We start from the raw sequence: 57141 nt of genomic DNA, 5'->3' as shown, positions 1-57141 counted from the left end.
ATTGTTTTATATACTCTCTCACTTCTTTCCTGCTGATAAAGAGATGATTCTCAACCGTACGCTTCGAAAGGTTCAGACACAGGGCTATCTCATCGGAAGTCTTCCCCTGAAAACGGTTCATCGCATACACGATCCGACGCTGCATGGGCAGAGAAGCCACACGCCGGTATTCCGCTTTCTGCAGGTCGCGCGCAACAATCCCGCTTTCCGTTTCGTCCGAACAGAGCCCTCCGGACTCATACAGATATGCTGCCACTTCCTGCCGCCTGTAATGGCGGCGCAGGTAATCCGTCACTAGGTTGCGGGCAATTGTAAACAAAAAATGTTTCACCGTTTCTTCACAAAGCATCTTGCGATATTCCAAAAGCCGGGCAAACGCATCCTGGGTCAAGTCTTCGGATTCTTCTTTTTTCCCTGTCTTATAATAGACATAAAGGAAGACCGGATGCCTGTACTTTTCGTAGCATTCCGCGACTAACTGGTTCACTTTTTCTTCCGGGTCTTTCATATTAATTAGCTTTTGAGATTTGTTTTACGCTTGCAAAAATAGAGGGAGAATCAGACATCACATAATTTTTCCCGTTGAAACAAATCTCACATAACCCGATGATACTAATATCGGAATAACTAACTAATACACAATAAAATATCATCCAGTCCCAAATTATTATTTAAGACTGGATGATACATTTGTCTACAGAGAAACTGGGGGAAAAAACGCAGAAATGCTGCCTCACGGAAACAGAGATTCATTTCTGAACGCTCTTGATGTATTCATTGGGAGTGATGCCGGTGGCCTTCTTGAACGAGCGGAAAAACGAAGCCCTCGAGCTGAACCCGCACCGTTCAGCCAACGCCTCGAGCGTATATTTGGAACAGTCTTCGGACGTGACTATCGTTTTAAACTCCAGCACCCTGTATTCATTTACGTAGTCATAATAACTCTTCTTCAGGTACTGGTTGAAAAGATAAGAAAGCGCATGCGACGAAGAACCCACCATAAAAGCCAGATCAGCAATCTTCAGGTCGGTATGGATATAAGGCTTCTTCTCATTCATCACCTCGTCCAGCAGGTTGCTGAGGCGTTCGCATTCTTCATCGCTCAACTTGTTCGTCTTATACTTGCCGCCGCCTTCTCCCTCATCTGCCGCAAGAGCCGTTTCTTCAAGTGACGGGTGCGGAGCAATGAGGGATTCGGGCTCTTCCGCGCTGTTTGCACTCCCGCCTGCATCAAACGCAGGGACAGCGGAAACTTCCGGCTCCGCATAAGCCACAGGCTCCTGCCGCCGCGCATGTTTCCGGCGATAAAGCAGAATTCCGGCAGCAGCAAGAACCAAAGCCAGCACCCCCGCCCACCATCCTCCGGAAGAAGGCGGAAGCACCTCCAGTTCAAGAGCCGATTCCGGATAACCGATTCTGCGGATATAATAACGGCACCCGCCTTTCGGCACGTTATAAAGATTAAATTCTGACTTGCCGACCAAAAGCTTCCATTCCTCATCTTCCGCCTCACGGTATTCATAAGCCGCTTCATCCGGCGAAACATACAGCAAGTCTGCAAGCAACAGCGTAAGACTGCTGTTTCGGCTGCTCAAACTGATGCGGTAGGTGTTGCCCGTACGCTCCAGAAGCTCCGGACGGTCAACTCCGTCAACAAGCACTCCGGATATGGCCGCAGCATACGGCAGTTCGGGCAGCCGCCTCGCCTTTCCTCCCGGCAGGGAAACCAGTCCGTTTGAGTTTCCGAACCACAGTGTCCCGGCAGAATCCTTCAGCGCATAGCAGTTGATGAACACATTGCTGGGAATCCCGTCAACCATACCGAACGGCATGATGCCTCCTTCTCCGTCATACCGGTACACTCCGTTGTTCGTTGCAATCCAGAAAGCTTTCGAATTGTCTTCGATAACCGACATAAGCGATTTCCCGTCCAACAAAGTACCTTTTCCCACCCTTCCGAAATTCTTCAACGAAAGGTCAGATACAAAAAGGCTCCCTTTTTCCGGCAAGAAGAGCAGCCGATGGTCAGAAGATTCATACACCATACGCACCTTTTCCCTGTTGATGAACCCTTCGGGGAAAACGTTTGCCCTCAGACTCAAAGTGGAAGGATCCCAAATGCACATTCCGTTTTCCGTGCATATCCAGCCTTTTCCCGTAGAATCAAAAAAGATTTCATACACGTTTCCTTCCGGCAGCTTGGTATCAGCACTCTGGAAATGACGGATCTTCTCTCCGTCACGGAAACAATAAAGCCCGTTGGAAGTGCCTACCCACAAGCATCCTTCCCTGTCGGAACGGATGCAGAATATATGTCCGTTCTTGAAAGGATACGGCTCGGAAGAATAAAAATCCTCCACTTCAAGCATACGGGGATTGAACACATACATCCCTCCTCCATACGTGCCGATATAGTATTTCCCGGAAAAATAACAGCTTGAAATAATGATGCTTGCCCTAAGCTGGGGGGTGTCAAAAGTTTTGAAACGCCCGTCGGCCTCATCTATAAATATGAAGCCGTCGCGCGTGCCGATCAGCTTCTGCTTCCCGTGAAACGAAACCGTCCGGACAGGCATCCCTTCGGTTGTAAAACGCGAGCCGAAACGGTAGACCTGAAAAAGATGGCTGCGATAAAGGCTGTAATCCACGCCAAGCTGGTAGAAACCGATCCAAAGCAGCCCGTCGCGGTCGGCCAGCACCGAATAGACCGAATTGGAACGGATGGCCGGATCGGCGTTTGTATCGTGGCGGAAAGAGCGGACTATCTGATTGGCAGACACGGAAATGAAATGAACGCCGTTTCCGTCGGTTCCCACATACAGCAGGTCCTTGCCGTCGGTAGAAAGCGAAGAGATGACTCCGCAACCCACATCAATGTACGGACGGAACACGCCATCCGCAACGTCATACTCGACAATACCGTCTGTCATTGTGCCCAAAAAGACACGCGCCCCCACCAGAGCCACATTATAATAGGCAGAAGCTGCTCTGCCGGACTGCGGCGGGAAAGAGCCTACCTTCCCTGTCAGAGGATTGAACGACTTCAATCCTCCCAGCGTAGATATCCAAAGAATGCCATGAGAGTCACCGGCGATACCGGTCACACGGTTGGCCGGAGAAAAGATGTTCCCGTCCAACTGCACGGAAGAGAAACTGCCGCCGGCATGTATGAAAAGCCCTTTGTCTGTTCCCACATAAACCGTGTCGCCGGAAACAAAAAACGCATGCACTCCCGAATCTATCGCATCGGAAGCGTAACGGAAGAGCTTGCCCGCATCATCATCTACACGAAACAGCCCTATGCCTGTCCCCGCCCATATTTCTCCTTCAGGAGTTTCCACTATCGAATAAACCCGTTTCTCCTTCGCATCATTCCCGTTTGTTGCTTCAAGAAAATAATGCCTGAGCCGCGCGCCATCGAAACGTTCCAGCGTCGTGTTGGTGCCAAACCACACAAACCCGCGGGAATCCTTGTATATCGCGTTCACGACAAGATCCGGCATACCTTCCGAAACCGAAAGAGAACGGAATGTATATGAATCAGCAAAAACGTGCGGAAAAACGAACACCAGACAAAGGCAAACAAACCATCTTCTAAACTTATCTTCCATAGGGTTCTGCTTTACACACGGTGACAAAAATATGAAAATTTTAAATTTCTGAAAACTTAAAGCCGGAAATTTAATCAAAAAAATCAGAAAAGCCATATCCGGAGAAAATTCTTTCGGAGTCTGTTCCGAGCCGCAGTCTGTCAGCTTCACTCTGCCTTTTTCCATCCTGACGAGCCATAAATCCGTATCCGTGCCCCATTCTACGTTTCAGCCCTTGGATTATAAAACATGACGGCATAACCCGACATTTCTGCCGAGAAAAGAGGAAAAAAGTTTTAGCCGAAAAACAGGGCCTTGCCTGCGGAAAAAGCATAAAAAAAGGAGTACCGCTGTACTCCAACCTTTGTTAACCTTAAATCTAATACTATGAAAAACACATTGCAAATGTAGCGATTTATATGATATAAAAGAATTATTTGCCAGAAAAAGTTCGGATTATAACATTTATTATATTATGGAGGATTTTGCAGTTTGGCACATTTCCCATAATTTTGCCCAGCAAATCAATTCCCTTAACAGCTATGTGGATTACATTAGGCATACTCATCGCTTCAGCCATATTCTTCGTAAACGGAAAAGTCCGTTCTGATCTGGTAGCCTTATGCGCACTGGCAGCTCTGCTGATATTCCAGATTCTCACGCCCGAGGAGGCTCTGTCGGGGTTTTCAAACTCCGTAGTCATCATGATGATCGGACTGTTTGTGGTGGGGGGAGCCATTTTTCAGACAGGACTTGCCAAAACAATAAGCTCGCGCCTGCTCAGGTTTGCGGGGAACAGCGAAGCCAGACTCTTTCTGCTGGTCATCCTGGTCACTTCGGCTATCGGCGCATTCGTGAGCAACACGGGAACTGTGGCATTGATGCTTCCCATCGTGGTCAGCCTGGCCGTCAGCGCGAACATCTCGCCAAGCCGGCTGCTCATGCCTCTGGCATTCGCCAGCAGCATGGGGGGAATGATGACACTCATCGGTACGCCTCCCAATCTTGTCATCAACGACACGCTAATCTCTGCCGGCCATGAGGGGCTGTCGTTCTTCTCGTTCCTGCCGGTAGGCATCGTATGCGTAGCGGTCGGAATCATCGTGCTGATGCCGCTAAGCAAGCTATTCCTTTCAAAAGGAAAGAAAAAGGAAGCCTCGCGGATGGGCAAATCGCTTCAGGAACTGGTGCGTGAATACGGCTTGTCAAACAATCTGTTCCGCCTGCAAGTAAAGGAAGACTCCGGGCTGCTCGGGAAGACCATCATCGAACTGGACATAAGGCGCAAGTACGGGCTGAATATACTGGAGGTAAGACGGGGCGACCTGTCGAAACACAAGTTCCTGAAAACCATTACACAGAAACTGGCAGACACGGACACTCAGCTCGCGGCCGGCGACATACTTTATGTGACCGGAAACTTTGAAAACGCCGAACGGTTCGGCAGAGAATACAGGCTAGGACTGCTTGACGGGCATACATCTGAAGAAACCAACGGCAACGCGCTTGACTTTTACGACATCGGAATCGCAGAAATCGTGATGATGTCCACTTCGAGCCTCACAAACCACACAATCAAGGAAGCCGGATTCCGTGACAAATTCAACGTGAACGTACTGGGCATCCGGCGCAAACACGACTATATACTGAAAGATCTGGGCAACGAACATATCCATAGCGGAGATGTGCTCCTCGTGCAAGGAACCTGGAACAACATCGCACGGTTGAGCCGGGAAGAAGACCACTGGGTGGTGCTTGGACAGCCGCTCGACGAAGCCGCCAAAGTAACCCTCGACTACAAAGCACCCGTAGCGGCGGCAATCATGCTGCTGATGGTGGCAATGATGGTGTTCGACTTCATTCCGGTAGCTCCGGTTACATCAGTCATCATCGCTGCCCTTCTGATGGTGCTCACCGGATGTTTCCGCAACGTAGAAGCCGCCTACAAGACCATCAACTGGGAAAGCGTTGTGCTGATAGCCGCCATGCTGCCCATGTCGCAGGCACTGGAGAAAACCGGCGTATCAGCACTGGTATCAAGCTCACTCGCACAAGGACTGGGATCCTACGGACCGTTTGCGCTCATGGCAGGAATCTACTTCACCACCTCCCTGCTGACCATGTTCATCAGCAACACAGCTACAGCCGTACTGCTTGCGCCTATTGCGCTGGAAAGCGCCTCGCAGATAGGAGCCAGTCCCGTACCCTTTCTGTTTGCCGTAGCGGTCGGTGCAAGCATGTGCTTTGCCTCTCCGTTCTCCACACCGCCCAATGCGCTGGTAATGCCTGCCGGCCAATACACTTTTATCGATTATATAAAGGTAGGGCTTCCGCTGCAGCTTGCGATGGGAATTGTCATGATATTCGTGCTTCCGCTGCTTTTTCCGTTCTGACCAGAAAGCGGGAAGAAGAAGAACGGGACAAATTCTTTTGACAAAAAACATTTGAATCCAAAATTGTGTTGTAAATTTGCAACAATTAATAATATCGAACGCAAATCGACAAGAAACAGGTATGATTGGACTATTTAACGACTGTTTTCCGCCCATAATGGACGGAGTATCTGTCACTACGCAGAATTACGCATACTGGCTGAACCGGAAGGGCGAAGACGTCTGCGTCATAACTCCGTCGGCCAATGCGTCTTCCTACGATGACACTCCCTACCCTGTATACCGGTATGTATCCATGCCCATCCCCAAGCGCAAGCCTTACCGGATGGGATTCCCATACATCGATTTGCCCTTCTACAAACAAATCAGCAACATACCTTTCACGCTGATGCATGCGCACTGCCCGTTTTCTTCCGGAGAACTGGCCATGCGTATCGCCCACTCCCGCAATGTGCCGGTCGTAGCCACGTTCCATTCAAAGTACCGAGCCGATTTCGACAGAGTGATACCGAGCAAACTCATCGTCGACCTGATTATCAAACGCATAGTCAATTTCTATAACCGCGCCGATGAGGTGTGGATTCCGCAGGCGTCAGTCGAAGAAACGCTCCGCGAATACGGCTACAAAGGAAAAGTGGAAGTGGTGGACAATGGCAACGACTTTGCCGGAACGTTTTCAGAAACCGAACGGAACGCATTCCGGCAAGAACTCGGCATAGACGAAAACACGCCGCTCTTTCTGTATGTAGGACAACATATCCTGGAAAAGAACCTGGACTTTCTGCTTCATGCTGTCGCACTGCTGAAGTCCATGCCCTTCAGAATGTTCTTTATCGGAACGGGCTATGCGTCGGACGAATTGAAGGAACTGAGCAAAAAGCTGGACATCAGCGACAGGATAAACTTTCTGGGCTGCATAACAGACAGGAATATCCTGCGCAAATACTATATGGCAGCCGACCTGTTTCTTTTCCCTTCGCTCTACGACAACGCGCCGCTGGTGGTCAGAGAGGCCGCGGCACTCCATACTCCTTCCGTTCTGATAGACGGATCTACGGCCGCAGCTGTCATAAAGGACCGGACAAACGGATTTCTTACGGGAAACAGCAAAGAAGCATTCGCCGGCAAGATACAGCTCATACTGAAAGACAAGCCTCTGCTCGAAAAAGTCAGCCTGAATGCCTCCGAAACACTGGCCCGCCCGTGGAAAGACATCGCCGACGAAGTAAGCGACCGCTACGCAAGCCTCATCAAACGATATCATCACCAATGAAAAAAGAAACGCTATTCAATCCATACTATGTGGCATTGCCCATCATTCTGGGACTTGCCGTCATCGGCGGGATGTTCTGGAAAGAGTTCGACCCGTCCATGTTCGCTTCGCTCAAGCCAAACGGACGGATGTGGTCCGGCATCATCCTTGCCGCTCTGTTCATGGTTTGCCAGAACCTGGCTCTTACCCAACGGTTCAAGATTCTGGTAGGGAAAAAACTTTCATGGAAACAAGTGTTCCGCGTGAACATGCTTTGCGAGTTCACCTCAGCCGCTACTCCTTCTGCCGTGGGCGGAAGCAGCCTGATAGCCGTTTATCTGCACAAGGAAGGACTGACAGGAGGAGAAGGCACATCGATTATGATTGCCAACCTGTTTCTGGACGAACTGTTTTTGGGTATCGCATGTCTGGCGGTGCTTGTCCTGTTTCCTACGGATGTGCTCTTCATGAACAATGCAGCCTTCGATACGGGCGTGCAGATCATATTCATGAGCGTTCTCGCCATTGTCTGCCTGTGGACACTGATTCTTTATGTCGCGCTGTTTCACAAGGCATCGTGGGTCAGCAATGTGCTGACGGCCCTGTTTTCTCTTCCTTTTCTCCGCCGGTGGAAAAGCAACATCGAGAAGCTGGGCGACGACCTGGTTACCAGTTCACACGAATTGAGCAAACGCTCTTTCGGTTTCTGGCTGAAATGCTTTCTGGTAACGGCCTGGGCATGGTGCTCGCGCTACTGGGTGGTGAACGCACTGCTCTTTGCCTTCAGTTCGGGAGGCGACCATCTGCTGGCGTTTGCCCGGCAGCTCGTCATCTGGATGATTCTGGTGGTCACTCCAACCCCCGGAGGAAGCGGATTCGGCGAATATATGTTCAAGGTCTATTACGGCGATTTCTTTACCGCAGCCGGAACAGCACTGATAGCCGCGTTCATCTGGCGGCTGATTACCTATTATTCCTATCTGATCATCGGAGTATGTATTCTTCCGCAATGGGTAAACTCAACCTTCGGAAAGAAAAAGTGATCAAAGCTTATCTTCCATAAGGCGCGCCAGAGCCTGAACAGACCTGCGCAGATTCTCTTTTGCTGTTTCGGGCTTTACAGCCTCTTCCAACGGCATATCAGATGGACTTGCTTCAAACAGTCCGGCAAATCCGGCACGAAGCAATGCATCCTTTTCTTCAATCCGTCCGGACATCAGACAGACGGGGACATCAAAACGCTGTGCACGCCTCAAAATACCGGAAGGCACCTTTCCCATTAAGGTCTGCAAATCCGAACACCCCTCTCCGGTTATTACCAGACTGGCATCCGGCAGCACCTCATCGAAACGGGCGGCATCCAGCATCACATCAATCCCAGGAAGCAGGCGCGCTCCAAGAAAAGCGCACAACGCACCGCCAAGTCCGCCGGCAGCACCGGCTCCAGCAAGGCACGAAACATCCTTGCCTAACGTGCGGCGCATCAATGCGGCAAAGCGCCTCATCCCTTCGTCCAGCCGCCTTATCTGTTCGGGAGAAGCCCCTTTCTGCGGAGCGAAAACATGCGCAGCCCCTCTCTCCCCGCAGAAAGGATTATCCACGTCACATGCCACTTGAAAGTCGGCTTCCTTCAGACGGCTGTCCATTAGAGTGAGATCCATACACGAAATGCGGCACATCGATTCGCCGCTTCCATGCAGCAGAGTCCCGTTCTCACCAAAGAAACGTACTCCTAACGCTTCCAGCATCCCCATTCCGGCATCATTGGTTGCGCTTCCTCCAATACCTGTCAGAAACTTCCGGCAGCCTTTCTGCAACGCATCCGCTATCAGTTCACCCGTTCCGAACGTAGAGGCACGCATCGGATCCCTTTCCGGCACAGCCACTAAAGGCAAGCCGCTCGCTTCCGCCATCTCTATCACTGCGGTCACTCCATCTTCCAATATACCATAGCGGGCATCGTGAGTCCGCATCAACGGATCATGCACTTTCACATGGATGATCCGCATGTCCAAAATGCCGGCCAGCGCTTCAAGCAATCCTTCACCTCCGTCAGCAACCGGGAAGCACACAACCTTGCAATCAGGAAAACGCACATGAAGCTCCTGCTCCACGCACGTTTCCACTTCCTTCGAACTCAGACATCCTTTATAAGAGTCTATCGCAAGAACTATCTTTTTCATCCAAAATTCCGTTTACTGCACGAATATACTGAAAAACGGAAAATCAGAACTGCTGTTCTTTATTTTTCTTCTTTCTCCCTTTCCACTTTATTGACCTCTATCAAATAAGAAACAACCAGTCCCAGTCCGCCGCCAAGCAACACGCTGGCACCATAAATAATTGAAATCGTTTCCGATACCCTATAACCACGTCTTTCCGGACCGGTCAAGCAAACGATGACATATCCAACCAACAAACCTAAACCCAACCCCAGCAACAGGCAGCCCAAACGCAGCCCTCCGAACGAAAACGAAGACGGAAGATAAAAGATCCCATTCTTGAAGACTTCCGGAGTCAGCTTATCCCCCATCTTTTCAATCAGCATCATGCGTTCCTTGCGTCTCACAAACAGTTCGAACAACTTGTAAATCACTCCAAATACGATAGCCACATTGGCCACAATCATTAACTCTTCCATAATCATTGAAATTAAATTTGTTTCTTTGCACTTTTAGACGCAAATCAGACCGGCAGGTTACAAAAAAACGGGGAAAAGATTTTCTTTCTTCAAATGTAACCTTTTGCAGACGGAAGCGTCTAAAAGGCATCATGGATGAGAAAGAACTAAATATCATTTCTTCGGTGTTGGCGGGAAAGACAGAACGCTTCTCCTATTTCCTCGATACATACGGGCAACGGGTCTTCAACCTGATTGTCCGAATGACCGGTTCACCGGAAGATGCCGAAGAACTGACACAGGACACCTTTATGAAAGCCTTTGAACATCTTTCTGCATTCAACGGAAACAGCAGTTTCTCAACATGGATATACCGGATTGCATACAACACGACGCTATCTGCGCTTCGCAAAAAACGGAACGAGGTGCTGTCATTCGACGACAAATTATGGAAATCCGTTTCAGACACGCAAGTCGACGAAGCCTTGGACACAGACAGCGAAGAACAGATTGAAAAGCTGCAACAGGCGCTTTCTACATTGCCGGCTGACGAACAGGCACTGGTCACATTATTTTATGAAGAAGAGAAAACGATTTCAGAAATTTGTTATATCCTGCACCTCTCGGAAAGCAATGCAAAAGTAAAGCTCCACCGTATCCGCAAAAAACTCTATTTATTAATGACCAAGGAGGACTGACCATGACAGACAAGGGACTAAAAAAAGCCGTCGGCCAACAGGCAGGCTTCAAACTTCCGAGCAACTTCAGCTACCGAACGATGAAACGGATTGAAGAGAAGGCATATCTGAAAGAAAAACGTGAGGAAAAAAGAATATTCATCTCATGGCTCATCACCATATCCCTGATGCTGGCAAGCGGCATAGGCTATTTCGGATGGAGTTACCACGAACAATTCACGGCACTGTTTCACAGAGTCAAAGATTCTGTTCCTGATGCAAAGACATTGCTGCTCTGCCTGCCTACAGCCATAGCACTCCTGCTGCTCTTTTTCTTCAACAACTGGCTGCGGAAAAGAATCCGGCAGAAGACCGGAAACCGATGAACCGATGGTCCGCTGCAAAAAGACAAAGACACAAAGTCCGGGAATGTTCCCTGCGCCTTTGTGTCTTTGCATTCAATGAGTCAAACAGCCGACAATCCGGTCAATGACGATAGTTTGCCAGTTCTTCGGCCTTGAACTTGCGGATGAAATTGAAATGCTTCTCCACTTCGGCCTCTGCATAATTGACATATACATCCAATGACTTTCCGAACAGCTCGGGTGCCTTGCCTGCATCCTGAAGCAGCAAGTGGCTCATTATATTCACGGCTGCCATTTCATACAGACGGCGTGCCACAAAATCAAGCAACTCCTGATTCTGCGCTTCTTTCACTGCCGCCGTACAAGCCTCGAACTTGCGGGTCATTTCCTTGATACGATCCAGATAGACTTCGTATTCAGGAGCGCAAGGAACGGCTTCAAACTCGTGCAAAGTGGCAGCATACGAACCATTAGTCACATAGCGGATAGCTGCTACGGTCTGCAACTGGGTTGTCCCTTCGTAAATGCTGGTGATGCGTGCGTCACGATAGATGCGCTGGCAAGCATATTCCATCATGAAGCCGGAGCCTCCGTGAACCTGAATACAGTCGTATGCGTTCTGGTTCGCATATTCAGAGTTCATACCCTTTGCCAGCGGAGTGAAACTGTCGGCCAGCTTTGCATACCGTTTCTGTTCCTGACGCTCTTCCGGAGTCAGCTTGCGCTCACGGGCAATGTCATCCAAAGCTTTATAGATGTCCACATAGCGTGAAGTCTGATACAGCAACGCGCGTCCTGCATCCAGCTTTGCCTTGATAGCGGCCAGCATATCATATACTGCCGGGAACTCAATAATTGCCTTGCCAAACTGCTTGCGGTCTTTCGCATATGCCACAGCCTCATCGTATGCAGCCTGGCTCAATCCCACCGACTGCGCAGCGATTCCCAGGCGGGCACCGTTCATCAAAGCCATCACATACTTGATCAGACCCAGCTTGCGGTCGCCGCACAATTCCGCCTTGGCATTCTTATAAACCAACTCACAAGTAGGAGAACCGTGAATGCCGAGCTTGTTCTCAATGCGGCGCACATCCACACCTCCGTCATTCTTGTCATAAATAAACATAGACAGACCACGGCCGTCGTGCGTGCCCTCTTCCGAACGAGCCAGCACCAGGTGAATGTTCGCGTCACCGTTAGTGATGAAACGCTTCACACCGTTCAGACGCCAGCAACCGTTTGCCTCATCATAAGTAGCCTTCAGCATCACGCTCTGAAGGTCAGACCCTGCGTCCGGCTCCGTCAAGTCCATCGACATGGTTTCTCCGGCACAGATGCGCGGAATGAAACGGCTGTGCTGGTCTTCGTTGCCGAATTCGTATAATGTTTCAATACAGTCCTGCAATGACCATATGTTGCCGAAACCGGCGTCAGCCTGCGCCACGATTTCAGCGCACATGGTATACGGAGTGATCGGGAAATTCAAACCGCCAAAACGGCGCGGCATGGTCATACCGTTCAGTCCGGCCTTCACCATTGCATCCAGGTTCGCTTTCGTCCCTGATGCATACTCCACGCGTCCGTTTGCATGGTGCGGACCTTCCTGATCCACTCCTTCAGCATTGGCAGCAATTACTTCTCCGGTAATTTCTCCGGTAATTTCCAACACTTTGTCGTACGAATCAACTGCATCCGCATAATCCTGCGGCGCATAATCATACTCGTCTTTATCTCTATAGTCGCGCTCTTTCAACTGACAGATGCGCTCCATCATCGGATTGTTCAAGTGGAACTTGAGTTCCGGATGTTCTGTATAAAAGTTTGGCATTTGTATCAGAAGTTATAGAAGTTATAGAAGTTATCAGTCGCAAGCTCCTTAGAAGTTAGAGAGTCTAGTATCTACCCTTCAACCGGCAACAGCTTTACAATAAGCATTAAGCAAACGACTCACATCCTCTATACTTCTGGTTAGTTTAATATAATTATCTTGCGTAATATAATTCAAATCTTTGGATAGGAGTATATAATATCTGCATTCTTCCAAACTGCCCTGCGCAATATTCATTAGACGAAGTTTGTCAGCTTTTCCTGTTTTCCTATAGCCTTCCGCAATGTTAGCCGGAATCGAAACAGCAGCCCGTTGAAATTGCGAACAAAGTCCAAAACGTTCATAAGCTGGGTACTTGCCTGTAAACTGATAAACAGTCAACACAAATTGATGAGCTTTTTGCCAAGCTCTCAGATCCATAAAACTTTGCGTCGCCATAAACAAAACTATTGGCTTTAACTTCTCTAACTTCTTTAACTCCTCTAACTCCTCAGAAAAAATTACTTGCTGTTCTTCTTATAATATTTAATCATTTTCGGAATCACTTCCTCCACCGTTCCGTTGATCACGTAGTCGGCGATGGAATTGATAGGCGCATTCGGATCACTGTTAACGGAAATGATGATGCCTGCATCCTGCATACCGGCAATGTGCTGGATTTGTCCTGAGATACCGCAGGCGATATACAGTTTCGGATGAACAGTCACGCCGGTCTGCCCGATCTGACGGTCGTGATCGCAGAAACCGGCATCAACGGCCGCACGGCTTCCTCCCACTTCGGCATGAAGCTCTTTCGCCAGTTCAAACAACATGTCGAAACCTTCCTTGCTGCCCATTCCGTAACCTCCGGCAACAACGATCGGAGCACCCTTCAAGTTGTGTTTCGCCTTTTCCACATGGCGGTCGATAACCTTCACCACATAGTCTGTTTCGGGAACGAACTTAGCCACATCATGACGGATCACCTCACCCTGATAATTTTCATCAAGAATTTCTTTCTTCATCACGCCTTCACGAACGGTCGCCATTTGCGGACGGTGTTCCGGATTGACGATTGTAGCCACAATGTTTCCGCCGAAAGCCGGACGGATCTGATACAGCAGATTCTTGTAAGTAACGCCATTCTTCTTGTCTTCATGGTCACCGATTTCCAGCTGCGTGCAGTCAGCGGTCAGACCGCTGGTCAATGCCGAAGAAACGCGCGGTCCCAGGTCACGTCCGATAACGGTAGCTCCCATCAGGCAGATCTGCGGCTTCTCCTGCTTGAACAGGTTGACAAGAATGGAAGTATGAGGCAAAGACGTATAAGGAAACAAGCCCGGAGCGTCGAACACATGCACACGGTCGACACCGAAAGGCAACACCTGCTTTTCTACATCTGCCAGGCCACAGCCTGCACAGATAGCTTCAAGCTGGCAACCCAGTTCTGTGGCCAGCTTACGGCCTTTGGTCAAAAGTTCAAGACTGACATCGGCAACATGATTGCCTTCCATCTCACAATATACAAATACGTTGTTCATAATTATCCGATAGTATGGTTAGCCAACAGTTCAACAATCAAGTTCTCCACATCTGCATCGCTTCCGCTCAGGCTCTTGCTTTCTTTAGCCTGAAACACGATATTCTCAATCTTCTTCACCTTTGTAGGCGAGCCGGACAAGCCGCACTGAGCGACATCCCCATTTACGTCTGCCACACTCCATTCGGTGATGTTCAGATACGGACGCGATTCATACAGGCCTGCATATGCCAGTTCCTTGCCTTCTTTTGCCAGTGCAGCCTTTTCCTGTCCGCCCATAGCACGCTTGTACTTCATCACCAGCTTCGCATTGCGCGGACGGCACGGAGCCGCGCTTCCGTTCACGGTCAGCACAACAGGCAGCGGAGCCTCCACCGTTTCCACACCTCCGTCGATGTGACGTTTCACGCGGATACGTTCTCCGTTCACCTCTTCAATTTCTTCCACATAAGTCACTTGCGGCAGCCCCAGCTTTTCAGCCACCTGAGGGCCTACCTGCGCCGTATCGCCGTCGATAGCCTGACGTCCGCCGATAATGATGTCATACGCGCCGATTTTGCGGATTGCCGTAGCCAAAGCGTACGAAGTGGCCAGCGTATCCGCGCCGGCAAATGCGCGGTCGGTCAACAAATACCCATTGTCAGCTCCCCTATACAAACCTTCGCGAATGATTTCTGCGGCACGGCCGGGTCCCATGGTCAGCATGGTAACAGTTGATCCCGGATGAGTGTCTTTCAGTCTGAGCGCCTGTTCAAGAGCGTTCAAGTCTTCCGGATTGAATATCGCCGGAAGTGCCGCACGGTTGATTGTGCCGTCAGCGTTCATGGCATCTTTCCCCACGCAACGAGTGTCGGGAACCTGTTTTGCCAATACTACAATTTTCAAGCTCATTTTCTATTAAGTTTTTTGGTATTAGTGATTCTTTTATCGGCAAAAATAATGAAAGCAATCAGACTATCAAAGTTATGTGTGCAAAAAGTGCATTTACAAAGTTTGCAATTTGCATGAACGACGAATATTCACTTTTTTATGCTATATTTGTGGCAACAAGAAATAAAACACATCACTCTATGGACAATTTGAATCAAGGAATAGCTGCATTCCTTTACAATTTAGGAATCGAAAAGAGCAACCTCAACTGGGGAACACGCATCACCATCCTGGCAGGAGTCCTTCTTCTGGCCTACATCATCACGAAGATTTTCCATTACCTGATCATCCCTGCCATCCATAAGATTACAGCAAAGACCAAAGCTACATGGGACGACTATCTCTTCAACGGGCCGATGCTGTCGGCCATTTGCCGGCTGATTCCTCCCATCATCATCTACATCCTGCTTCCGTTTGTCTTTGAAGACATGCCCAACATACTGGACATCAGCCGGAAAATCTGCCTGATTTATCTGATTATCGTCACATTGCGGCTGATCAACGCATTTCTCAATTCGCTCTACGAAATCTCCAACGAAAACGAAACGCTGCGCAACCGTCCGCTGAAGGGCATCTACCAAATGATCAAGCTCGTGGCGATAGGCATCGGAATCATTCTCATCATCAGCATCCTGATGAACCAGAACGCAGCCGCCATTCTTGCCGGACTGGGTGCTTCGGCAGCCGTGCTGATGCTGATATTCAAAGACAGCATCCTGGGCCTTGTAGCCGGAGTGCAGCTCTCTGCCAACGACATGCTCCGCCCGGGCGACTGGATCACGATGGACAAGTACGGTGCCAACGGATACGTGATCGAGGTGTCGCTCACGACCGTCAAGGTGCAGAACTTCGACAAGACCATCACCACCATCCCGCCTTATGCGCTGGTAAGCGATTCGTTCCAGAACTGGCGCGGAATGTGGCAGAGCGGAAGCCGGCGAATCAAGCGGTCGCTCTTCTTCGACATGAACACCATACGTTTCTGTACGGAAGAAGAAACGAAGCTGTTTTATAAGAAAGGATGGCTGAAAAAGAGTGAAGCCGAAGAAGGACAGGCGGTCAACCTGCTGGCATTCCGCAACTTCGTGATGCAGTATCTGGGAGGCCATCCCAAAATCAACCATGAATTCCTGCAGATGGTACGCCAGATGGAACCGACCACCGAAGGGCTTCCGATTGAAATCTACTGTTTCGCCACCTCCACAGAATGGCCCGTATACGAAAGCATCCAGGCAGAAATATTTGATTACCTGATAGCAAGCATTCCCCAGTTCGGGCTGAAGCTCTTCCAGCGTCCGTCGGGGGTTGACATTATTGAAAGCCAAACTGAAAAGAAACGATAAATATGGAAAAAGGACTGACTTACACAAGCAAAACAACCGTAGACGATTCTAACACCGCACGCGCGATGGGATCGGGCGACATGGAAGTATTCGCAACCCCGGCACTGGTGGCACTCATGGAAAATGCGGCCATGAATGCCGTGAAAGAACATCTTTCCGAAGGTTCTTCCACGGTAGGCGCCATGATACAGACTACTCACCTCAAGCCCTCAGCCATAGGAGAAGAAATAACCGCCACGGCCACGCTCGAGGAGGTTGACGGGCGGAAGCTCACATTCAGCATCACCGCCCACGACTCGAAAGGAACCGTGGGCGAAGCTACCCATATCCGCTACATTGTTGACCGCCAGCGGTTTTTAAGCAAGCTTTAAACCACCATCGCAATCAGCTGGATAAACAGAATCAGAAAGACCATCGCTATGGGATAAACCGTAGCGTACGCCACGCCGGGAATGTTGCTGTCGGTCATCGAATCGGCGGCGGCAAGTCCGGGTGTGCTGGTCATGCCTCCCGTGATGGTACCCAGCAGGTCAAGCATACTGATTCTGAACACAAAACGGCCTACCAGCGCCGCCAGCAGCATAGGCACCACCGTTACCACCGCACCCAGGCCGAACAGCAGAAATCCGCTCTCCTGAAACGTGGCTACCAGCGTCTTTCCGGCCGAGGTTCCCACTTCGGCAAGAAAAAGCAGCAGACCGAGCTGGCGGAGCAGCTGGTTGGAAGAAGCCGACATCGACCACAGAATCGGGCCGGTCTTCCCTATCGCGCTCAAAAACAGCGCCATCATCAGAACTCCTCCCGTAAGTCCCGGAGAGAATGAAAAACCTGAACCGAACGAAATGTTCAGCCTGCCGAACAGCACGCCCAGCACGATACCCATCGCTATCGGGAAAAAGTCTGTATCGGAAAGCCTCTTCGCGTCATTGCCGAACAGGCGCGCCGCAGCCCGGATGCCTTTCTGTTCGCCCACCACCGTCAGCTTGTCGCCAAACTTCAGCGACAGCTCGGGAGAGGGAGCGATGTCGATTCCGCTCCGGCGGATGGAAGTCACCGTACATCCAAAGTTCTTCTGCAGGTTCAGTCCGCCCAACTGCTTGTTTATCACCTCTTTCCGCGTAAGGAGAAGCGATTCGATCCCCTGATTCTGCTCCAGCGGCAGTTCGCCCTCTTCCCTGACTCCAAGCAGGGATTCCAGGTTGTTCAGGGCCTCTTCGCTTCCCACGGCCTGCACGCTATCCCCTTCTTCGAGCACCGTGTGTGCAGAAGGCATCAGCACTTCTCCGTTCTTCTTCAAACGCGACACCACGGCACCCGTGACCGCACGGATATTCAGTTGCGCAAGCGTACGCCCCGCAACCGACGGGTTGGTAACCTTGAAAAGCTTTGTCGCCAATTCCGGAAACTGGCTCCGGCGTTCTCTTTCAAGCCGGTGCGCCTCTTCCTTCAGATCTACGCCAAACAGCTTGGGAAGGAGCTTGACAAACAGAATGACACCGATCACGCCAAACGGATAAGCAATACCGTAGGCTATGGAGGCCAAAGGCGAATGCGTGCTGTCGATAGCGACGGCAAGTCCCGGCGTACTGGTCAACGCTCCCGCAATCAGTCCTACAATGCTCGGCCCGTCCACATCAAACAGAAACTTCGCCCCAAGCCCCGTCAGACAGGCAGAGGCTACAATCAGCAACGTAATCAGAATCAATGTTTTCCCCTTGCTCTTGAACGAATGGAAGAATCCGGGTCCCGCCTGTATGCCGATGGTAAAGATAAACAGCACCAGTCCGAAATTTCCCAGCTCCTTAGGGATAGTCACCCCCCAATGCCCGAATGCCAGCGCAATGAAAATCACGGCAGAAACATCGAGCGACAAGCCTTTGATTTTGATTCTCCCCAGCACAAAACCGAGCGCAACGATTAAAAATACCGAAAAATAAGAGTTTTGAAGCAAATCTGTCAGCATAAAAATTATCTTTAAACAAATACAAACAGCGCAAATATAACCATTCACCCCTTATTCAAACAAATTCCGCCACCTGATTGTTCGCCTTACACGCTGACAAAATGACATTTCAGACCTTTGAGAATCCGCCATTCCAGCCTCCATCCGGACGCACTTCCGTAAAAACGGATTCTCACGCGCCGCTCTCCGCTCACATTGTCTGCAAAAAGGCCGGACTGCATCCAATTTGTTTCCATATCAACGGATTTGCATCCTTTTGCGCAGGGAAACGCCTTTACACCAGGCACGGCAACAATCCGGAGAAAGAAAGAATGCCGGACAATCCGGACAAAAACAAGGCCCGAAATCCTGATCCGGAAAGAATGACGAAACATTTTAAGCGGAATGAGCGGTCATCTTGCCGGGAATGACGGGTCATTTCATTCAAAATTGCCCGTCTTTTTTCAACTTTTTCCAACGAATTTTCATCTCTTTTCCTCCCTCATCTCCCTTTTAAACGCTTTCCAGCCGGGCAGATGAGCTGAACCCGTCAAAGAAAACGCCTCCGGATGCGCGGATTTCCATCTGTCCGCAATCAGACAAAAAGCCATTTTCCTCGCATTTTGAAAGGCTGAGCGCAAATTACGCGACAGAAAGACAAAAATCTGATCCGCAACAGACAAGGCTCTTGGGCACCTCACGCCCAAAAGCCGGAAAGCCGCTTACTCCAGCGTGCCGATGTATTCATACAGCCGGCGGTAGAACGGATGCCGGGTAAGCGTGGAAGCGTCCCCCAAAATAATCAGTTTCATACGGGCTCGTGTAATCGCCACGTTCATCCGGCGAAGGTCATTGAGAAATCCGATCTGGCCCTCCTCGTTGGCACGTACCAGGCTGATGATGATCACGTCACGCTCCTGCCCCTGAAACCCGTCGACGGTATTCACCGTAATCAGCGGGCGGTAAGGCTTGAAGAAACAGTCTTTCTTCAGCAGCTGGCGCAGATACTGCACCTGCGCCTTGTAGGGAGATATCAGCCCTACGTCGATCCGCTCTTCCAGGAAACGCCCGCGGCCTATCTTGGAAATGTATCCTTTCAGCTGGGCTACCGACAGTTCCGCTTCGGCCTTGTTGATGCGTCCGTAGCTCTCGCCCACAAACTCTTCGTTGCAATCCATTCCTTCGGTGTTCACCCACTCGATAGGCGTGTCAAAATCAAGAATGCTGCGGTATCTGACATCCGGAGCCGACTGGAGCATGCCTCCGTAAAACCATTCGGAAGAAAAGCGCATGATGGCGTCATTCATCCGATACTGCACTTTCAGCAGTGAAACCACTTCCGGCTTGTTCTTCACCACAACCTGCATCAGCGTATCGCCCAAGCCCTGCCGCAAGGCCTCCATGCACTTCACGGTGGGCGGAAGCTGGCAATGGTCGCCGGCCAATATCACCCGGTCGGCCTTGCCGATGGCTATCCAGCAGGCAGGCTCGAGAGCCTGGGCAGCCTCGTCAATGAACACGGTGCCGTATTTCTGCCCCACAAGCACCCGGTTCGCGCTTCCGGCCAGCGTGCAGGCAATGACCCGCGCCTCGCTGAATAGCGATTCGTTGATACGGATTTCCAGATCCGTAGCCCGGTCTTTCAGCGAATTGATCTTGGTGCGCACCGATTCCCGGTCGGAAGCCTTCCGCAAACGCCCGTAAAGTTCCCTGACGGCTTTGCGGATGCTCCAAAGCTGGGGGTAGTCGGGATGCGACTCGAAACGCCGCTCATAGGTGAACGAAAGCATCTTGTCGTTCACACGGCTGGGATTTCCGATACGGAGCACGCTCACTCCCCGGTCGACCAGCTTCTCGCTGATCCAGTCGACGGCCATATTGCTCTGCGCGCACACCAGCACCTGATTTTCCCGGTGCAGGGTTTCGTAAACAGCTTCTACCATCGTCGTGGTCTTTCCCGTTCCGGGAGGGCCATGCACGATGGCCACATCCTTGGCGTGAAGCACTTTGTTCACCGCCTCTTCCTGCGTGCGGTTGAGCCACGGAAAACGGACCGGCTGGAAAGAAAAGGAAGAAGCAGGCCGCTGGCCGTGGAAAATATCTCTCAGTTCAGCCAGACGGTTGTTTTTTGCAGCAATCACCCGCTTCAGAGCCTCGAACATCAGCCTGTAGCTGGTTTCGTCAAAATACAGCTGCACCCCCAGCACTTCCTTGCCCTGAACCGCCAGCAGGGCATCGGCATTGGGAAGTGCCACAACCATGCGGTCTTCATCGACATAGCTCACCGTGGCCACGAAGTTCAGGTAAGTGATCTTTCCGCTGAAGTCCTGCGTGAAGAAACACACCGGCTTCCCGTATTCAAACACATGCTCTATATCCTTGTCCTCCCTTCTCTCCACCTCAACCACAAGCTGGTTCAAAGCGTTGTAATAGCTCCGCCCGACATTCAACGGATACCAGCACATCCCGCGTTTGATCTTGCGTCCGATGCCCATCACTTCGGTCTGCTGCCTGAACTGCTCTTTTTCGTATTCGTATTCCATTTTCAGCAGTTCGTACTGGCGCTGAAGGTATAATACAGGAGATTCTGCCATACGCGTCCTGTTATCTGTTCTCATTCCGTTCCGCCAGCATCTGCGCACGCGACTTGCTCTGGGTCACCACATAAACGCCGGTAAATATCAGCACAGCGGCTATACCTTTCACCCATCCGAAACTTGCCATGCCTGCAAGCACCGCAACGCTGCTGCCCACCACCGGCTGCATATAATTGTACATGCTCACCACCGTAGGCCGTAGCGTCTTCTGCCCCACAAGCATCAGAATATACGCCACATAGGTACCGAATAGCACCACATAGCCCACTTCCAGCCACACTTCCATCGGGAATGCAGCCCAGTCTGTGGAAGAAAAGTCATTGTACGAAAACGGGATGAAGCAGATGGCAGCATACGTGAACATCCATTTCATCAGGGTAATCACATTGTAACGGGCTATCAGTTTCTTGAAAATCGTCAGGTAGCAGGCAAAGCTCACCTGAGCCGTCACACAGAGCGCGTCGCCCAGGATACTGCCTTCCTTCTCTCCTCCTCCCTGATTGCTCATAATCAGCACCAGCGCCCCGACCGAGCCAAGAAAGATGCCCGTAACCTTTTTCGGAGTGACCGGCTCTTTCAGAAACAAGGCGGCCAGAATCATGGTCACAATAGGCATGGTAGTGGTCACAATGGAAGCGTCGACCGGCGACGTAAGCGAAAGCCCGAAAGTGAAGCATCCCTGATTGCATACGATGCCCAGCAGGGAAGCGAAAAAAAGCATCAGCAGGTCGTGATGGTTCACTTTCTCCTGCTTCACAAACAACGAGGTAATCCAGAAACAGCAGGCTGCCCCGATCATGCGCATGTTCGCCAGACTAAGTCCCGAAACGCCTGCCTCCATCGCCGCTTTTCCCACCGGCGACATCAGTCCCCACATACTGGCCGCTCCCAGCAAAGCCAGATGTGCCTTTATGTCCTTTGCATTCATAATACATTCCTATTTTTCCGCAAAGTTAGCATGATTCTGAAAAAAGAATGATACGGATTGATTTATTCCGCAAAATTTTCTACATTTGTTAGAAACAATCTTCAATTTGTTACAGCCATGAAAAAAAAGGCAGACTATATCAAACGCATCGAGATAAAGGGCCTGTGGGGACGCAAGAACATATCGTGGGAACTGCGCCCTGACGTAAACATCTTGAGCGGGGTAAACGGAATAGGAAAGAGTACCATATTGAACAATTCGGTGACCAGCCTGACCATGCTGGAAGGAGGCGCGCTGAAAAACGGCGTGCAGCCGGGAGTTTCTTTCGTGTTTTCTCCGGAAGACGCCACTTACATTCATTTCGATGTCATCAGAAGCTTCGACCGCCCGCTGCTCAACTCGGAACTTCTCGGAAAAATCGGAAACCAGAAAGTGAAAACAGAGCTTGACTGGCAGCTTTACCAGCTCCAACGCCGCTACCTCGACTATCAGGTGAACATCGGAAACCGCATCATCGAACTGCTCACCGGAGGAAAGCCCGAAGACGCTTCCGAAGTGTCACGGCCCAAAACCAGTTTTCAGAATCTGATTGACGACCTGTTCAGCGAAACCGGAAAAAAGATTATCCGCAAGAGCAACGAAATCCTGTTTGAGCAGGACGGGGACACGCTTACCCCCTACCAGCTCTCGTCAGGCGAAAAACAGATGCTTGTCATTCTGCTCACCGTGCTGGTACAGGACAACCAGTCGTATGCGCTCTTCATGGACGAACCGGAAATCTCGCTCCACGTCGAATGGCAGCAGCGCCTCATCTCCCTCATCCGGAGCCTGAATCCGCACGTGCAGATCATCCTCACCACACACTCTCCGGCTCTCATCATGAACGGATGGATTGATGCGGTAACGGAAGTCAGCGACATAACCACTCACTAAAACTTTAGGATTATGGGAAAAAGACTCACCGAAAACCTTTCTTCCCTGTACGTTGGCGCGGCAAACAAACTGAAACCGAAACATGCAAGAAGAAAGATAGTTGCCTATGTGGAAAGCTACGATGACATTTCGTTCTGGCGGACATTGCTTTCGGAGTATGAAAACGACAGCCGCTATTTTGAGGTGATGCTCCCCTCGCGGACATCACTGGCCAAAGGCAAGAAAACGGTATTGATGAACCAGCTCGGAAACCAGCTCGGCGAGAACATGATCGCCTGCGTAGACAGTGACTATGACTATCTGCTGCAAGGATGCACCAACACCTCGCGCTATATGCTGAAATGTCCTTATGTCATGCAGACGTATGCGTATGCAATCGAAAACTACCATTGCTATGCAGAAGGACTGCATGACGTATGCGTCATGGCTACGCTGAACGACCATAAGCTGGTCGACTTTCCGGAGTTCATGAAGCAGTATTCACAAATCGCCTATCCGCTTTTCATCTGGTCCATCTGGTTCTACCGCCACCATATTCTCTCTGAATTTTCGCTGATGGACTTCTGCTCGTATGTAAAGCTGGACCATGTAAACACATACCACCCGGAATGGTCGCTGGAGGCTATGGAAAGGAAGGTGAAGCGCAAACTGCGCGACCTGGAACACAAGCACAGGAATGCCATTCCGGAAATAGAGTCCATGAAAACCGAACTGAAAGAGCTGGGAGTGCATCCGAATAACACATACATGTTCATACAGGGACACCACATCATGGACAATGTAGTGATGCGGCTGCTCATCCCTGTCTGCACCATCTTGCGCAGAGAAAGGGAGCAGCAAATCCACAGCCTCGCCCTGCACAGCATGCAGCTGCAGAATGAACTCACCAACTACGAACGCTGCCAGGTCAATGTGGAACAAGTGATTCACCGCAACACAAACTATACAAGCTCGCCGCTCTATCAGATGATCAGAAAAGACATCGAGAAGTTTCTGAAAATCATCAAATAGGACAGATACGCAGAAGCCAAGCAACCGCAGCCTGAAAACAGACATAAACGCAAAGGCACAAAACAGGGATGCCATCTGACCGGAAGCCAGCGCCTTATGCCTGCCCTTTTGCGCTTTTCGCTCCGTTCCGGATTGCAGAGAGGCTTGCAAACCATGCGCCCGCTTTTCTGAAAACTCCCCTGCGGCATAGGGAACTCCCTATGAACAAATAGGGGAAATCATCTTGCAAGGAGATTTTTCTCTGCATACTTTTGTATCAGAAACCAAACAGATGAAGCCATGAAAGCAAGAACCTTAATGTTTACTGTCCTGACGGCCTGCCTGAGCATTCTGCCGGCATCCGCAAGCGTATTCGGCGACATACGCGTAAATGCCCGCTTTCTTACCGACCGTATGGCGTTTGAACTGCACCTGAGTACAGACCAATACAACGACCTGTATGAGATCAACTATGATTTCTTCACCGGAATCAATCCGTACATCGCACGGATAGCAGCAGCCGATGCAACAGCCATCGACCTCTATTACCGCTACCTTGACATACGCAACGACGACCTGCGCTGGGTCCTTTCAAATGCGGAATATGCACGTTTCATCGCGCTCGACTATTTTTTCCACCCGGTCTACACCTTGAACAACGTATGTTACCTGCGTATATATAAGGTATACCCGAACCGGAATCATTTTTATTACAGACCTCCCAGGCATTATCTGACCTACCGGGGCGGACACTGCCGTTCGCATTTCGGCGGAAGAAGTTATTACCAGCACATTTACCCTGTGCGCTATCACCATCCCGTATATGCACATGCAAGGCCTGCACGTCCCCATGCCCCGCACCGTGACTTCGGAAGGCCGGGAATAAGGCCGGAAAGACCTGCTCCGGGAAGGCCGCACACGCCTCCGCAGAAAAATCCGGGATTCCATTTTACTCCGTCCAACCGACATCCGGGAAATCAGACCGACCGCCCCGGTACGGCAAGACCCCAGAAGCCGCACGCAAACAGGCCGGAAGCCAAACCGGGCAGACCGAACATTTCACGCCCCGACAGGCCGGACACTCAAAGAAAACCGAGAACAGACAACCGGCATGGCGGCAAGCGGCAGAACCGGTCGGCACAACAGGCACGCCGGAACGAAGCGAAAAGACTATAAAGTGCGCGGGCAGAAATACCAAACGCAAAGTCACAGGATTCTGAAGTTCATGCAGCCAGACTTCAACATGCAATCTCTGTGACTTTGCGTTTCAGCGTTTCAACTTGTCCAAATGCAGACTTCAGGCCAAACGGATGCCGCCATCTTCAAGCACGATCAGGCGTTTCTTATAGAGTTCGCCTACGGCTTTCTTGAATGTTTTCTTGCTTACGCCAAAAGTATCATAAATCGTTTCGGCGTCCGTTTTGTCATTGATTGAAGTACGTCCGCCCTTATCCTTGATAAACTGCAGAAGCACTTCCGCAAAATCATCAACCTTGCGGAAACCCGCCTGCTGCAATTCCAGATCAATCTTGCCGTCAGGGCGTACCTGCTTCACAAACGCAGGAAGCTTCATGCCTGTTGCCAGCTGCTGGAAAATCTCATTATGGTACAGCATGCCTCCAAACTTATTGTCCACAATCACCTTATAACCCAAATCAGTGCGCTGCCATACCATCACTTCCACCTCGTCGCCCGGCAAGTAGTCTGCCCGTTCGCGCGAGAGATAACGCTCCACCCTTGCAGAGCCCATGATACGGTAACTCTCCTCATCAAGATCCACATACACCACATAGCGGCGTCCTTTCTGCATCTTGACTTTCTGCTCGCGGAAAGGCACGAACAGATCTTTCATCAGTCCCCAGTCGAGAAAGGCGCCATACTCATTCACCCACGCCACCTCCAGGCATGCGAAGTCGCCTACCTGCGCATAGGGCTGCTGCGTAGTAGCCACCAGCCGCTCTTCCATATCAAGGTAAATAAACACGTTCAATATGTCGCCGGGAGCACTTCCTTCAGGCACATACTTCAACGGAAGCAGAATCTCTCCGTCTTCATCTCCGTCAAGATATACACCAAAATCCACTTCCTTAACTATCTCCAACTGATTGTATCGTCCTAATTTTATATGACTCATAATTCTTCTTTTTTAATTTTTCCGTCAATGATATGTATTGTTCTGTCTGTCTTTGAAGCCAGCCCTTCGTCATGGGTCACGATAACAAAAGTCTGCCCCAGCCGGTCACGCAAATCAAAGAACAGACGATGCAGTTCTTCCTTGTTCTGCGTGTCGAGGCTTCCCGAAGGCTCATCCGCCAACACCGCCGAAGGACGGTTCACCAAAGCGCGTGCAACCGCAACGCGCTGCTTCTCTCCCCCCGACAATTCGGCCGGCTTGTGCGAAGCACGATCCTGCAGGCCCATCAGCTCCAGCATTTCCATAGCCTTCCGGCGAGCGTTCCCTGCCGACTCCCCTCGTATCAGAGCAGGTATCGCAACGTTCTCAAGCGCTGTAAACTCAGGCAAAAGCTGGTGAAACTGAAACACAAAACCGATTTCCTTGTTCCGGAACGCTGAAAGAGCTTTCTCATTCAGACGGTTCACCTCGGTTCCGTTCAGCACGACACGCCCCGAATCAGGTCTGTCAAGGGTTCCCATGATTTGCAGAAGCGTTGTTTTTCCGGCTCCGCTGGGTCCGACAATGCTCACAATCTCTCCTTTGGCGATTGTCAGATCGATTCCTTTCAGCACCTGCAAGGAACCGAAGCTTTTTGTTATACCTTCCAGTTCTATCATCATTTAATCTGTCTTTATTCTTGATAACTTCATGCCAGCTACAATTTTCCAATCACATATTCGGCCAAATAACATCCGAATACAGCCGGCATATAGCTTATAGTGCCTACGGTAGATTTCTTGTTGGCCTCTCCTTCTACCAGCACCACAGCTTCCGGGTCGGCCTGCTCCGTACTGAAGACAACCGGAAGCTTCCGCTTCATTCCCATCTTCTGCAGACGCTTTCTCACCGCCTTGCTCAATCCGCAGTGGTATGTATCCCACAGATCAGCGAACCGGATCTGAGTAATGTCTTTTTTAGCTCCCGCTCCCATGCTGCTGACGATCTTCATCCTGCGCTTCAACGCATGATAAATCAGAAAACATTTGGGAGCTACAGTATCTATCGCATCTACGATGAAATCAAACGCTGCACTGTCCAGCAGTTCGGGTATCGCCTCATCTTTCAGATAAACCGGCATCACATGCAACTCCAGTTCCGGATTGATATCCCTGAAACGCTCGGCCAGCACATCAACCTTGAAACGGCCCAAAGCCGAACGGAGAGCCGGAAGCTGGCGGTTCATGTTGCTCGGCTGCACCGTATCGGCATCCACAATCGTCATCTTTCCCACTCCGGCACGGCAAAGCATTTCGGCGGCATAAGCGCCCACGCCTCCCACACCGACCACCAGCACATGCGCCTTGCGCAGCCTCTCCATCTTTTCCTCACCCAGCAGCAGTTCGGTGCGCTGCTGCCATTCATCTCTCATTTCACTCATGAATCTTTCTTAAACCATTTATAGAACCAGTTTCCCACCTTATCATAATATTGCGTTTCGGCCCAGCCGCGCGGGTCGGCAAACGACAAAGCCTCATTGGGGTCACCCTTCTGATCCGGATAAAGCAGCATGATGCTGCAATTGTTGAAATACCTGGACACCTGCATGGGCAGACGCTCGAACGCCGAATCATAAGAGATCGATCCCCGGCGTGCGCTGACAATCACCAGCAAATGGTCGAAGTTCACCTGTCCGGTAATAATCAGCAGGTCATCCCAGTCTTCCAGTTCCTGATATTCTGTCAGCACATCCTTGTGCTTCTTCTGTATATACCCTTTCAGGTAGCCCAACGTCTGCGGATGAGCGAAAAAGTGCAAACGGCATCCCAACTGGGAACTCATGCGGCAGAGATGGGTGATCCATTTGACAAAGCCATGCTCAAACTCCGACTTGGGAGGCACTGCAACAATGATGCGGCGCAAGGTATTGACCGGCATCAGAAAGCGCGCGATCATCACCTGACGGTAAGTATTCTTGAGCAAGTCCTCCGTGAGGTTTCCAAAGAAAGAGTCGACGATGCTCGCCTTGTGATGCAGTCCGATGATAATGCTTGTGGCATCCACTTCCTTGGCTGTATGCAGAATGCCCGTCGCAATATTCAGGTCGAAACGGCTCAGCGCCCTCAGCGAAATATTGGCCGATGCAGCTATCTGTCCCGCACGCTCCAGGCTTCTTTTTCCTTTCATTTCCAGACGCACGGAATCGTTGTTGTCGTTAATCACATTCAACGCCACAAGGTTGCCGTCCATTTTTTCGTTACGGACCACCAGCGCCAACTGCATCAGGCTTTCCAGCGTGTCAGGGTTCGCAACCGGGATCAGGATGCATTCCTTGTCGTTTTCTTTATCCTCGTCCACCTCCACGTCATCCATCACAATCCGCTTGGCAGCATGTTCCGTCATGAACGAACTTACTACGCAAGTGACCAGAATCAGCAGAATGGTTCCGTTCAGCACATCTTCGTTCAACAGACGCTCTCCGCCGGGAAGAACGATATTATATCCCACCAGTACAGCCGCCAGCGTAGCCGCAGCCTGTGCATTGCTCAGCCCGAACATCAGTTCGCGCTCCACCGCCCGCATCCGATAGATCTTCTGTGTGAGCCATGAAGCGATCCACTTGCCTGTCAAAGCCACAACAATCATCACTGAAGCCACCTTGATAGAATCGAAATGCCCGAACAGAATGTTTACATTGATAAGCATTCCGACACCTATCAGAAAATAAGGAATGAACAAGGCGTTCCCCACAAACTCCAGATGGCTCATCAGCGGAGAAACATGAGGGATAAGCCGGTTCAGAACCAGTCCTACAAGAAAAGCGCCCAAAATGCCTTCCATCCCGATAAGCTCCATCAGAGCAGCGCCCAGAAACATCATCGCCATCACGAAGATGTACTGCACCACCTGATCGCTGTACCGCCGGAAAAACCAACGCCCGATACGCGGAAAGGTCAGCATAATCAACACGCTCAGCACCACGACTTTCAGCACGAGCCACACAAGAAACATGTCAGAGGTTTCTCCCTTGTACATGCCCGCAATGACCGCAAGCACAAGCAATGTCAGCGTGTCGGTTACCGCCGTACCCCCCACCGCAATGCTCACCGCCCGCTGCCGGTTGATTCCATAACGGATTACAATCGGATAAGCGATCAGCGTGTGCGACGCATACATGCTGGCAAGCAGCACGGAAGTTACAAGCGCATAATCAAGCAGATAAAGATTGGTCCAGATGCCTATTCCCAGCGGAATGACAAAAGCCAGGATTCCAAGCACCGTGGCCTTCACGCGGATGCTCTTGAAGTCCTCCATGTTCATCTCCAGCCCGGCCAGAAACATGATGTAATAAAGCCCCACCTTTCCGAAAAGCTCGAAACTGCTGTCGCGCGCAAGGATATTGAAGCCATGCTCGCCAACGACAATACCTGCCAGTATCATCCCGATAATGTGCGGAATGCGCAGTCTTTCAAGCAGAATCGGCGCGAAAAGTATGATTACCAATACCAAAAAGAAGATCCATGTCGGGTCAGTGACAGGCAAGCTTATATCGAAACGAACCAAATCGAGCAATTCTTTCATAAAAAGGGAAGACTTTAAATCTATTTGGGTACAAAAATACGAAAAAAGTTCCGCATTTTCACTTCTGTATCCCAAAATGTTGTAATTTTGCGAATTGATTGAAAGCTCTGATATTTTGCCACACTTTCCGTCATATACGATGCAATAAGGAACTAATTTAACAGATATACGAAGATGAAAGTAGCAATTGTAGGTGCGAGCGGTGCCGTAGGACAAGAGTTTCTGCGGGTGCTCGATGAAAGAAATTTTCCGATCGACGAACTGCTGTTATTCGGCTCATCACGCAGTGCCGGACGCAAATACACATTCCGGGGAAAAGAAATCGAAGTCAAACTTCTGCAGCACAACGATGACTTCAAAGGGGTAGACATCGCTTTCGCTTCGGCGGGAGCAGGCACATCGAAAGAATTTGCCGGAACAATCACCAAATACGGCGCAGTGATGATAGACAACTCCAGCGCATTCCGCATGGAAGAAGACATTCCGCTGGTCGTTCCGGAAGTGAATGCGGAGGATGCGCTGAATCGTCCGCGCAACATCATCGCCAACCCGAACTGCACGACCATCCAGATGGTTGTAGCACTGAAAGCCATCGAGAACCTGACACACATCAAACGGGTGCATGTGTCAACCTATCAGGCAGCCAGCGGCGCGGGAGCGGCAGCTATGGACGAACTGTATGAACAATACCGCCAGGTGCTGGCCGGAGAACCGGTAAAGGTGGAAAAGTTCGCATACCAGCTTGCATTCAACCTGATCCCTCAGATCGACGTGTTCACGGACAACGGATATACAAAGGAAGAAATGAAAATGTATAACGAAACGCGCAAGATCATGCACTCCGACGTGAAGGTAAGCGCAACCTGCGTACGCGTGCCGGCCCTGCGCTCGCACTCTGAAAGCATCTGGATTGAAACGGAACGGCCGGTTTCGGTAGAGGAGGCAAGAGAGGCTTTCGCGCACGGAGAAGGACTGGTGCTGATGGACAATCCCGAAAAGAAGGAATACCCCATGCCGCTGTTCCTCGCAGGCAAGGATCCCGTATATGTGGGACGCATCAGAAAGGACCTGGCCGACGAGAACGGTCTCACTTTCTGGATCGTTGGCGACCAGATCAAGAAGGGGGCTGCACTCAATGCCGTACAGATTGCCGAATACCTGATCAAGGTGAAAAATATCGGATAAAGCAGACGGAAACGGACAGGCTGCCTGCCAGCCGACGGACTTCAAAAGCACCGCAGAGGGTACGCTTGTTTTATATGCCTTGAATTATTCTTTATCTCCAGGCTGGAGATATGTGTCTTCACATTAAAGATATGTATCTCCAGTCTGGAGATTTGCATCTCTAGTCTGGAGATATAGATTTTGCCCCTGAAAGCGTTTTTTCCGAACGCCGTTCCTGCCGGTTCATAACGCCCGGGAAAAAGTCACTCCGGGAAGCTTACTTCGTTGATCACCTTGCCGTCCTTCAAGCGGATCCATGTGCGGAAGCCGCGTTCGCCTTCCGTAAGTTCAATGATACGGGCACCGTTTCCTCCCGGTATGTCATGGTACACTGTCTTTCCTCCGGTAAAGCGGCCGTAGCAGAGAAGCATCCCGTACCAGTTCACCACATAGTCATTCACATGGTCATGGCCCACAAAGGTAGCCATCACGTCACCGGCTTCCAGCATGGCTGCAAACAGCCCCGTATTGAGAGCCGGCGCACATGCCTTTTCCTTGCGCGTGCCTATCAGCAAAGCCTTTTCATCCTGAGCTGCCTGGTTGTATTCGGGAAGAGGTATATGGAAAAATGCCAGGGCAGGCAGCGGCTTCCCTCCGTTCCTGTCCGTATACCCTGCGCTCTCTCTGCGGAACCATTCCACCTGCTCGGGCTTGATCCAGTCATATCCCTTCACATCCTTCCGCCCGGAATACGAATGACTGTCAAGTACATACATCACTGCGGCATCTTTCTCCCCGTCAGAAGAGCGGACCGGAAGGATATAGTTTGTCACTCCCGGAAGGCCTTCCACCGTACCGGTCAGGTTATTCGGCTTCGCCTGGATGTAGTCGCTCAACTGCTCTCGGGTCATGTCCTGCTCGTCATCATGGTTGCCCCATGTTACGGCAAAGGGTATATTCCGCGAAACGACAGGCTCAAGTGCCTTGTCAAGCCCTTCGGTTGCGGGACGTCCATAAATCAAGTCGCCCGTATAGATGACAAAATCGGGTTTTTCTGCCTCCAGCACTTCATTCATGCGCACGGACGCCTCCTCGCTTGCCGGATTGCCGGCCACCCAGTGAACGTCTGTAAACTGCACGATCTTGAACTTTCCGTCGCTTCCGAAACGAAGTTGCTGCGCAAACAGGCTGCCTCCCATACAGCACAAGGCAACCAAACAAACAAGTCTATTTTTCATAATAAAACCGGTTTTTTGATGAATTATCAAACGATTTCCGGACAAAAGTAGCTCATGCCCGTTACATCACAATGACAAATATACAACATCCGTGCGACACTTCGCGGATTTTGTCCTTTTTATTCCGATGAAAATCATGGCGGATACAAGCCTAAGAATCCAAATATTTCGTATATTTGCTCTCGAAGGCACATGCCCGAACATTATTTTAAATCTGAATATCAACAAAACACATCTAATTATGGCAGATAATAAAGAAAAACTGTTTTCAGATTTCCCTCCTGTGTCTACCCAAGAATGGACAGACAAAGTGATGGCAGACCTGAAGGGGGCCGATTACGAAAAGAAGCTGGTATGGAAAACCAACGAAGGGTTCAAGGTAAAGCCTTTCTACCGCCAGGAAGACATTGAAGGATTGAAAACGACCGAAGGATTGCCGGGCGAATTTCCCTACATCAGGGGAAACAAGAAAGACGACAACACCTGGTTCATCCGGCAGGACATTGTGGCGGACGACGCAAAGGCTGCCAACGCCAAGGCACTCGACATCCTGAACAAAGGGGTGGATTCGCTGGGATTCTCCGTGAAAAAGACCGACTTGAATGCCGAATTCATCCGCACGCTCCTGCAAGACATCTGTTGCGAATGCATCGAACTGAACTTCTCCACCTGCCAGCGGCACACGCTGCTCCTCGCCCAACTGCTGGCTGACTATTTCAAGGAAAAAGGATACAGCCCGGAAAAGCTTCACGGTTCGCTCAACTTCGACCCGATCAGCAAGATGCTGCAAAAGGGGAAAGACGTGAGCGGCGTGTTCGCTTTCGGAAAGGAAATCGCCGAAACGCTGAAAGACTATCCCAACTTCCGGTGCATTGCAGTCAACTCAGTCATGCTGAACAACTCGGGCGCCTACATTTACCAGGAACTGGGATATGCACTGGCCTGGGGAAATGAATACATGCGCCAACTGACCGAAGCGGGAGTGCCGGCTGATCTGGCGGCAAAGAAAATCAAGTTCCACTTCGGCATCAGCTCAAACTATTTCATGGAAATCGCCAAGTTCCGCGCCGCACGCATGCTTTGGGCAAATATCGTGGCGCAATACAAGCCGGAACGGACAGAATCGTGCATGATGAACATACATGCGGAAACATCGACATTCAATCTCACCTTATTTGATTCTTACGTAAACCTGCTCCGCACACAGACCGAAACGATGAGCGCAGCCATCGCAGGAGTCGACTCCATCACAGTCACTCCGTTCGACAAGGTATATGAAACGCCCAACGATTTCTCGGAACGTCTGGCGCGCAACCAGCAGCTCCTGCTGAAAGAGGAATCTCACTTCAACCGTGTGGCAGATGCAGCCGGAGGATCATACTATATCGAAACGCTGACCGCCTCCATCGCCAAAGAAGCATGGAAACTTTTCCTTCAGACAGAAGATGAGGGCGGAATGCTGGAAGGCATCAAAGCCGGAACAGTGCAGAATGCGGTGAATGCCAGCAACAAGGCGCGTCACGAGGCTGTGTCCAGAAGAAAAGAGATTCTGCTGGGAACCAACCAGTATCCGAACTTTAGCGAACAGGCCGGCAACAAGGCGCCTTTGGAACATGCCTGCTGCTGCGGAAACGGAAAAGAGCATGGACACGAATGCGAAAAGCCTTTCCCGGCACTGAATACCGAACGTGCGGCAAGCGAGTTCGAGGCCTTGCGCCTGGAAACGGAACATTCGGGCAAACGTCCGAAAGCTTTCATGCTGACCATCGGCAACCTGGCCATGCGTCAGGCACGCGCCCAATTCTCGTGCAATTTCCTCGCCTGTGCAGGTTATGAGGTTATCGACAATTTAGGCTTCGCCACGGTTGAAGAGGGAGTTGAAGCGGCTCTCAAGGCAAACGCAGACATTGTGGTGCTCTGCTCAAGCGATGACGAGTATGCAGCATATGCAGTTCCGGCATTCAAGGCTCTCAACGGACGCGCGATGTTTATCGTGGCAGGAGCCCCGGCATGCATGGACGATCTGAAAGCTGCCGGAATCGAGAATTTCATCCATGTGCGCTGCAACGTGCTGGAAACCTTACGCGAGTATAACAAACAACTACTGTAAATCAGGACAAACCATGAAACCGAATTTTAAAGACATTGACATATTTGCCGGATTCCACCCCCAAAACGGAAAAGAATGGCAGAAAGAAAACAACATTACAGCCAACTGGAACACGCCCGAACAGATTCCGGTGAAACCTGTCTATACAAAGGAAGACCTGGAAGGCATGGAGCACCTGAACTATGCGGCCGGCATTCCTCCCTATCTCAGAGGACCGTACTCCATGATGTACACCTTCCGCCCATGGACCATCCGCCAGTATGCCGGATTTTCCACCGCTGAAGAGTCGAACGCATTCTACCGCCGCAACCTGGCATCAGGACAGAAAGGTCTGTCGGTTGCTTTCGACCTTCCTACTCACCGCGGCTACGATCCGGACCATCCGCGCGTAGTGGGAGATGTGGGCAAAGCAGGCGTTTCCATCTGCTCGCTCGACAACATGAAGGTGCTGTTCGACGGGATTCCACTGAACAAGATGTCGGTGTCGATGACAATGAACGGCGCGGTGCTTCCCGTCATGGCATTCTACATCAACGCCGGACTGGAACAGGGGGCAAAGCTGGAAGAGATGGCCGGAACCATCCAGAACGACATTCTGAAAGAGTTCATGGTGCGCAACACCTACATCTATCCGCCAGCCTTTTCCATGAAGATTATTTCTGACATCTTCGAATATACTTCGCAGAAGATGCCGAAGTTCAACTCAATCTCCATTTCGGGCTACCACATGCAGGAAGCCGGAGCCACAGCCGACATCGAACTCGCCTACACGCTGGCCGACGGACTGGAATACTTGCGCGCAGGCATCGCCGCGGGAATCGACATCGATGCCTTCGCTCCCCGCCTTTCGTTCTTCTGGGCCATCGGAATGAATCATTTTATGGAAATCGCCAAGATGCGCGCGGCACGTATGCTTTGGGCAAAAATCGTAAAGCAGTTCAATCCGAAGAACCCGAAATCGCTGGCTCTGCGCACACACTCGCAAACCTCGGGATGGTCGCTCACCGAACAGGACCCGTTCAACAACGTCGGACGCACATGCATCGAAGCCATGGCAGCGGCGTTGGGCCACACCCAGTCACTCCACACCAATGCGCTGGACGAAGCCATCGCCTTGCCTACCGACTTTTCGGCACGCATCGCACGCAACACGCAAATTTACATTCAGGAAGAAACCCAGATCTGCAAGAACGTCGATCCGTGGGCAGGTTCTTATTACGTGGAATCGCTGACCAACGAAATCGCGCACAAGGCATGGGAGCACATTCAGGAAATTGAAAAGCTGGGAGGCATGGCCAAAGCCATCGAAACAGGCATTCCGAAAATGCGCATTGAGGAAGCCGCCGCACGCACCCAGGCACGTATCGACTCGGGCGAACAGACCATCGTGGGAACCAACAAGTACCGGCTGGAAAAGGAAGATCCGATCGATATTCTGGAAGTAGACAACACTGCAGTGCGTCAGGAACAGATCGAAAACCTGCGCCGCCTGAAAGAAGGAAGAAACCAGGCCGAAGTAGACAAGGCGCTGGAAGCCATCACCGAATGCGCACGCACCGGCAAGGGCAACTTGTTGGAACTGGCGGTAGAAGCGGCCCGTGTACGCGCTACCTTGGGAGAAATATCAGACGCCTGCGAAAAAGTAGTGGGACGCTATAAAGCAGTAATCAGAACCATATCAGGAGTGTATTCATCAGAAAGTAAAAAGGATGCAGATTTCGCCAGAGCGTGCGAACTGACCGAAGAATTTGCAAAGAAAGAAGGGCGCCGTCCGCGTATCATGATAGCCAAGATGGGACAGGACGGACACGACCGAGGTGCAAAAGTAGTGGCAACCGGCTTTGCCGACTGCGGTTTCGACGTAGACATGGGACCGTTGTTCCAGACTCCGGAAGAAGCTGCGCGCGAAGCGGTAGAAAACGATGTGCATGCCGTGGGAGTTTCTTCGCTGGCCGCAGGACACAAGACACTGATTCCGCAAATCATGGAAGAGCTGAAGCGCATGGGACGCGAAGACATTCTGGTGTTTGCCGGAGGTGTCATCCCTCCGCAAGACTATGACTTCCTGTACAAGGCTGGCGTTATCGCCATCTTCGGACCGGGCACATCGGTTGCGAAATGCGCCTGCCAGGTAATGGACATCCTGCTTGACACGGAAGAATAAGCGCACAACCCTGACAAAATGAGCGGCCATCATGATGAAGATGACCGCTCATTTTCATGAAAACAAACGCCCATGTGCGGAACGCTAAAAATGGTATGCCACAGATAGCTGGGGAATGATCATCACCATTTTAAGCTTGTCACGCCGGGCAAAGGGAGATTCAAAAGAATAGTCGTTCCCATCATGCAGATTATAGAACCAGTAAAACTCTCCCGAAAGGGAAAGTCTTGTGCTCAGATGCCGGTTCACCTGATAAGCGAGTCCAATGTTCACATTCACGCCGAAGCCTGAAGCTGGCGCATCGTATGCATACCGGCCAACCGTTCCGCTGCTCTTGTAGTGGGCATATCCCACTCCCAAATCAATGTTGCTTGTAAGTCCTTCAAAAAACAGGCTCTTGTCGATATTCGAGAATTGGGGAGCGACATACATGACCTGCACATCTTCGTCCAGCAGATCAGGAACACTTCCCGCTATGTCACGGCTATGCAGATAATGCCTGAACGTCACACCATAACCCAGGCTTCTACAATAATTCAGCACATCCACACTGTACTGGAAGCCGCAGTTCCCTTTCTGTTTCGGGCCATACCACGCCGATTCGCCCGTTCCGGCCTGATTTGCAAAGCCTGCTCCGGCCCCCACACGCACAAGCAGGCCGTCCCCGCGCTCCCTTTCCGGAAGTCCGGCCACAGCTTCAAACGCCACAGCCAGCAAACAACACACAAATGCCAAGTTTTTCATATAGAATTAATTAAAAAGGTCGTCATCACAAAAATAGCTTTTTTTTTCATTTCACAAAATGAAGTCACTATCTTTGCTTTCAAGAAAAGCAAAACCCATGAAAAAGTTCGTTATCTTATTCTGCCTTCTGCTGGCAAGCGCCGGAATGCAAGCCGGGCATGATACCCAATCCTTCCGCCAATGGCAGGACAACAAATTCTCAATGTTCATCCACTTCGGGCTTTACTCCAAATTGGGAGGCGTGTGGAAAGGAAAACCCGTGACGCAAGGATACAGCGAACAGATCATGGCTTTCGCTCCCGTTCCAAAAGACAAATACGAAGCACTGGCCGGAGAGTTCAATCCGAATTGCTTCAATGCAGACTCAATCGCCGCTCTTGCCAAGCGTGCCGGAATGCGCTCGGTTGTGCTCACCAGCAAGCATCACGACGGATTCTGCCTGTTCCGCACGAAAACGACAGCCTACAACATTTATGACGCATCGCCATGCAAACGTGACCTGGTGAAAGAAATGGCGGAAGCCTGCAAACGCGCGGGACTGAATTTCGGGCTCTACTTCTCGCTCATCGACTGGCATTGCCCGTATGCTTCGCCTATGGCACCGCACAATGCGAATTTCATTCCGTCCAAACACCACGAATACAGCAAGGCACAGCTGAAAGAACTGCTCACCCGCTACGGACCTATCTCAGAGCTATGGTTTGACATGGGGTCGAACACGCCGGAACAAAGCAGGGAGCTTTATGAACTGGTACACCGGATACAGCCTTCGTGCATGGTAAGCGGAAGGCTCGGAAACGATTGCTACGACTTCTGCGTGATGGGCGACAACCAATATCCGGACGCTACTCTCCAGACACCGTGGCAGACATGCGCCTCGATGTTCAACGAAACATGGGGCTACCGTTCGTGGCAAAAACGGGAAAATGCAAAAGAAAAAGCCGCAGAAAAGATGCGCGCACTGGCCAACGTGGTTTCTCACGGAGGAAACTACCTGCTGAATATCGGTCCCGACGGACAAGGGAATGTGATTTCATTCGAAAGACAGGTGCTGGAAAGAATCGGGAAATGGCTCGGGCAGTACGGATATGCAGTATACGGAAGTGATTCTTCTCCCTTCAACGAAGAATTTGACTGGGGAACAGCCGCACGAAAAGGGAAGCAGCTCTATCTGTTTCTTTCAGGCAACTATCCCAAAGACGGAAAAATCACTTTCAACATGCCGGGATACGTGCTGGAAAAGGGGGACGGAAAAATGGCATCCTACCTGCAATACGGGGACGAGATTGTGCTCACCGTCCCGGCTTCAGCCTACAAAGACAGCGTGATTCATGTGCTCACTCTAGACTTCGACAAAGAAATCACCCGCTTCCCCGGGAAAAACGTAAGGAGCACGTCACTGACCGCACAGAACGCGACACCCCTCTACAGTTATTCGTGCTTCGACTATTACACCAACTACAAGAGCATCATCGGATATTCGTGGAATTTCGACCAGATTCTTCTCAAACAGCTTGATCTGATTTACACTCCGCAAGAAAAAGGGAAGACAATCGATCTGACCATCGACCAAAAGACTTATACGGTAGAGTTGGGCGAAGGAAAACCGCAAAGCCAAGATCCGTTGCCCGGGACAACATGGGGAGGCCTTTACCTATGCGGCCCCAAACATACTTCATTTGACGCTCCGGCAGCTCCGGAAACGGAAAGAAACGGCTGGAAGAAGCTGGATGCAGACAGCGGAACAGTGGCCTGCAAGCCATTTGAAACCTACTACCTGATGCAGGAGGTCGAATCTCCCCGGCAGCAACGGGTGATAGCGGAAATAGGTGCCGGAAACGGCATTGAGGTCTGCGTGAACGGAGTTTCCATCATGAAACACCTGAATCACTACCGATGCTCTTTCCGCAAGGAACAGGTAGCCATTCCGCTGCGCAAAGGAAAGAACTGCATAGTCATACGGCTCTACAACCGTTTTGAAAACCGGTTCGGCTATTTATTCCGCACAGCAGAAAAGCCCGTCACATACAAACAGGAAATAACTCTTCCCGAAATACTGAACGGGAAATCGCACACCGTAACCGTCAAGCCTCACAAGCCGGCTTCACCTCATACCGACGCGGAACTTTCGAACCTCCGCATCCGTCTCCGGAGGATTGCCATGTAGTTTCCTTAAAAAGGGCAAAGGGAGTCTGCGGAACAACCGGCTTACACCCCTGCGAGGGTGACGGACTCCCCTAACTCCCTTTAGCTCCTGCAAGGCAATAAATTCCTGCCTCAATAAATCGCTTCCGCAATTTTCCGCACGCTGTCTGATGCAAGAAGCGTATAGAAATGCAGTCCTTCCACACCGTGGCGAATCAGATCCTTGCATTGCTCGATGCTCCATTCCACACCCACTTCCTTCACTTCGTCGTCCGTCTTGCACTTTCGAAGCTCGGCGGCAAAAGGTTCGGGAATGTCCGTGCGGAACACTCTCGGCAGTACCGTAAGCTGACTCTTCAGCACTACCGGCTTGATTCCGGGAATGATCGGCACATTAATGCCCTCTTTCCGGCAGCGTTCTACAAACGAATAATACTTCTCATTGTCAAAAAACATCTGAGTCACCACATAGTCCGCTCCGTTGCGAACCTTTTCTTTCAGGTAATAAATATCCGACTCCATGTTGGGAGCCTCCTCATGCTTTTCGGGATAGCAGGCCATGCCATAAGAGAAAGGCGTGTCTATGCCCTCGATCTTCGATCCGTCGAGCGCGATTCCCTGGTTGAACAGATTCACCTGCCGCTGGAGATCGGTGGCGTGTTCGTGATACAAATCCCTGTCTTTTGCAGGAATGTCGAGCGATTTCGCATCTCCGCGCAAAAGAAGCAGGTTGGAAATCCCCAAAAAGTTCAGGTCGAGCAGCGCATATTCCGTTTCTTCCTTCGTGAATCCCTTACAGATAATGTGCGGCACAGCCTGAATGCCGTACTTGTTCTGAATGGCCGCGGCCACAGCCACCGTACCCGGACGTTTGCGCACCGTAGCCTTTTTCAAGTTTCCATCAGCCTGGGGCACGTAGACCGTTTCGCTGTGATGCGAGGTGATGTTGATGTATTTCGGACCGAATTCTTTCAGCTTGTCGATTACATTATAAACCTTCTGGATGCTGTTACCTTTGAGCGGAGGCAGAATCTCGAACGAGAAGACCGGCTTCCCTGTGCTCTTATTCTCTTCTATAAAATCACGGACTTTCATAACTGTATTTTGTATTTTCAAGCACAAAGGTAACGAATCCTTAAAGAAACGAACAAACATTATTCGTTTTTTTAAGGATTCTGTCTTTTATCTTTTATTTTCGTCCGATGTTGCAATGCGCAGCACAGCATTTTTTTCCTGCACATTATGCTCAACTTCAGATTCGGAAGTGTTCAGCTTGCCCGCTTTCTTGGTCTTGATGAGAAGCACTCCGTTTTTTCCTTCATCACCATACTCCTCTATACCCTTGGCACCTTTTCTAAATATACTGATGCTTTCTATCTGGTTTTGGTCGAGTTTGCCAGGATCGCCCGTATATTTTTCTCCGTCCACAAGGATCAGTGCTTTTGACAAATCCTGTTCCACCGGCTTTTCGTCCGTTCCTGCAACCTTATCCACATCTGCCTTTCCCTCCTGCTCCTGAAGCTTAAACACGATAGGCAGAACAAATCTTGTCCGCACCGGCTTTCCGTCCACACGTCCAGGATTCCATTTCGGCATCGAACCGATCACCCTAAGTGCCTCGGCATCCAGATACGGATCTGCTCCTTGCAGCACATGCATGCCTGAAAGGCTTCCGTCCTTTTCCACAACGAAACGAACGGCCACATTTCCCTCTATATGATTTTCAATGGCCTTTACAGGATAACGCAGGTTCATAGCAAGAAAACGGAAGCACTCCTTCATCCCTCCGGGATATTCCGGCACCATGTCCACCTCATCGAATATCTTTTCGGCCTTGCTTTCATCGGCAGAAGCATAGCCCACAACCACCACTTCGTTGTCTTTCAGGCTTCCTTTCTTCGATTTCAAAATCAGCATTCTGCCCTTCAGGCTGTCTTTCGGCTGCGCTGCCGGTCCGTTTTCCACACTTTTAACTTCATCCGCTTTCACAAATGCGGACAAATCTGTAACTTTGGCATTCGAAATTTCGCCCAACGGGTCTGAAACTTCGGGACGTGCAAAGGCGGCAACCGCCACGGCTGCCAGCGGAAGCACATAAACACACTTCATGCGCGCCCACGGATTGGATTTTCTTTTGATCATCATAGTGATACGTTTTTTAAGTGAACTGTGATTAAAGCTGTTGGCAAGAGAGTAGAGCCTTGCGCCAACGGCTTTTTTTATTAACAACAACTGATATTCTTTTGCATCGGCTCCGCCACACACGGCCGCTTCGTCAGCTTCATATTCGTGCACCGCCTGCAACTCGCGCCTCAGCCACCATACGGCCGGATTGAACCACTGGACACATGCCAGCAGCCCAGCAAACAAAAGGTCGTACGAATGGTACAGACGCACGTGCGCCTCTTCGTGAAGAAGAATCACTTTTCCATTTTCGCGCCAGTCTTTTTCAGACATCACCACAAACTTCATCCAACTGAACGGAGGCGCCTCACGCCTGTGCAGCACGAGGACACTTCCGTCAGAAAGCTGCTCTCTCTTGGCTCCGTCAAGCAGCCGGAACATACGGAATGCAGAGGCAACATGCCAGAAAAACGTGGCCAGCATCCCGGCAAAGTAAAGCAGCACGACAAAGCCTGCCCACGGAAACGCCGCCTCTTGAGTGCCATATTCCGGAAGCACATCCTGCGCAAGCCACCATTCTTCCGCCACAAAGAAAGAAGGAACGGCTGCATCCCCGTTGTCTAAGTGAATCTGCACCAACGGAAGCACACACGACAATACCGCCACGCCCAGCAACATGCACCGGTTGAAGCGGTGAAACGTTTCCCGGCTCAGCAGCACTTTATAGAATACGACAAATACAGCCAGGCACGCCGATGACTTCAATATATAAACCAGAACTTCTCCCATACGCTTCGTGTCATTTCCTTTCTTTTTCCCGATCCGCCTCTTCCACACGGCGCACAAGCTCCTTCAGCTCGTCAAGCGAAAGCTCTTCTTCCTTGACCAGCGAAGAAACGACATCGAGATACGAATTGTTGAAATACTTGCTTATCACCCCCTTCAGCGTCCGGCGCTTGAACTCTTCACGCGAAACCACCGGAAAATACCGGTAAGTGTTTCCGAACGCCGTGTGAGAAAGATAGCCTTTCTCCTCCAGCCCGCGCACAATCGTCGAAAGGGTATTGAAATGCGGACGCGGCTCTTCATAAAGCTCCACTATCTGCCTTACGAACAGGGGGCCTTTCTCCCAGAAAAATCCCATCACTTCTTCTTCTTTTCCTGTCAGTGTTTTCATAACGATATCTTTTTGTTCCACAAACAAACTAAAAGTTTTAGTTACACAACTAAACTATATAGTTAAACTAATTAAAAAGAGAAAAGAAATCCGCCACATCATGCGCAAACGGTCTGTATGCCATAAAATTAAGCCACACATTCGCCGGACGGAAAATAAAGGCAGACTTTCATTTTCAAACATCCGATGCCAGCGCAAAAAGGTTATCTCCAGACTAAAGATATATGTATCCAGCCTAAAGATGTAAATCTCCAGTCTGGAGATAAAGATTCATCCGCGTTACTCCGCCTTTTCTCGCGGACAAAAATGATTTTCCGAACGCACAAAAGCATAAAAATGACCGCACAGACTCACCCGTCCGAACGGTCAGAAAAACAGCAAAAGCATACAGGTTCCCCAAAAGATGCCTTCGGAGCAGTTTCCGGAACCTCCGCTTCAGTCAAGCCACCCGGCTATTCCAGTCCATCCACATCCAGTTCTTCGCTTTTCCGATAGCCCGAACTGGTGAGGACAGCGACCAGCTGCAGATTCTCGTCCATGATGCGCACTTCGATGAAAGGCACGCGGGCATGGTTGAACACCTCGTTCGCTTCGGCATAAACATATCCCTTCCGTGCCGGACGGAGAAACGTGATCTGCGCATTGAGCGAAAGCGTAAGCTTCTCGCGGCTGTTGGCCACTGCTGCAAAAGCCAGGTCGGCCAGCGTGAACAAGGCACCGCCCTGGCACACTCCCCCGGCATTCAGATGATTGTCTGTCACTTCCATCCGGGCTTTGGCATATCCCGGACTGATTTCAAGAAGTTCCACTCCGGCACAAGCCGCAAAACGATCGTGCGAGAGCATTTCTTTCAGCGTCCCCATATAGCTAATTCAATCAGTTGGTAATTAATGGATTGTAACCATTGTAGCTCCGAATCCGTATTCACGGAACGAAGCATCCTGGCTGGTATAGGTCTTGTATTTCCGCTTCAGTTCATCAAGGATGGCACGGCGCAGCACCCCGTCCCCCTTTCCATGGATAAACACGATGCGCTGGCCTTTCTTGTTCTTGAACTCATCCAGCGTCTTGCGGAACACGTCAAGCTGGTAGTCCAACATTTCCGAATTGCTCATTCCCGCCGTATCATCCAGCAGCGCATGGATATGCAGGTCTACCTCCACGATGTTATTCTTCACTTTCCGCTGCTCTTCCTTAGGCCGTGCGGGCGCATCCGGCACCGACTTCTGCAAGAGAGCCGTTTTGATGTCATCAGCCGAAACATACACCTGTTTCACCGCCTCATCATCCTTCACCACATCATAAACCAGCGCAGGCTCTGCAAAGAAGTCGGAAGGCTGGAACGTATGCAGCTTGTAGAACTTTACGGTATCGATGCGCAACTCCTGGCTTACGGCAGGCTTCAGCAGGAAGGTACGGTCGTCCTTATAAGCAAGAACCTGCACCGCCACATGCTCCAGCGCATTCAGTTCCGACTTGTCGAACTCTTCCAGATGCTGCTTCATGTTGGGCTTCACAGTCCCGCGGCTCCGGAGCGTCCAGCTCTTCCCTTCGGCCGACAGATAGAGATAATCGACAAAATAATTGCTGTCGTTCACGAGATAAGCGTCAAACGATGTCGACGAGATGGCTTTCAGGTCTTGCGGCACAAAGGCCAGAAATACGTTCAGCACGTCGTTTCCGCGGATTTCCGGCGCACGGTAAGTAACCGGACGGCTGTCTTCCTCTTCTTCTTCCTTTTCAGGAAGAGCTGGTTTCTGGGCCGTCTTGAGCGGAACGTTATAGTCATCCGTTTCCACGACTACACACTCCTTCACCAGCATCGGTATTTCGAATCCGTCTTCATCGGCTACCAGCGCCACATCCTTGCTTTGAAATCCTTTCACAATGCCGCCTCCCACTTCGCTCAGGAAACGGACTTTATCTCCTATTTTCATAATTCCGTCTGTTTTCTTTTTCGTTTCATACGCATACAAATGTAGACACTTTTCAGAATAAAATCAAAAAAAGACGCTCCGGAATCAAGAGCGGAGCAAAAAAAAAAGCCGGGCGCGGAAACGCAGAAACGCGAAGACTCTCCGATTCTCTTCCCCGCATTTCCGCATTCCGCGTCCGGCCTTTCCAACGCCGTTTGTGTCAGCCGATCTTTATATTCAGCTCTCTGACCGCTTCAATCAGGCGGATAAAGTCGGCAGGAAATACATCGCCGATGTTTCCTATACGGAACGTGTCTGCCTGCGAAATCTTTCCCGGATAAATCACAAAGCCTTTCGATTTCAGCGCATAATAGAACGCCTTGAAGTCAAAATCCGCACTCGGATAATAGAAAGACGTGATGACCGGCGACTGCTCATTGTCGGGGAGCAGGGTCTTGAACCCCAGCGAACGCATCCCTTCCACCAGAATGCGGTGGTTCTCGCAATAGCGGGCATGACGCGCCTCCACTCCCCCTTCAATCTGCAGCTCCTTCATGGCCTGCATGAAAGCACGCACCACGTGGGTGGGCGAAGTAAAGCGCCATTTTCCGTGGCCTTTTTCCATTGTTTCCCACTGGTCGTACAGGTCGAGCGACAACGAACGCGCCACTCCCTTGCACTGCTCCAGCAACGAACGGCGGGCTATGACGAAACCAAATCCCGGAACACCCTGGATACATTTGTTCGCACTGCTGATCAGGAAGTCGATGCCTAAGGCAGCCATGTCGACAGGAACTCCGCCGAAGCTGCTCATCGCATCCACAATCAGCACCTTGCCGTGCGATTTCACCGCCCCGGCAATCTCTGCCAGCGGATTCAGTACGCCTGTAGTAGTTTCACAATGCACCACCGACACGTGAGTCACTTCCGGATGTGCGTTCAGATACCCGTCAATCTCCTTCGGGTCAACGGCCTGAGTTTCGTCAAACTGCATCACATGGCAATTCAGATGATAATATCCGGCAATCACCCCCATGCGCTTTCCGTAAGCGCCGTTCGCAACAACCAGCAGATGGTCGTCCGGACGTATGGCAGAGCCTAAGGCAGCCTCAACGCAGAACGTCCCGCTGCCCTGCATCAGCACGGACGTATATTCTTCCGGCCGGCTGGTTGCCAGTTCCACCAGCTGCTTGCGGATAACTTCTACAATACCGATGTTATAATCTTCATCCCATGTACACCAGTCACTCATCATGGCTTCTTTCACGGTTTCGCTCGTAGTCAGCGGACCGGGGGTCAACAGTAAATAAGGTCGCATATCTGTTCCGTTTTTTATATTTTCAACATTCCGTTCATTCCCTATTCATTCGTGCGTTGATGCTCTCAATCAGTGCAGGAAGCTCTTCTATCGAATCCACCACATAATGTGCTCCGGCAGCATACATGCGGTATCTCACCTCCAGCATCCGCTTTTTCAGTTCACCGGCAGGCATGGCGTTCACTTCCTCTTCGGTCAGCCCCAGTTCGTTGCTCCCCAACACGACGCCCACGCTCCATACGCCGGCATTCACGCCTTCCTTGATGTCGGAAATGGTATCGCCATATTTCAGGACGGAAAAACGTGACGGAACAGCCAAGTCGCACATGTTCTTGTATATCATGTAAGGATAAGGACGTCCCGCGGGCAAACCGTCCGAAGTCACGCAATTGTCCACCCGGTAACCCTGTTCGGCGGCGGCAGGAATCACGATGTCCATCATCTCTTTCGTATAGCCTGTTGTCGAACCGATAACAATGCCCTGTGAGCGCAAGAGATCGATGGTTTCAACCACCCTGGAGATCGGCCCGGAATAGCTGCGCAAGGAAGCGAACAGCAGACGCTGGAACTCAGCATAGCAGGCCTGAATGTCATTTTCATTGTAATCGCGCCCGTACCTTTCACGGAAAGTATTCGCCACACGCTCAATCTTGAACAAAGCCCTGATTTCTTCAATCTTGGTCAGTCCCATGTGGGCACGCGTTTCGGCAGCCGTCACTTCAAGGCCCAACGACTTGAAACTTTCGATAAAGGCAGATACAGGAGCAAAGCAGCCATAGTCAACGGCCGTACCCGCCCAGTCCAGAATCACACATTCAATTTTTTTCATATCACATTTGTCATTAAATAATTGTTGTCTGTCTTATCTTCTTTATCGCCAGCTTCGCCACTTGCTTTTCCGGACAGGGAAAAAGCATCGGGGTCTTTTCTGAACCTCCTGCTGGCACGGATTATGTAAATCAGCGAACCGACGAACGCCAGGCAGCATGCAACGCCGATATAGATGCTCATCTGATTATAGAAAAGGGTCCAGTTGACATGCGAAGCATACACTTCCTTGAAAACCAGCAGAGCCAGCGTTCCCATATATCCAACAAAATCGATGGTGATAATAAAGAATCCCACATTTCCCCTGATTTTGAAACAGGCGATGAACCGCTCGAAAAAGATAGTCTGAAAGCTCAGATAAGCCATGTCGAGGCAAAGGCTCTGGAGGAAAAGCCAGATGGTAACGGGCAGATTCATCTGCTCGAAGTTGGCGGCAATAACCGCCAGCGTTCCCATACCGGCAACAGAAAGGATCAGCAGCACACAAAGCACCTTCAGATGATCATAGGTCGTGGCAAGCAGGGCGAATGTCGCCAGAAGAACCAGCGTCGCTATCGAGTCGATTTGAGCGAATGCCCATGAAGAGATGGTGCTTACGTCGATGATGCATACGATGAAGTCTTCTTTCACATCGCGCTGCACTGTCAGCAGGAGATTGGCGGCGAACAGCATCAAAAGCACAGGCATGAAGCGGCGGAAAAGCATCCAGCGCTGATGTCCGTCCAGCGTTACACGCACTGAACGCGAGGCAATGTCCGCTTCTGTGGGCTTGGGAAACTTTGTCATCGTCCAGCCCAGCACGCAAAGCAACGGAAATGCAAAGGCTCCAATCAAAGCAGGCATCCAGAATTCGCTCACATGCAGGCTGTTGAGTGCATAAAGTCCCATCGACTTGGCCACTCCCGAACTAAGCGCCATGCTCACCCCCATGATACTCGCCAGGATGTCGGTGGTACGTCTTCCTTCAAGAAAACTGAAAATAACTCCCCACATGCACCCCAACGAAAGTCCGTTGAAAAACAAAGCCGCTATATTATAAGGTAAGGGAAGCAGTCCGAAAGCCAGCAGCGCGATTTCCGACAGGGCGGCCGATCCGATGATGAATTTCAGCCGTCCTTCGGGCTTCAGTTCCGAAATATACTTGATTCCTAAGAGCTTGGCCGTCACATACCCCAGCAGTTGAATAATGCTGACCGCTATCTTGTAGTCCATTCCTCCCACCTGAAGCCCTTCAAACTCGGCGGCCGTGAATGGCTTGCGGAGTGCATATACAAGCGAATACGACAACAGCGCCGTCCCGCCTGCCCAAAGCACAAATATCCAGTCGGGCATGTCTTTCCGTCTTTCTCTATGTAAGGATGATTCCATAATGTTCTTTTTCTGTATCTGACGCAAAAGTAGAAAGGGCAGGCGAAGAGAAAAATGAATAAACCATGAATCATAAACACGAAATAATTCAGAAACATTCATGAAACAGATTCATCACAAGAACGAAACCTGCACGAAACATGCTTGAAACATTATTGTAACATCTCACGCAAGACTATATTTCAAAATAATTCGTACCTTTACGCACCGATTTTCAAAGCCGTTTAAATTTTGCTCTGCCTCGGTTTGAGAATTGTTTTCGAGGATGTTTTTCAGTTTTTACGAGGATGACAGCGGGCTGCCTGACGGGTGAAAGCAGGGAAACAGACCGGAAACAAACGCAAAAAGGGGCGGATAAAAATACTTATAAACAGGCTCTCAACACCGAAACATTAAAGCCTAACGTATGGACGAACTGAAAGAGATATACGAGCGGATCTGCTTTCTCAGACAAAAAGGAATAAAGATGAAGGAAATAGCCGAAAAGTCGGGCTTTTCTCCCAGCGTGCTCTCGGCCATCTATTCGACCGTGCTTCCTGCTTATTTCAAGGAGCTGGACAAGGGATGCAGCGAAGGAGAAGCACTCGACAAGGCACTGGTGTGGGTGAACAACGTTTCAAAAAAGAAGCTGCTCGGCTCGCTTCCCATACTTAAGAACGCTCTGCTCACGATGAGCGCGGCTCCGCAGAAACAGAAAGAGAATTCGGCCAATCCGTTTCTCGACGCATTGGGAAACAACCTGAAAGAAAGCGTAAACCAGATAACCAACTACAGCGGACTCTATCTGAGCTACAGCATCTCGTCGAGCAGCAAGGCAATGAAAATCGAACCTTACCTCATCGCTCCTTCCGAAAACGGGAACTATGTGGAAGTAGGACATCAGAATGTATATGGGACAACGCACTGGGGAACAGTGATGATGAACGGACAGAATCATCTTTACCTGATGTTCAACGAAAGCCAACCGCCTCAACTGGCCTTATTTTACATCTGCCTGAAAATACCCATGTACGACCGGCCGCCCTTTCTGAGAGGAATCTACACCTGCTGCGACTACAACTACAATCCGATAGCGCGCCGAATTCTGTTCATGAAAGTGTCTGACAGCATAAGCCGTGAAGAGTTCCTGAAGACCAAAGGAATACTGAAGAGCTACGAGTCGCTTGACGAAACAGAGAAGCGCTACTATGCCTATACTTGCCAGCCGGAAGACATCATCCGGATGTGCAACATCCCGTCGCCCCAAATGACAGACCACGATCTGGAAACAGAAAAGAAATTCTTGGGATTCTGACCGGCTGGATGCGGGATGACATGCTGTATCTCAACAAAACAGGATAATTATCCGGCAAAATATTGTACCTTTGCAGAAATTTATCAAACGACAATGGAAGAAACAAGACATATCAAAATAAACGAATTCAACTACCCGCTGCCCGACGAACGCATCGCCAAATTCCCGCTGCCTGTCCGCGACCAGTCGAAACTGCTGGTATACCGGCACGGTGAAGTGAGCGAAGACCGCTTCACCTCACTGCCCGACTATGTGGAACCGGGAGAACTGATGATCTTCAACAATACAAAAGTAATTCAGGCACGGCTGCATTTCCGCAAGGAAACCGGAGCACTTATCGAAATATTCTGCCTGGAGCCGGCATGTCCCAACGACTATGCGCTGAACTTCCAGCAGACCAGGCATTCGGCATGGCTCTGCATGATAGGCAACTTGAAAAAATGGAAAGAAGGTCCGCTCCACAAAGAAATGACGGTAAAGGGACAAACGCTTACCTTAACCGCCGAACGTGGAGAATGCCGCGGAACAAGCCACTGGATCGACTTCACATGGGACAATCCGGAAATCACGTTTGCCGATATCCTGGAAATGTTCGGCGAGCTCCCCATTCCGCCTTATCTGAACAGGGAAACGCAGGAAAGCGACAAGGAAACCTATCAGACGGTTTATTCGAAAATCAAAGGATCGGTAGCGGCGCCTACCGCCGGACTGCACTTTACGGAACGGGTGCTGGACGCATTGAAAAAGAAGGGAATCGATTTGGAAGAGGTTACCCTGCATGTCGGTGCCGGAACATTCAAGCCGGTGAAAAGTGAAGAAATCGAAGGGCACGAAATGCACACTGAATATATCTCTGTCAACAAAAAGACGGTCGAAAAGCTGATAGCTCACAACGGGCAGGCCATAGCTGTAGGAACGACCTCTGTACGCACACTGGAAAGTCTTTATTACATAGGAGTTTCCATCAGCGAACACCCCGATGCCAGTGAAGAAGAACTGCACGTAGGCCAATGGCAGCCTTATGATACCAATCCGCAACTGACCGCGACCGAAGCACTCCGGCAGGTTCTTGACTACATGAACCGCCATAGTCTGGAAGCACTGCACACCAGCACCCAGATAATCATCGCGCCCGGATACACTTACAAAATAGTGAAAAAGATGGTGACCAATTTCCACCAGCCGCAAAGCACATTACTGCTGTTGGTTTCGGCATTCGTAAAAGGTGACTGGCGGAAAATTTACGACTATGCGCTGAACCACGGCTTCCGTTTTCTGAGCTACGGCGATTCATCGCTGCTGATTCCTTAGTTGCCGGATACGCCTCCGCCACCCCCTCCTTCACCCGACTTCACATCATCGTTGGTGATGGTGCGGGCGGCTTTCTTTACACTTGCCTTCAGTTCACCCACACGATAGCTGATACTGAACCCGAAGCGCATCTGAGGATATTCGTTCCAACTGTCGCTGATAAATCCCGAACCTTCAATGTGCGATGAAAAGCGGTTGTATTTCTTGAAGAAATTGTTGGCATATGCTGAAAGAGTCAGTTTCCGCTTCATGAACGACTTGTTCAGGGAGATTCCATAGCTGAAGAAACTGCTTCCCTTTCCCTGCAGCATAACCCAGGGTGTCTGTCCGAACACATTCATACTCAAACGCCAGTCATGCTTGAAACTCTGTTGCGCTCCTCCATATCCGAAGAAATTCCATCCGTCATTCTCCAGTCCGTCAGCACCTTTCAGCTTCGTATATCCGCCGAACAGATTGGCATAAATGCGCGTATTCTGACTGGCATTCCAGTTCGCATATGCACTCAGATTAAAATCACGGCTTTTTCCGATGTTCTGATAAGTGGTATAAAGCACATCCTTGCCAGTCCGGTTTTCGGCCGACAAGTCGGGAATATCATCCTCCGACACCAGACTCGTTACCGACTGAATGCTGTTGTTGGTAAATGAATAGCGTGCCGCAAGGTTTATGTTGAATTTAGAAGTGAAATTGCTGTAGCTCAACGAAAATGAATGGCTGTGTTCGCTTTCCAGCTCCGGATTTCCCTGAGAGAGGCTGGAAGGATTGCTGTCGTCAAGATAAGGATTCAAATACCATATCCCCGGACGGTAGATACGCATGTTATACCCCAGCCGGAGATTCGACAGGTCAGTCAGTTTCCATCCCAGCGAAGCAGAAGGTATTACGTCATCATAGTTTTTCCGGAAATCTTCTCCTCTCCCCAACAGGTACTTCACGTCTTCAATAGTATGTTCATAACGCACGCCCAGCCTGCCGGAAAGTTTTTTCAAGGTAAGTCCATAACCCAGATACGCGGCGATGATATCATTCTGATGGCGGTAATGCGTACTGTGCTCCTCATCAAAAAGGAATTCGGAAGCTCCTGCCGCACGGAGATAACGGTCGTTGTCGGAGGAATTGTTGCGCAAAATATATTTCACTCCGGTTTCCACCTTATGATTCTTCCCGAGCGGAGTCGTGAAATCAGCCTGGAAAGTATGTTCCGTAGTATTCTGCTCTCCGTCATTGCGCTGGTCTTCCAGCCGGCGCAGATATTCGCCCCAGTCTACATCATATCCCTCATCAATCGTATATTCCGTATTGGAATCAGAAGTTTGCGGACGTGAGTTCACTCTGTAGGAGAAAGTCAGCATACGCTCTTTGACTGCAGGCGATATATGTTGGAAGTCAATGCCTCCGTCAATGGAATACCATGACGATTCGCTTCCGGAAGCTGTGACATAACGGTAAAGAGAGCTTCCGTCGGCTGGAGATGTCCCTGCATAACGGGAGTTTCCTCTGCTGTCGTTGCTCCCTCCCCACAGACCGAATGAAACGCTTACCAGATTCAATGTATCTATTTCATAACTGGCTTCTATGCTCCCCGACTGAAAGGAACCATCCCCTTTACTGCTCCCGTCATAATCCAGATTGGCCACATCCGAAGAGATGTCCGTAGCACGCTGGCTGCCTCCCGAATAGCTCCTTGGGCTGTTGTTGTAATTATAATTGTAACGGGCACTCAACGTAAACTTTCCTTTCTGCACCGTACCGAACGCTCCGCCTCCGGCACCCGTATTGCTGGCGTTTCCACTCAACGTGACGGTATACCCTTCAAAACCCCCTCCGGAAGTGATGATATTCAGAATCCCTCCTACTCCTTCGGCATCGTACTTCGGTCCCGGATTGGTGATTACCTCTATCTTCTTGATGGTATTTGCCGGCATACTTTTCAACACTTCGGTCGGATTATTGCTCATCATGCTGTTTGGCTTGCCGTTCACATACACCTTGAACGAACTGCTCCCATTTACCTTTATATTATCCTCGCCATCAACCGTTACCATAGGAACCTTACGCAGCATCTCCAGCATGGTATTGGTTTCCGAATCAGGATCATCCGACACACTGTATTCTATCTTGTCAATATCAGCCTTTACCAGCGGTTTCTGGGCTACAACCTCCACCACTCCCAGTTCGTTGGCGGCATCAGTCATATAAATTGTTCCGAAATCAAACGTTTCGCCGCTTTCCTTTACCGTAAACTTTCGGACAATCGTGGTACGCCCCACCGAAGTGACGGATAGCGTGAATTTTCCCTTCCCGGAAACCGTTTCCCTGAAACGCCCCTTCATGTCAGACACCATCATTTTGACAGGCTTTTCCGGCTTATCATCGCGGACTATTCGGATAGTGGCATACGGTTCGCCTTCTTGTGTCAAAGAATCGAGCAATATCCCTTTTACTTGAAAAGAAACTTCTGTTTGAGCCATTCCAACCGCTGACTGAAGTGCCAAAAAGAATAAAAACAAAACCTTTAGCCTTATCATATTCTCATTCATTATAAAATATTCATACAATTCAGCGTAAAAGTATGATGCAAATACATACAATCGAAAAAATAAGCGTTAAAAGAGTTCAACGGGAAGAAATTAGCGGACAAAAAAATCATGCGGCAAGTGTTTGTCGGATACGAAAAGAGGCATGACCGGAATCATGCCTCTTTGTTGGGCTACTCGGACTCGAACCAAGAAAAACAGGACCAGAATCTGTTGTGTTACCATTACACCATAGCCCAAACTGACTGATGATATCCTCTCCATGAAGACCTCATCACATGAAGTTGGGCTACTCGGACTCGAACCAAGAAAAACAGGACCAGAATCTGTTGTGTTACCATTACACCATAGCCCAAAATCAGAGAACGACCGTCATTTTTAATTTGACGGTGCAAAGGTACAACATTTTTGGAACATACAAACATTTTCGCGGAAAATTTCAGCCTTTATCTGAATTTTTAGACTTTTTCTCATGCCGCGAAGCTCCCGGCAGGAACAAAACCAACAAAAAAATACAAAAGAAAAAGATAAATAAGTTACTTTCTTTCGTGATATACAGAAAAGCAAGTATATTTGCCTGACTTTACTTTTTTACAAAATCATTCATTAAAAAAGAAATAATTAGATGAACGAAACGAAACAACTTATTGAGAAAATAATCGAAGGTATTCAAGAGAAGAAAGGAAAAAACATCATCACTGCTGATTTGACCGGCATAGAAGATACAATATGCAAATACTTCGTTATTTGCCAAGGAAATTCTCCAAGCCAGGTTCTGGCTGTAACAGACTCAGTCAAAGACCATGTGAGAAAAGAAACTGGAACAAAAGTCGTTTCCATTGACGGACAGAGAAACGCACAATGGGTAGCTATGGACTACAGCGATGTGATTGTCCATATTTTTCTGCCTGAAGTCCGGAACTTTTATGACCTCGAACATTTGTGGGCAGATGCCAAGCTGACCTCAATTCCTGATCTGGACTGATTGGAATCCACCATTTAAACGAAACAACATATGAACGAAAATACGAACAACAATAACAACAGCAACGGAAACAAGCCAAAAATCAACGTTCCACGTCCCAACCTGACGTGGCTGTACGTGCTGATTGCATTGGTCTTTGCATGGCTGTGGTTTACCAGTGACGGAGGAAGCGCCACAAAAGAAGTAAACTATACAGAATTCAAGGACATGGTAACCCAAGGATATGCCGACAAAATCGTGGCATATGACAACAACACGCTGGAAGTTTACATCAAACCGGAACACATCGTGGATGTATTCAAGAAAGATGCCGACAAGGTGGGAAGAAGTCCTGCCGTAACTGTGCAGATAGGCTCGATGGACACTTTCGACAAATTCATAGAGGAAGAACAGCAAAACGGAAACTTCAAAGGCACAATCCAATATGACAAGAAAAGCGACTACTTCGGAATGCTGTTCTGGAATCTGCTTCCCATTGTGTTTTTTATCGGACTGTGGATATTCCTCATGCGCCGCATGGGAGGCGGAGGAGGTGCCGGCGGCGCTTCGAACGTATTCAACGTGGGACGAAGCAAGGCTCAATTGTTCGAGAAAGGAACCAACCGCATCACATTCAAGGATGTAGCAGGGCAGGCAGCAGCCAAGCAAGAAGTACAGGAAATTGTAGATTTCTTGAAACAACCGCAGAAATATACAGAACTGGGAGGGAAAATTCCCAAAGGAGCATTGCTCGTAGGACCTCCGGGAACAGGAAAGACTTTGCTGGCAAAAGCCGTTGCCGGAGAAGCCGATGTGCCTTTCTTCTCGATTTCAGGATCTGATTTCGTAGAAATGTTTGTGGGCGTCGGAGCTTCACGCGTACGTGATCTTTTCCGCCAGGCAAAGGAAAAGGCTCCGTGCATCATCTTCATTGATGAAATAGATGCAGTCGGACGTGCCCGCGGAAAAAATCCGAGCATGGGAGGAAACGACGAACGCGAAAATACACTGAACCAGCTGCTGACTGAAATGGATGGCTTCGGTTCAAACAGTGGCGTAATCATTCTGGCCGCAACCAACCGTGTGGACATTCTTGACAAAGCCTTGTTGCGTGCAGGCCGTTTTGACCGGCAAATATACGTGGACCTTCCCGACCTGAATGAAAGAAAAGAGGTGTTCGGTGTCCATCTCCGTCCGCTGAAACTCGACAACACGGTAGATGTGGACCTGCTTGCGCGGCAAACTCCCGGATTCAGTGGAGCCGACATTGCCAATGTCTGCAACGAAGCAGCTTTGATTGCAGCCCGCCACCAGAAGAAATCAGTGGGTAAAGATGATTTTCTGGCAGCAATCGACCGCATTGTGGGCGGACTGGAAAAAAAGACCAAAGTAATGACGGCCGCAGAAAAGCGTTCAATAGCACTGCACGAAGCTGGACATGCCACCGTATCATGGCTGCTCGAACACGCCAACCCGCTGATAAAAGTGACAATCGTTCCCCGAGGACGTGCCTTGGGTGCTGCCTGGTATTTGCCTGAAGAACGACAGCTTACAACCAAAGAACAGATGCTTGACGAAATGTGTGCCACTTTAGGAGGACGGGCAGCCGAAGAATTATTCATCGGACATATTTCAACGGGAGCCATGAACGACCTGGAACGGGTTACCAAACAGGCATACGGCATGATTGCATATGCGGGCATGAGCGACAAACTTCCGAACCTGTGCTACTATAGCAGTACAGACGAATACAGCTTTACCAAGCCTTATAGCGAACGTACTGCCGAGATGATTGACCAGGAAGTGCAAAACATGATCAACGAACAGTATACGCGGGCAAAAGAATTGCTGAAACAGCACAGCGAGGGACACAACAAACTGGCGCAACTGCTGATAGAACGCGAAGTAATCTTTGCAGAAGACGTTGAAAAGATTTTCGGAAAACGCCCATGGACGTCCCGTTCAGAAGAAATCATGGCTGAATCAGAAAAGCTGGAAGCTCAGGAAACAAAGAGTCTGGAAAACAAGACAGACGAACAACAGCTGCCAGAGAAGAAAGAAGAAGGCAACGGAGAAAACGGGATTCCGGCTGACGGCAATGCTACTACGGAAACGAACAATAACAGCAAGTAATTAAACTCATCATATCGTGAAAAACAATTTTATACAACGGACAATAACCGGAATTATCTTCGTAGCGGTGCTGGTGGGAGGAATCTTGGGCGGACCGGTTTCATTCAGTATTCTGTTCGCCCTGATTACCGCTCTGACAATCCGCGAATTCGGAACGATAGTCAGCAAGCAGGACGGGGTTCAGATAAACAAAAGCATCTGCATGCTGGCAGGCGTGTTTCTGTTTTTCGGCTTTGCCTATATCGGTATAGCTCCCGGACAGAATGAAATACTTATTCCCTATCTGTTTCTGATCATTTATTTGATGATAGCAGAGCTGTATCTGAAACGGAAAAATCCGTTGCATAACATTGCATACACAATGATGAGCCAAATGTATATTGCACTTCCTTTTGCTGCACTGAATATACTGGCTTTCCACACAAGTCTTACGGGAAGCGCATCGGAGTACAATCCGATACTTCCGCTGTCCATTTTCGTTTTCACTTGGATAAATGATACCGGGGCTTACTGCACGGGGGTATTGTTCGGAAAACATCGTCTGTTCGAACGGATTTCTCCCAAGAAGTCATGGGAAGGCTCTATCGGCGGCGGGGTTTTCAGTACCATAGCGGCAGTCATAATGGCACATTTCTTCCCTTTCATGCCATTAGGAGTATGGATCGGGCTCGGACTTACTGTCGTTGTATTCGGTACATGGGGCGACCTGACTGAATCTTTACTGAAACGCACCCTGGGCATCAAGGATTCGGGCAATATTCTGCCCGGACACGGAGGCATGCTCGACCGCTTTGACAGCACACTGATGGCCGTACCGGCATCTGTTATCTATTTATATGTAATTTCACTTTTCAAATAAAGTCCTAAGACAAACAAGGGGCATGAACTTGAAAGCTAATTAGGGATATTCAAGAAATAGTATAAAATTAGCCAACTAATTCATTGCGAGTTAGTTGGCTTTTTTGTATCTTTAGGTATTCCCCCGTAAATAAGGTTTAACG

Annotated in this window: 46 protein-coding genes and 2 tRNA genes; 19 read left to right on the top strand and 29 right to left on the bottom strand. The window is 50.1% G+C overall.

The window, feature by feature from the left end:
* Positions 1–508, bottom strand: a 508-nt coding sequence (locus NW212_RS10685; protein WP_258338637.1) for a sigma-70 family RNA polymerase sigma factor, incomplete at its 3' end; no start/stop codon positions are given.
* Positions 509–749: 241 nt separating this feature from the next.
* Positions 750–3611: a two-component regulator propeller domain-containing protein gene (locus NW212_RS10680; protein ID WP_258338636.1), complete on the bottom strand. Its 2862-nt coding sequence runs from the start codon at positions 3609–3611 to the stop codon at positions 750–752.
* 521 nt (positions 3612–4132) lie between these two features.
* Between NW212_RS10680 and NW212_RS10675 the strand changes: the two genes are divergently transcribed.
* From NW212_RS10675 to NW212_RS10665, 3 genes are all read left to right on the top strand, one after another.
* Positions 4133–5983, top strand: a complete 1851-nt coding sequence (locus NW212_RS10675) for an SLC13 family permease (protein WP_258338635.1) — start codon at positions 4133–4135, stop codon at positions 5981–5983.
* 121 nt (positions 5984–6104) lie between these two features.
* Entirely contained in the window at positions 6105–7256 is a 1152-nt protein-coding gene (locus tag NW212_RS10670) for a glycosyltransferase (protein ID WP_258338634.1), read from the top strand.
* Positions 7253–8278: a lysylphosphatidylglycerol synthase transmembrane domain-containing protein gene (locus tag NW212_RS10665; RefSeq protein ID WP_258338633.1), complete on the top strand. Its 1026-nt coding sequence runs from the start codon at positions 7253–7255 to the stop codon at positions 8276–8278. The genes NW212_RS10670 and NW212_RS10665 overlap by 4 nt, the downstream gene beginning before the upstream one ends.
* Here the strand turns inward: NW212_RS10665 and NW212_RS10660 are convergent, their stop codons facing one another.
* Positions 8279–9418, bottom strand: a complete 1140-nt coding sequence (locus NW212_RS10660; RefSeq protein WP_258338632.1) for a glycerate kinase — start codon at positions 9416–9418, stop codon at positions 8279–8281.
* 59 nt (positions 9419–9477) lie between these two features.
* Positions 9478–9876, bottom strand: a complete 399-nt coding sequence (locus NW212_RS10655; RefSeq protein WP_258338631.1) for a DUF6249 domain-containing protein — start codon at positions 9874–9876, stop codon at positions 9478–9480.
* Between the two features lie 131 nt (positions 9877–10007).
* Here NW212_RS10655 and NW212_RS10650 point away from each other — a divergent pair, with 131 nt between their 5' ends.
* Positions 10008–10553: an RNA polymerase sigma factor gene (locus NW212_RS10650; RefSeq protein ID WP_258338630.1), complete on the top strand. Its 546-nt coding sequence runs from the start codon at positions 10008–10010 to the stop codon at positions 10551–10553.
* 2 nt (positions 10554–10555) lie between these two features.
* Positions 10556–10918 carry a hypothetical protein gene (locus NW212_RS10645; RefSeq protein WP_258338629.1) on the top strand — a complete coding sequence of 121 codons (363 nt, stop codon included), beginning with the start codon at positions 10556–10558 and terminating at the stop codon, positions 10916–10918.
* A gap of 100 nt (positions 10919–11018) precedes the next feature.
* Here NW212_RS10645 and NW212_RS10640 read toward each other — a convergent pair whose 3' ends face one another.
* The 4 genes from NW212_RS10640 to NW212_RS10625 all read right to left on the bottom strand — a co-directional run bounded on the left by NW212_RS10640 (position 11019) and on the right by NW212_RS10625 (position 15135).
* Positions 11019–12725, bottom strand: a complete 1707-nt coding sequence (locus NW212_RS10640; RefSeq protein WP_258338628.1) for an acyl-CoA dehydrogenase family protein — start codon at positions 12723–12725, stop codon at positions 11019–11021.
* A gap of 78 nt (positions 12726–12803) precedes the next feature.
* Positions 12804–13163, bottom strand: a complete 360-nt coding sequence (locus tag NW212_RS10635) for a four helix bundle protein (RefSeq protein ID WP_258338627.1) — start codon at positions 13161–13163, stop codon at positions 12804–12806.
* Between the two features lie 62 nt (positions 13164–13225).
* Entirely contained in the window at positions 13226–14245 is a 1020-nt protein-coding gene (locus NW212_RS10630) for an electron transfer flavoprotein subunit alpha/FixB family protein (protein ID WP_258338626.1), read from the bottom strand.
* A gap of 2 nt (positions 14246–14247) precedes the next feature.
* Positions 14248–15135 (bottom strand): electron transfer flavoprotein subunit beta/FixA family protein, encoded by an 888-nt coding sequence (locus tag NW212_RS10625; RefSeq protein ID WP_258338625.1) that lies wholly within the window; start codon positions 15133–15135, stop codon positions 14248–14250.
* A gap of 179 nt (positions 15136–15314) precedes the next feature.
* Between NW212_RS10625 and NW212_RS10620 the strand changes: the two genes are divergently transcribed.
* On the top strand, positions 15315–16517 hold the full coding sequence (locus tag NW212_RS10620; RefSeq protein ID WP_258338624.1) for a mechanosensitive ion channel family protein: 1203 nt from the start codon (positions 15315–15317) through the stop codon (positions 16515–16517).
* A 2-nt stretch (positions 16518–16519) separates the two neighbouring features.
* A complete protein-coding gene (locus NW212_RS10615; protein ID WP_258338623.1) occupies positions 16520–16888 on the top strand; it encodes a thioesterase family protein in 369 nt (122 codons plus the stop codon).
* Here NW212_RS10615 and NW212_RS10610 read toward each other — a convergent pair.
* The 4 genes from NW212_RS10610 to NW212_RS10595 form a co-directional block, all read right to left on the bottom strand.
* A complete protein-coding gene (locus tag NW212_RS10610) occupies positions 16885–18480 on the bottom strand; it encodes an aspartate:alanine exchanger family transporter (RefSeq protein ID WP_258338622.1) in 1596 nt (531 codons plus the stop codon). The two genes, NW212_RS10615 and NW212_RS10610, sit on opposite strands and share 4 nt — an antisense overlap.
* An 86-nt stretch (positions 18481–18566) precedes the next feature.
* Positions 18567–18716: a hypothetical protein gene (locus NW212_RS10605; protein WP_258338621.1), complete on the bottom strand. Its 150-nt coding sequence runs from the start codon at positions 18714–18716 to the stop codon at positions 18567–18569.
* 465 nt (positions 18717–19181) lie between these two features.
* Entirely contained in the window at positions 19182–21053 is a 1872-nt protein-coding gene (locus NW212_RS10600) for an AAA domain-containing protein (RefSeq protein WP_258338620.1), read from the bottom strand.
* A gap of 10 nt (positions 21054–21063) precedes the next feature.
* Positions 21064–21984, bottom strand: coding sequence for a DMT family transporter (locus tag NW212_RS10595; RefSeq protein WP_258338619.1), 921 nt, complete (start codon positions 21982–21984; stop codon positions 21064–21066).
* 117 nt (positions 21985–22101) lie between these two features.
* Here NW212_RS10595 and NW212_RS10590 point away from each other — a divergent pair, with 117 nt between their 5' ends.
* The 3 genes from NW212_RS10590 (at position 22102) to NW212_RS10580 (ending at position 25083) form a co-directional block, all read left to right on the top strand.
* Positions 22102–22917 (top strand): ATP-binding protein, encoded by an 816-nt coding sequence (locus tag NW212_RS10590; protein WP_258338618.1) that lies wholly within the window; start codon positions 22102–22104, stop codon positions 22915–22917.
* A gap of 12 nt (positions 22918–22929) precedes the next feature.
* Positions 22930–23928 (top strand): DUF4435 domain-containing protein, encoded by a 999-nt coding sequence (locus tag NW212_RS10585; protein WP_258338617.1) that lies wholly within the window; start codon positions 22930–22932, stop codon positions 23926–23928.
* Between the two features lie 279 nt (positions 23929–24207).
* Entirely contained in the window at positions 24208–25083 is an 876-nt protein-coding gene (locus tag NW212_RS10580; RefSeq protein WP_258338616.1) for a hypothetical protein, read from the top strand.
* 121 nt (positions 25084–25204) lie between these two features.
* On the opposite strand, the gene NW212_RS10575 is transcribed toward NW212_RS10580, so the two are convergent.
* From NW212_RS10575 to NW212_RS10560, 4 genes are read right to left on the bottom strand one after another with little or no spacing between them, the layout of a single operon-like run.
* The gene (locus tag NW212_RS10575) at positions 25205–26041 is read right to left on the bottom strand and encodes a S1 RNA-binding domain-containing protein (RefSeq protein ID WP_258338615.1); all 837 of its coding nucleotides are present in this window, start codon (positions 26039–26041) and stop codon (positions 25205–25207) included.
* Positions 26038–26700 carry an ABC transporter ATP-binding protein gene (locus NW212_RS10570; protein WP_258338638.1) on the bottom strand — a complete coding sequence of 221 codons (663 nt, stop codon included), beginning with the start codon at positions 26698–26700 and terminating at the stop codon, positions 26038–26040. The genes NW212_RS10575 and NW212_RS10570 overlap by 4 nt, the downstream gene beginning before the upstream one ends.
* A gap of 38 nt (positions 26701–26738) precedes the next feature.
* A complete protein-coding gene (locus NW212_RS10565; protein WP_258338614.1) occupies positions 26739–27461 on the bottom strand; it encodes a tRNA threonylcarbamoyladenosine dehydratase in 723 nt (240 codons plus the stop codon).
* Positions 27458–29602: a cation:proton antiporter gene (locus NW212_RS10560; protein WP_258338613.1), complete on the bottom strand. Its 2145-nt coding sequence runs from the start codon at positions 29600–29602 to the stop codon at positions 27458–27460. Before NW212_RS10560 ends, NW212_RS10565 begins: the two co-directional genes overlap by 4 nt.
* A 174-nt stretch (positions 29603–29776) precedes the next feature.
* Between NW212_RS10560 and NW212_RS10555 the strand changes: the two genes are divergently transcribed.
* Positions 29777–30787 carry an aspartate-semialdehyde dehydrogenase gene (locus NW212_RS10555; protein WP_258338612.1) on the top strand — a complete coding sequence of 337 codons (1011 nt, stop codon included), beginning with the start codon at positions 29777–29779 and terminating at the stop codon, positions 30785–30787.
* 242 nt (positions 30788–31029) lie between these two features.
* Here NW212_RS10555 and NW212_RS10550 read toward each other — a convergent pair whose 3' ends face one another.
* Positions 31030–32004 (bottom strand): metallophosphoesterase family protein, encoded by a 975-nt coding sequence (locus NW212_RS10550; RefSeq protein WP_258338611.1) that lies wholly within the window; start codon positions 32002–32004, stop codon positions 31030–31032.
* A 241-nt stretch (positions 32005–32245) separates the two neighbouring features.
* On the opposite strand from NW212_RS10550, the gene mutA reads away from it, so the two are divergent.
* The gene (gene mutA / locus NW212_RS10545) at positions 32246–34114 is read left to right on the top strand and encodes a methylmalonyl-CoA mutase small subunit (RefSeq protein WP_258338610.1); all 1869 of its coding nucleotides are present in this window, start codon (positions 32246–32248) and stop codon (positions 34112–34114) included.
* Positions 34115–34127: 13 nt separating this feature from the next.
* Positions 34128–36278, top strand: a complete 2151-nt coding sequence (scpA, locus tag NW212_RS10540; protein ID WP_258338609.1) for a methylmalonyl-CoA mutase — start codon at positions 34128–34130, stop codon at positions 36276–36278.
* Between the two features lie 84 nt (positions 36279–36362).
* On the opposite strand, the gene NW212_RS10535 is transcribed toward scpA, so the two are convergent.
* On the bottom strand, positions 36363–37022 hold the full coding sequence (locus NW212_RS10535; protein WP_258338608.1) for a hypothetical protein: 660 nt from the start codon (positions 37020–37022) through the stop codon (positions 36363–36365).
* A 97-nt stretch (positions 37023–37119) separates the two neighbouring features.
* On the opposite strand from NW212_RS10535, the gene NW212_RS10530 reads away from it, so the two are divergent.
* Positions 37120–39189, top strand: a complete 2070-nt coding sequence (locus tag NW212_RS10530) for an alpha-L-fucosidase (protein WP_258338607.1) — start codon at positions 37120–37122, stop codon at positions 39187–39189.
* Between the two features lie 110 nt (positions 39190–39299).
* On the opposite strand, the gene metF is transcribed toward NW212_RS10530, so the two are convergent.
* The 8 genes from metF to NW212_RS10490 all read right to left on the bottom strand — a co-directional run bounded on the left by metF (position 39300) and on the right by NW212_RS10490 (position 47898).
* A complete protein-coding gene (gene metF, locus NW212_RS10525; protein ID WP_258338606.1) occupies positions 39300–40262 on the bottom strand; it encodes a methylenetetrahydrofolate reductase [NAD(P)H] in 963 nt (320 codons plus the stop codon).
* Positions 40263–40349: 87 nt separating this feature from the next.
* Complete coding sequence (locus NW212_RS10520) at positions 40350–42080, bottom strand: M56 family metallopeptidase (protein WP_258338605.1); 1731 nt, start codon at positions 42078–42080, stop codon at positions 40350–40352.
* 10 nt (positions 42081–42090) lie between these two features.
* On the bottom strand, positions 42091–42468 hold the full coding sequence (locus tag NW212_RS10515) for a BlaI/MecI/CopY family transcriptional regulator (RefSeq protein ID WP_258338604.1): 378 nt from the start codon (positions 42466–42468) through the stop codon (positions 42091–42093).
* A gap of 452 nt (positions 42469–42920) precedes the next feature.
* Entirely contained in the window at positions 42921–43331 is a 411-nt protein-coding gene (locus NW212_RS10510; RefSeq protein ID WP_258338603.1) for a PaaI family thioesterase, read from the bottom strand.
* A gap of 24 nt (positions 43332–43355) precedes the next feature.
* Positions 43356–44405, bottom strand: a complete 1050-nt coding sequence (locus NW212_RS10505) for a DUF2027 domain-containing protein (RefSeq protein ID WP_258338602.1) — start codon at positions 44403–44405, stop codon at positions 43356–43358.
* Between the two features lie 199 nt (positions 44406–44604).
* The gene (gene phnW, locus NW212_RS10500; protein WP_258338601.1) at positions 44605–45702 is read right to left on the bottom strand and encodes a 2-aminoethylphosphonate--pyruvate transaminase; all 1098 of its coding nucleotides are present in this window, start codon (positions 45700–45702) and stop codon (positions 44605–44607) included.
* Positions 45703–45736: 34 nt separating this feature from the next.
* Complete coding sequence (phnX, locus tag NW212_RS10495; RefSeq protein WP_258338600.1) at positions 45737–46531, bottom strand: phosphonoacetaldehyde hydrolase; 795 nt, start codon at positions 46529–46531, stop codon at positions 45737–45739.
* The gene (locus NW212_RS10490; protein WP_258338599.1) at positions 46528–47898 is read right to left on the bottom strand and encodes a DUF5690 family protein; all 1371 of its coding nucleotides are present in this window, start codon (positions 47896–47898) and stop codon (positions 46528–46530) included. Before NW212_RS10490 ends, phnX begins: the two co-directional genes overlap by 4 nt.
* Positions 47899–48304: 406 nt before the next feature.
* Between NW212_RS10490 and NW212_RS10485 the strand changes: the two genes are divergently transcribed.
* Positions 48305–49192: a hypothetical protein gene (locus tag NW212_RS10485; RefSeq protein ID WP_258338598.1), complete on the top strand. Its 888-nt coding sequence runs from the start codon at positions 48305–48307 to the stop codon at positions 49190–49192.
* Between the two features lie 93 nt (positions 49193–49285).
* A complete protein-coding gene (locus NW212_RS10480; protein WP_258338597.1) occupies positions 49286–50503 on the top strand; it encodes an S-adenosylmethionine:tRNA ribosyltransferase-isomerase in 1218 nt (405 codons plus the stop codon).
* Here NW212_RS10480 and NW212_RS10475 read toward each other — a convergent pair.
* From NW212_RS10475 to NW212_RS10465, 3 genes are all read right to left on the bottom strand, one after another.
* Positions 50500–52977: an outer membrane beta-barrel family protein gene (locus tag NW212_RS10475; protein ID WP_258338596.1), complete on the bottom strand. Its 2478-nt coding sequence runs from the start codon at positions 52975–52977 to the stop codon at positions 50500–50502. The genes NW212_RS10480 and NW212_RS10475 overlap by 4 nt on opposite strands.
* A 234-nt stretch (positions 52978–53211) precedes the next feature.
* Positions 53212–53282, bottom strand: a tRNA-Gln gene (locus tag NW212_RS10470).
* Between the two features lie 45 nt (positions 53283–53327).
* Positions 53328–53398, bottom strand: a tRNA-Gln gene (locus NW212_RS10465).
* A 270-nt stretch (positions 53399–53668) separates the two neighbouring features.
* Between NW212_RS10465 and rsfS the strand changes: the two genes are divergently transcribed.
* Genes rsfS through NW212_RS10450 form a run of 3 tightly spaced genes read left to right on the top strand, consistent with a single transcriptional unit; the run spans position 53669 to position 56999 of the window.
* Entirely contained in the window at positions 53669–54028 is a 360-nt protein-coding gene (gene rsfS / locus NW212_RS10460) for a ribosome silencing factor (protein WP_258338595.1), read from the top strand.
* Between the two features lie 30 nt (positions 54029–54058).
* On the top strand, positions 54059–56140 hold the full coding sequence (gene ftsH / locus NW212_RS10455; RefSeq protein ID WP_258338594.1) for an ATP-dependent zinc metalloprotease FtsH: 2082 nt from the start codon (positions 54059–54061) through the stop codon (positions 56138–56140).
* Between the two features lie 16 nt (positions 56141–56156).
* The gene (locus tag NW212_RS10450; protein WP_258338593.1) at positions 56157–56999 is read left to right on the top strand and encodes a phosphatidate cytidylyltransferase; all 843 of its coding nucleotides are present in this window, start codon (positions 56157–56159) and stop codon (positions 56997–56999) included.
* Positions 57000–57141 lie beyond the last annotated feature (142 nt).

The organism is Bacteroides sp. ET225 (assembly GCF_024733745.1).
GTDB classification, from domain to species: Bacteria; Bacteroidota; Bacteroidia; order Bacteroidales; family Bacteroidaceae; genus Phocaeicola; species Phocaeicola excrementipullorum.
This window is presented reverse-complemented; position numbering and strand designations above follow the sequence as displayed.

Bases quoted from the DNA above. Each gene is read 5' to 3' on its own strand.
- NW212_RS10475 (WP_258338596.1), bottom strand. From the start codon at position 52,977: ATGGCTCAAACAGAAGTTTCTTTTCAAGTAAAAGGGATATTGCTCGAT.
- scpA (WP_258338609.1), top strand. From the start codon at position 34,128: ATGAAACCGAATTTTAAAGACATTGACATATTTGCCGGATTCCACCCC.
- NW212_RS10520 (WP_258338605.1), bottom strand. From the start codon at position 42,080: ATGGGAGAAGTTCTGGTTTATATATTGAAGTCATCGGCGTGCCTGGCT.
- rsfS (WP_258338595.1), top strand. From the start codon at position 53,669: ATGAACGAAACGAAACAACTTATTGAGAAAATAATCGAAGGTATTCAA.
- NW212_RS10570 (WP_258338638.1), bottom strand. From the start codon at position 26,700: ATGATAGAACTGGAAGGTATAACAAAAAGCTTCGGTTCCTTGCAGGTG.
- mutA (WP_258338610.1), top strand. From the start codon at position 32,246: ATGGCAGATAATAAAGAAAAACTGTTTTCAGATTTCCCTCCTGTGTCT.
- NW212_RS10560 (WP_258338613.1), bottom strand. From the start codon at position 29,602: ATGAAAGAATTGCTCGATTTGGTTCGTTTCGATATAAGCTTGCCTGTC.
- ftsH (WP_258338594.1), top strand. From the start codon at position 54,059: ATGAACGAAAATACGAACAACAATAACAACAGCAACGGAAACAAGCCA.
- NW212_RS10635 (WP_258338627.1), bottom strand. From the start codon at position 13,163: ATGGCGACGCAAAGTTTTATGGATCTGAGAGCTTGGCAAAAAGCTCAT.
- NW212_RS10550 (WP_258338611.1), bottom strand. From the start codon at position 32,004: ATGAAAAATAGACTTGTTTGTTTGGTTGCCTTGTGCTGTATGGGAGGC.
- NW212_RS10660 (WP_258338632.1), bottom strand. From the start codon at position 9,418: ATGAAAAAGATAGTTCTTGCGATAGACTCTTATAAAGGATGTCTGAGT.
- phnW (WP_258338601.1), bottom strand. From the start codon at position 45,702: ATGCGACCTTATTTACTGTTGACCCCCGGTCCGCTGACTACGAGCGAA.
- NW212_RS10585 (WP_258338617.1), top strand. From the start codon at position 22,930: ATGGGAAAAAGACTCACCGAAAACCTTTCTTCCCTGTACGTTGGCGCG.
- NW212_RS10590 (WP_258338618.1), top strand. From the start codon at position 22,102: ATGAAAAAAAAGGCAGACTATATCAAACGCATCGAGATAAAGGGCCTG.
- NW212_RS10505 (WP_258338602.1), bottom strand. From the start codon at position 44,405: ATGAAAATAGGAGATAAAGTCCGTTTCCTGAGCGAAGTGGGAGGCGGC.
- NW212_RS10655 (WP_258338631.1), bottom strand. From the start codon at position 9,876: ATGGAAGAGTTAATGATTGTGGCCAATGTGGCTATCGTATTTGGAGTG.
- NW212_RS10640 (WP_258338628.1), bottom strand. From the start codon at position 12,725: ATGCCAAACTTTTATACAGAACATCCGGAACTCAAGTTCCACTTGAAC.
- NW212_RS10565 (WP_258338614.1), bottom strand. From the start codon at position 27,461: ATGAGTGAAATGAGAGATGAATGGCAGCAGCGCACCGAACTGCTGCTG.
- NW212_RS10605 (WP_258338621.1), bottom strand. From the start codon at position 18,716: ATGGAAACAAATTGGATGCAGTCCGGCCTTTTTGCAGACAATGTGAGC.
- NW212_RS10595 (WP_258338619.1), bottom strand. From the start codon at position 21,984: ATGAATGCAAAGGACATAAAGGCACATCTGGCTTTGCTGGGAGCGGCC.
- NW212_RS10580 (WP_258338616.1), top strand. From the start codon at position 24,208: ATGAAAGCAAGAACCTTAATGTTTACTGTCCTGACGGCCTGCCTGAGC.
- NW212_RS10575 (WP_258338615.1), bottom strand. From the start codon at position 26,041: ATGAGTCATATAAAATTAGGACGATACAATCAGTTGGAGATAGTTAAG.
- NW212_RS10490 (WP_258338599.1), bottom strand. From the start codon at position 47,898: ATGGAATCATCCTTACATAGAGAAAGACGGAAAGACATGCCCGACTGG.
- NW212_RS10555 (WP_258338612.1), top strand. From the start codon at position 29,777: ATGAAAGTAGCAATTGTAGGTGCGAGCGGTGCCGTAGGACAAGAGTTT.
- NW212_RS10535 (WP_258338608.1), bottom strand. From the start codon at position 37,022: ATGAAAAACTTGGCATTTGTGTGTTGTTTGCTGGCTGTGGCGTTTGAA.
- NW212_RS10630 (WP_258338626.1), bottom strand. From the start codon at position 14,245: ATGAACAACGTATTTGTATATTGTGAGATGGAAGGCAATCATGTTGCC.
- NW212_RS10515 (WP_258338604.1), bottom strand. From the start codon at position 42,468: ATGAAAACACTGACAGGAAAAGAAGAAGAAGTGATGGGATTTTTCTGG.
- NW212_RS10530 (WP_258338607.1), top strand. From the start codon at position 37,120: ATGAAAAAGTTCGTTATCTTATTCTGCCTTCTGCTGGCAAGCGCCGGA.
- phnX (WP_258338600.1), bottom strand. From the start codon at position 46,531: ATGAAAAAAATTGAATGTGTGATTCTGGACTGGGCGGGTACGGCCGTT.
- NW212_RS10625 (WP_258338625.1), bottom strand. From the start codon at position 15,135: ATGAGCTTGAAAATTGTAGTATTGGCAAAACAGGTTCCCGACACTCGT.
- NW212_RS10510 (WP_258338603.1), bottom strand. From the start codon at position 43,331: ATGGGGACGCTGAAAGAAATGCTCTCGCACGATCGTTTTGCGGCTTGT.
- NW212_RS10615 (WP_258338623.1), top strand. From the start codon at position 16,520: ATGGAAAAAGGACTGACTTACACAAGCAAAACAACCGTAGACGATTCT.
- NW212_RS10610 (WP_258338622.1), bottom strand. From the start codon at position 18,480: ATGCTGACAGATTTGCTTCAAAACTCTTATTTTTCGGTATTTTTAATC.
- NW212_RS10680 (WP_258338636.1), bottom strand. From the start codon at position 3,611: ATGGAAGATAAGTTTAGAAGATGGTTTGTTTGCCTTTGTCTGGTGTTC.
- NW212_RS10485 (WP_258338598.1), top strand. From the start codon at position 48,305: ATGGACGAACTGAAAGAGATATACGAGCGGATCTGCTTTCTCAGACAA.
- NW212_RS10665 (WP_258338633.1), top strand. From the start codon at position 7,253: ATGAAAAAAGAAACGCTATTCAATCCATACTATGTGGCATTGCCCATC.
- metF (WP_258338606.1), bottom strand. From the start codon at position 40,262: ATGAAAGTCCGTGATTTTATAGAAGAGAATAAGAGCACAGGGAAGCCG.
- NW212_RS10480 (WP_258338597.1), top strand. From the start codon at position 49,286: ATGGAAGAAACAAGACATATCAAAATAAACGAATTCAACTACCCGCTG.
- NW212_RS10650 (WP_258338630.1), top strand. From the start codon at position 10,008: ATGGATGAGAAAGAACTAAATATCATTTCTTCGGTGTTGGCGGGAAAG.
- NW212_RS10600 (WP_258338620.1), bottom strand. From the start codon at position 21,053: ATGGCAGAATCTCCTGTATTATACCTTCAGCGCCAGTACGAACTGCTG.
- NW212_RS10675 (WP_258338635.1), top strand. From the start codon at position 4,133: ATGTGGATTACATTAGGCATACTCATCGCTTCAGCCATATTCTTCGTA.
- NW212_RS10670 (WP_258338634.1), top strand. From the start codon at position 6,105: ATGATTGGACTATTTAACGACTGTTTTCCGCCCATAATGGACGGAGTA.
- NW212_RS10620 (WP_258338624.1), top strand. From the start codon at position 15,315: ATGGACAATTTGAATCAAGGAATAGCTGCATTCCTTTACAATTTAGGA.
- NW212_RS10645 (WP_258338629.1), top strand. From the start codon at position 10,556: ATGACAGACAAGGGACTAAAAAAAGCCGTCGGCCAACAGGCAGGCTTC.